Source organism: Azospirillum sp. TSO5 (genome assembly GCF_003116065.1).
Lineage (GTDB): Bacteria > Pseudomonadota > Alphaproteobacteria > Azospirillales > Azospirillaceae > Azospirillum.
The window spans coordinates 1-45327 of record NZ_LGQY01000080.1; the positions used below are offsets into that span (position 1 = coordinate 1).

The following is a 45327-nucleotide window of genomic DNA, read 5'->3' on the forward strand; positions in this document are numbered from 1 at the left end:
GGTGGCGGCGGGGGCGGGGGCGGGGAAATAGCTCTTGTCGGCGTTCACCACCAGCGTGCCGTTCCACCACATGTTCGACTGGCCGGCGGCGACGTCGCGGCCGTCGAGCGCGCCCTTGTCGTAGCTGACGATGCCGGCGGTCGGCGCGACCGTCTTGCCGCCGATGCTGATGCTGTTGACGGTCAGGCTGCGGTCCTGGCCGTTGATGACGGCATCGTTGTCGTACTGGATCTGCACCTTGTGCGCGGTGTCGGTGGTCAGCACGGGGGTGAAGACGAAATCCTTCGCCGTCGTGCCGGCGGTGCCCTCACCCACCTTCTGGCCATCGACCAGCAGGGTGAAATGGGCGTTCACGCCGGCGGCGGCCTTGCCCAGGGCGTTGACGACGATCTTGGTGGATGAGGTGGCCATCGGTTCGGTGTCCTCGCCTGATGTGCCCCAGGGTATTGATGTCCCCCTGGGGTCTGATGTCCGTTTTGGGCCTGAACCCGGATGCCGGCGGAGGATGGCGAGGACCGGCGGGATCTTTGTGTGATGTTTTCGCTTAAAAGCGCCGAATCTGCGACAAATTGTGGCTACTCCTGCCGTGGGCCGATTCGCACGATGGTCGTGATTGCAGTGCAGCATTTCCGCAACAGCGAGCCGTGCGAAAATTGCGGCTTTCCCGTATTCCTGCAGGAAGCCGTTGAACGAAAGGTGCTTTTCCCGGATTGTTTGGAATAGCCACAACTGTCTACCGCCGGCATGAGACGCGGTGACCGCGAGGCTCCGGACCCCCATATGTCCGGACGCCGAGCGGAACGAGGATTGACTGAGAGATGCACGAGTACAGCGAGCGGCCGCGCCGCGCCGACGATCACCCCAGCCACCGGCCGTTGCCGCCGGGCTGTTTCCGGGTGCAGCGGCCCATTCGCTTTTCCCACTGCGACCCGGCCGGCATCGTCTATTTCCCGGTCTATTTCGACATGTTCAACGGCGCGGTGGAGGACTGGTTCACCCAGGGGCTGGACATCGACTATGCGACGATGATCCTGCAGCGGCGGCTGGGCCTGCCGATCGTGCATGCCGAATGCGATTTCGTGATCCCCAGCCGCATGGGCGACACGCTGACGCTGGGCGTCCTGCTGGAACGGCTGGGCCGCAGCTCCCTCAAGCTGCGGATCAACGGCGAGCATGAGGGGCAGGTGCGGTTGTCGGGCAGCCTGACGGTGGTCACCACCTCGCTCGACGATTTCGCCGCGGTGCCGATCCCCGACGACATCCGCGCCGCCATGCAGCGCTATCAGGCGGGTTGCGACGCGTAAGGGGGGCGGCTATCACAGCGGGGACTTGGCTTGAACCGCCCTGCCCTGCTGCGACGGACCTCCATGGACGACATCGACCGCCGGCTGATCGATCTGTTGACGGTGAACGCGCGCACCAGCACGGCGGCGCTCGGCCGCGCGCTGGGGCTGTCGCGCTCGACCGTGCAGGACCGCATCGCCCGGCTGGAGCGGCAGGGGGTGATCGCCGGCTATACCGTGAAGCTGGGCGACCCGGCGCCGCGCCGTGGGGTGTCGGCGCTGGTGATGATCAGCGTGAACGCCCGGCTGGCCGACCGCGCCGTCCATGCCCTGCGCAAGATGCCGGAGGTGATCCGGCTGCACAGCATCAGCGGCCAGTATGATCTCTGCGCCACCGTCGGCACCGAGACGCATGACGCGATGGACGCCGCGCTGGACAGCATCGGCCGCCTGCCCGGTGTGGAGCGGACGATGTCGTCGATCGTGCTGTCGACGAAGATGGAACGGTAGGAGAGGCCCCCCGTCCGGTAAGGAACGGGGGGCGGAGAGTCTCCTTGGTCCTTACGACTTCCCGTCCATCTGGATGACGCGCAGGTTGTTGGTGGTGCCGGCCTGGGCGAAGGGGATGCCGGCGACGACGACCATGGTGCCGATCCGGCCGGCGAACTCCTCCGCCCGCGCGGTGGAGATGGCGCGGTCGACCATTTCCTCGTAGGTGCGGATGTCGTCGGACAGCACGCTGTGGGCGCCCCACAGCAGGCAGAGCCGGCGCGACACCGCCTTGTCCGGGGTGATCGCCAGGATCGGCACCTCCGGCCGCTTGCGGGCGATGCGCGCCGCGGTGGTGCCGCTGGAGGTGAAGGCGACGATGGCCGAGGAATGCAGGCTGTTGGCCAGATCGGCGGCGGCGGCGGCCACGGCGTGGGGCGGGCTGTGCTCCTCCCCCGGATGGGTCGCCTGGATCAGCGAGTGATAGAGCTTGTGCTGCTCGGTGGAGCGGATGATGCGGTCCATCATGGTGACCGCTTCGACCGGATACTGGCCAGACGCCGATTCGGCCGACAGCATCACCGCGTCGGCGCCGTCATAGATGGCGGTCGCCACGTCCGACGCCTCGGCCCGTGTCGGGGTCGGGGCGGAGACCATCGAATCGAGCATCTGGGTGGCGACGATCACCGGCTTCACCGCCAGACGGCAGGCGCGCACCAGCTCCTTCTGGCGGCCGGGCACGTCCTCGTGCGGGATTTCGACGCCGAGGTCGCCGCGCGCCACCATCACCGCGTCCGACAGGCGGATGATGTCGTCGATCCGCTCCAGCGCCTGCGGCTTCTCGATCTTCGCCATGATGCCGGCGCGGTCGCCGATCAGGCCGCGGCCCTCGATGATGTCGCCCGGCTTCTGCACGAAGGACATGGCGACCCAATCGACACCCAGCTCCAGCCCGAAGGCGAGGTCGGCGCGGTCCTTGGAGGTCAGCGGCGACAGGTCGAGCACGGTGCCCGGCAGGTTGACGCCCTTGCGGTTGGAGATGGTGCCGCCGACGACGACGCGGGCCTCGATCCAGTCGTCGCCCAGCTCGGTCACCTCGACGCGGACGCGGCCGTCGTCGATCAGCAGATGGTGGCCGGGCATGATGGCGGCGAAGATTTCCGGGTGCGGCAGCGGGATGGAGCGCTTGTCGCCGTCGCTGCCCTGCAGGACGAAGCGGATCGATTCGCCGGTGGCGACGGCGATCTTGCCGTCGCGGATGGTGCCGACGCGGATCTTCGGGCCCTGGAGATCCTGCAGGATGCCGATGGGGCGGCCGACCTCCGCCTCCAGCTCGCGGATGGCGCGGTGGACCTTGGCGTGGTCGTCGTGGGTGCCGTGGCTGAAGTTCAGCCGGAAGGTGTCGACGCCGGCCAGGAACAGGGTTTTCAGCATCTCGGGCGAGTTGCTGGCCGGTCCGACGGTGGCGACGATCTTGGCGCGGCGATGACGGCGCATGTGGTTCCGGCCGCGGGGGCCGTCCTCTTTGGCTGGGCCGTCCGGTGCGCCGACGGGACGGCGGCCACCTTGGAGGGACGGCGGGGTGACTGGTCAGCAATGGAACGGCCGGAGCGGGCAACCGGTTGGGGGTGCCCGTCGACTGTTCGCGTGCCTGAACAAGGTGTCGCCATCGCCGTCGGAAAGCAAGGCGAGTGGCGGAATTGGAATTCTTCCAACCGCCCGTGCGGGTCCTCAATGGCGCGGATGGGGGCGCGGATGGGGGCACGGATGCGGGCGCGGCGAGGCTGCGCGTCTCGCAGCGGAAGGTCAGCGGCGGCGGGGTTGGGGATGGGCCGGTGGAGGGGGACGTGACCATCACCACTCGAACGATTTGGGTATAAAAGGAATATAATCTTTAACGCAATCCCTTAACGAAGCGGTCAAGCGACGTTGCGGGCTCACAAATGTTAACTTTTTTGCCGACGCGAAAGGCCGTTTCCGAATTGGAATTACCTCCGTCGCTGTAGCCCGGCATGCCGGATGTTTGCCAATCCAGTGTCCGAATGGATAAATATAATCGGCAATCATCTGGTGTTGTTTTGGGCGTGTTTTGGAAGAATGATGCGCATAAGCGAGTTTGGCGGGATTGGTATTGGTCTATGTCTTTCGAGATTATCTTGAGAAAGTGAGTGTAAGCAAAGTGTATACTGATGTGATGAAAAGAAGACTGTGGTATGGATCGCAGAACCTGTGACCAAGATGGGATATAGTCTGCCGATCTGACTCCACCCCCTTGAACGACCCTGTGATCGGCTGAGCCAAATTTGCCACAAGCTTCGAGAAAAGTTAACCGGACTTGGAAAGGTTTCGTTAACCATTCAAGCCCCAGCATGGCTTCAACACAACGGACATAGGATTGAAGTCATGAGCACGACCACCGCGCCGAGCAAGATCGTCGTCAACGCCTACGGCCAGTCCCAGGATGGCGTCGCGCCGCATTTCAAGCTGCTGGTGGATGGTCAGGAGGTCGGTTCGGCCAATGCGGCCGCCACCTCGTCGAAGGCATACAGCTTCACCGCCGACCTTGCGGCGAACACCGCGCATACGGTCCAGGTCGTCTACGACAACGACACCGTGAACGCCGCCAATCGCGACCTCTATGTTCAGTCGATCGAGGTGAACGGCCACACGCTGAAGCCGACCGACGCCATCTATGAGCGCCATGACGATGCCGCCCCGGCGCCGACCCAGGCCGGCCAGGAAGCCATGTGGTGGGACGGCGCGCTGACCTTCAAGACCCCCGCCGCTCCGGTGGCCGCCGTTCCGGCCGCCCCCACCACGGCTCCGGCCGCAGGATCCGCGCAGAACGTCATCACCGTGAACGCCGCCGGCGATGCGGCGGGCGGCGAAGGCGCGCACTTCACCGTGCTGGTCGACGGCAAGGCGATCGGCGAGGGCACGGCCACCAGCCCGGACGCCAAGGACTTCAAGTTCACCGCCGATCTGGCGCAGGGCACCGCCCATGCGGTCGAGGTGAAGTACGACAACGACGCCGTCATCGGCGGCAGCGATCGCAACCTGTATGTCCACAGCGTCGGCGTCGACGGCAAGACCGTGGCGGCCACCGATGCCGCGATGTCGGTCCACCGCACGGCGGACGGCGCCAATCTGGGTGCCACCAGCGACCTCTATTGGGACGCCACCCTGACCGCCAAGCTGGACGCCAGCCATTTCGCGGCCACCGGCAGCAGCACGGGCGGCTCGACGGGCGGCTCCGCCGATGCGGGCAAGGGCGGCAGCAGCACGGGTGGGTCCACGGGTGGGTCGACTGGCGGCTCCACGGGCGGTTCGACGGGCGACGCCTCGCTGTCGCTGAAGGTCGGCAACGTCACGACGTCCGATCCGGGCATGGTGCAGAGCAGCGGTTCGATCAACGGCTTCCTGCACACCAACGGCAACCAGATCGTCGATGAAAGCGGCAACAACGTCCGCCTGACCGGCGTGAACTGGTTCGGCGGCGAGGGCTACAACTATGTGCCCGCCGGCCTGTGGGCCGACAGCTACCAGGGCCACATCGACAGCATGAAGGGCCTGGGCTTCAACGTCATCCGCCTGACCTGGGCCGACGACATGTTCGACAGCGAGGCCGTGACCAACGGCATCGACTACTCGAAGAACCCGGACCTGAAGGGTCTGACCCGCCTGCAGGTCTATGACAAGGTCATCGATTACGCCGGCAAGGTCGGCATGAAGGTGATCCTCGACCACCACCGCAACGACGGCGGCGCCGGCACCAACGAGCACGGGCTGTGGTACACCGCCAACAACCCGGAATCGAAGGTGATCGCCGACTGGAAGATGCTGGCCCAGCATTATGCCGGCAACGACGCGGTGATCGGCGCCGACCTGCACAACGAGCCGAGCGTGACGGCTACCTGGGGCGACGGCAACCAGGCCACCGACTGGGCCGCGGCGGCCGAGCGTATCGGCAACTCGATCCAGACCGTCAACAAGGATTGGCTGCTGCTGGTCGAAGGCACGGAGTGGAGCAGCACGCTGGCCGGCGTGAAGAACCATCCTATCGAGTTCGACGTGCCGAACAAGCTGGTCTATTCGCCGCACGCCTATGGCCAGAGCGTCGGCAACTTCAGCTGGCTGACCGACAGCAACTTCCCGAACAACCTGCCGGCCCAGTATGACGGCATGTGGGGCTTCATCTATAAGAACAACATCGCCCCGGTCCTGATCGGCGAGTTCGGCGGCCAGATGAACAGCGCGGCCGAGCAGACCTGGGCCAACGCCTTCGTCAAGTACATGAACGGCGACTGGAACCTGGACGGCAAGAGCGACCTGCCGGCCGGCCAGCAGGGCATGAACTGGACCTATTGGGCCTGGACCCCGGAATCGGGCGACGTCGGCGGCCTGCTGGAGAAGGACTACAAGACCATCGATCCGACCAAGATGAACATCATCAAGGCGGGTCTGGCGTCCAGCTCCGGCCACTCCGGTTCGGTGCCGGGCAGCGACGAGGCGGTCTTCACCGTTCAGCTGGCCAAGGCGGTCACCACCGCCACCACCATCGACTACGCGACCGAGGACGGCACCGCCAAGGCCGGCAGCGACTACACCGCCGCCCACGGCAGCCTGACCTTCCAGCCGGGTGAAACCAGCAAGACGGTCTCCGTCCACATCACCGGCGACAACGTCACCGAGGGCACGGAGAACTTCCTGCTGCACCTGACCCACGGCACCGCCAACCTCGGCACCGCCACGGGCTACATCACCGACCACGCGGCGTAAGGGGCAGTTCCTCTACCGCACAATGGGGCCGGCTCGCGTCGAAAGGCGCGGGCCGGCTTTTTTTGTGTTTATGAACGACACAAGCTTCCAACCGCCGGCCACTCGACCGCCGGATGCCCGGCCAGACGGTCGAGCAGGCGGTCCAGCAGGTCCCAGATCGCCGCGTCATGCACCAGATGGTGGGTCAGCAGGCCAATGGGCTCGGCGGGGGTGCCCCTGCCCTCTTGGTGGCCCTCGCGGCGGTCGCGCAGTTCGCGGCAGAGGAGGTCCAGCAACCCGTCCAGCGGGACGGCGGAGCGGGTGCCGTGCCAGTCGATCAGGTCGAGGTGGGTGTTGACCCAGGCGATCCCGTCCCGGCTGGCGGGCGCCGGGCCGAAGGCGGAGACGGCGCGGTAGCCGGCGGCGGACAGGCGGGACGGCATGTCGGCGGCCATGCGGTTCCAGGGCGGGACGAACAGCGGCAGCAGGCGGTCGCCGAACAGGGCGCGCAAGACCGACAGGCCGCGTTCGGACTCGGCTTGTCGGATGTCGGCGGGACGCTCCGGGCCGAACTCGCACTTCTTCTTGCCGGGGGCGGCGTGGTCGGCGTGGGACCAGCCATGGACCAGCGGGGTGACGTTCGGATGGCCGGCGAGCGCTTCGGCGAGCGAGTGCTCGGCGTCGGCGGGGATGACGGCAAGGCCGAGTGGGATGCCGGCCTGGGCGCAGCGATGCAGAAGGCGGTCGAGCTGCGGGCTGGCGGCGATTGCGTCGTCGTCGCGCAGCCAGAAGGCGCAGCGGCGGCCGAGATCGGTCCAGCGCGCCAGTTCGTCGTCTACCGCGGTCCAGTTGGTCATGGCGTCTTCTCCGCCAGCATGGTTTCGACGATCTCCACGCTGCGCGCCGCACCGGCCAGCGAGGAGGGGCTGAGCGGCGGAATGCGGGCGCCCAGCACGGAGGTCAACGCGCGGGCGAGGCTGTCGGGCGTGAGGTCGGCCTCGCGCAGGGTGGCGATGCCGGGCTGGCGGGCCAGGATGGCAGCGCGGATGGTCTGTTCGACCTCCTTGCCGTCCTCGAAGGGGCAGAAGACACTGGGGACGCCGGCAGTCAGGCAGTCCAGCGCGGTGTTGTAGCCGCAGCGGCCGACCGAGGCGGCGGCGCGACCCAGCAGGGCGCGGAAGTCGGGACGCACCGGCTCCACCAGCAGGCGGTCGGCCGGGGCCATGGTGCGCAGCCGGTCGGCCAGCGCCGCGTCGCCCTTCGCCACCAGCAGGCGCCAGCGATTTGGCAGGGCGGCGGAGGCGGCGCAAAGGGCGGCGGCCTCGAAGACCGGGCGGCCGACCGGGCCGCCGCCGGCGGTGACCAGGATCTCAGCATTGCCGTCGGTGCCGTCGTCGGGGACGGGCGGCGGCGGGACGACGAAGCCGGTGTAGCGCAGCAGCGGACGCATCGCCGGGGTTAGCGGCCAGCTGTCCTCCAGCGGGATCAGGGCGGGGTCGGAATGGACCAGAACGCCGTCATAGAAGCGCAGCAGGCGGTTTTCGGTCTCGGCGACGCGCTTCGGTTTGGAGGGCGGGGCCAGGATGTCGCGGACCGATGCCAGGGTCAGCGGCGGGCGCGGCAGGGCGCGGGTACGCTCCAGCAGGGCGTCGAACTCGGCGGCGAGGGCGCGGCGGCCGAAGGGGAAGAGTTCGGTGATGATGACGTCGGGGCGGAGGCTGTCGAGCAGGCCGGTCAGCATCGCCTGACGCGCGGCGAAGAGGGCGGCATCGGCGGGGCGGCCGTCGGCGGCCAGCATGGTGGCGAAGTCGGCGCCGTCGCTCGCCAGCGGCGGCAGCTGGTGCAGGGTGGAGCCGCCGCTTCCCAGATGGGGGGCCGGACGGCCGCCGCTGACCACATCGACGCTCCAGCCGCGGGCGGTGAAGGATTCGGCCAGGGCGAGGGCGCGGCTGAGATGGCCGGTGCCGAGCAGGTGGGTGACGGCGATCAGGAGCTTCATGACAGGCGCTGCCCCTCCCGTGGGCCGGCGGGATGGAGCGTGCCGTCGGCGGCGAGCACCATGGCGTAGAGGCGGTCGCGCTTGACCGGAACCGGCGGCGGGCCGCGGAAGTCCCAGCCCCAGGCCAGCGCCAGGGCGACGCGGATGACGCCGATGTGGGTGACGATGAGGTGACTCTCCTTCTCCCCCCCGGGGAGAAGGTTGGGATGAGGGGGTTCGGCGCAGCCGAAGAGATCCTCGCCGTGTGTCCCCCTCACCCTAACCCTCTCCCCGGGGGGGAGAGGGGATTGGTCCTGGGTTGGGAGAGGGAGCAACTCCTTCAGCCAAGCCGTCAACCGATCCCGAACATCCGCTGGGCTTTCACCGTCGGGGGGGCGGAAGTCCCAGCCCCAGTGTTCGAGGTCGCGGTAGCCGCTGGCGGGATCGGCGCGGAGGTCGTGGCCGCGCCGACCCTCCCAGGCGCCCCAGTCCATCTCGATCAGGCGGGGGTCGGTGTGGACGGGGCGGTTGTCGCCAAGGACGCGGGCGGTCTCGATGGCGCGCGACAGGGGGCTGGCGTGCAGGGTGGCGTCGCGCCAGTCCGGCGGCAGGGTCAGGCGGACGAGGCGGTCGCGGCCCTCCGGGTCGAGGGGGATGTCGGTACGGCCCTGGATGCGGCCCTCGCGGTTCCAGGCGGTGATGCCGTGGCGCAGGAATGCGAGGCGGATCATGACATCAGTCCGGTCAGCAGGCCGCGCAGACGCTCCGCCGCGGCCGGCAGGGCGTGGTGGGCCTCGACATGGGCGCGGGCGCGCTGGCCGAGCCGGCGCAGGGCCGGCGGGTCGGTCAGCAGGGCGGACAGGGCGGCGGCATAGTCCTGCGCGGTCGGGCCGGTCAGCCGGCCGCCTTCGCCGTCGCGGATGACGGTGCCGGTGCCGGCATTGTCGACGGCGAGCACGGGGACACCGTGGGCCTGGGCCTCCAGATAGACCATGCCGAAGGCCTCGTTCAGGCCGGGCCAGACCAGCAGGTCGGCGGCGCGGTAATGGGCGGCGAGGTCGGTGGGCGGGCGGGCGCCGAGGAGACGCACGCGCTGGCCGAAGGGGGCGAAGAGGGCCGAGACCTCCGCCGCCGCCGAGCCGTCGCCGACGATGTCGAGCGTCCAGGGCTGGGCGGGCAGGAGGGACAGGGAGTCGGCCAGCAGGCGGTAGGAGGCGAGCTTGTCGCCCGGCCGCATCATGGCGACGGTCAAAAGGCGGGGCGGAAAGGCGAGTTCGGCACGCTCGACGGCAGTGGGGAGTTCGAGGAAGGGGGGCAGCATCGCCACCTGCTGGCCGGGCGGGCCGTAGGCCTTCACCGCATGACGGTCGCGGGCGCTGACGCAGAGAACGAGGGCGGCCTGTTCGATGGCGGACTCTGCCGTGGCGGCGAAGGCGGACCAGGGGCCGGTCAGGCGCTTGCGGGCGCGGGTCGCCTCCACCACGACATAGGGGATGCCGAGGGCGCGGGCGACGGCCGGGCCGATCAGGTCGGGCGCCTTGTAATAAACATGGTAGCTGAGCCACAGCGCCGGGCGCCGGGCCGGTTCGGCGGCGTAGAGGGACAGCAGGCGGTCGCACTCGGCGGCGGCGGCGGCGGACAGGCGGGCTTGCGCGGCGGGGTCGCCGGTGCCGTCATAGACGCGCAGGCCGCTCGCCACCTCCACCGGGCCGGTCGCCTCCAGCGCGCGCAGGATCAGCCGCGCCATCTGGCGGTCGCCGGAGGGGATGGGGTGGTCGACCGGTTTCAGCGGGGCGTAAAAGGCGATCCGGCGAGGGGTCACGCCGCGGCCTCCTCCAGGCGGCGGACGAGGCGGTCGATGCCGGCGGTCATGCCGAACTCGGCGCGCAGGCGGTCATGGGCGGCCTCACCCAGCCGCAGGCGGAGCGCCGGATCGGTGGCGAGCCGTTCCAGCGCGGCGGCGATGGCGGGCGGGGTGCCGTCGGTCAGCAGGCCGTGGGTGCCGTCGGCGATGAATTCCGGGATGGCGGAAACGGCGGTGGAGAGGATGGCGAGGCGCTGGCTCGCCGCCTCCATCAGCACGTTGGGCAGGCCGTCGCGGTCGCCGTCGCCGGCCACCACGCTGGTCAGAACGAACAGGTCGGCATGGCGCAGCGCCTGGATCACCGTCGCCTGATCCTGGGCGCCGCGCCAGTCGATGCGGTCGGACAGGCCGAGCCGCTCGGCCTGGGCGCGCAGGGACTGTTTCAAGTCGCCGGAGCCGATATGGACCAGCCGCCAGTGCAGCCCGTCCGGCAGCGTCGCCAGCGCGTCGAGCAGCCGGTCATAGCCCTTCTTCTCCACCAGCCGGCCGACCGACAGGATCTCCACTGCGCGGTCGGGGGTGGAGCCGTCGCGGGCCGGGGCGTCCGACCGGTCCGGTGGGGCGGGGAAGCGGGAAAGGTCGAGGCCGTGATAGACGAGGTCGATGCGGCCAGGATCGGCGGCAAGGCCGCGCAGATGGGCGGCGCCGACGGCGGTGCAGGTGGCGCCGAAGCGGGCGTCGGCCAGCTTCTCGCGCTTCTCCCACTCCGGCGTCGTCCAGATGTCCTTGGCATGGGCGGAAAAGCCCCAGCCGATGCCGCGGATCGAGGCGGCATAGCGCCCGACCGAGGCCGGGGTGTGCAGGAAATGGGTGTAGACGAAGGGCACGTCGGCCGGCAGCTCCGCCGCGAGAACGAGGGCCTGTCCGAAGCGGCGGCCCCGGTTGGCGGTGCGGTCGCGGTTGAGGTCGCGCAGCCAACCCGCCGCCGTGCGGACCAGACCGGCCGGGTGGCGGAGGATCAGGTGGCCGAGAGCGCGCAGGACGCGGCCCGGCTCGTCGCGCAGATATTCCGGCAGGTAATGGACGGGTGCGGTGATGCGGTCGTGCAGGGCGTGGCGGCGGCTGTCGGTGGGGTGGCGCAGTGACCAGATCGCCAGTTCGATGCCGCGCTGCTGCAGGGCCAGAAGCTCCTGCGCGATGAAGGTCTCCGACAGGCGGGGATAGCCCTTTACCACCACGGCGATCTTAAACGGCGAACGGGTCGGCACGCCGGACGGCGGGTGGCCGTCCTTCCCCAATCCAGACGTCATGCGCGCTTGCCCGCCATCGCGCGGGACATCCGCTCCGCCGCCCGGCGGATCGGGGTGACGAGGGTGGCGCGGGCGATCACCGAGTCCGCCTCCAGCACCTCGCGGGTCAGCCCGACGATGCGGTCCAGCCCGCCGAGCAGGCCGGGCAGCGGGCTGGCCGAGGGCGGCGGCTGGCTCGACAGGGCGCGGATGGCAGCGGCCATCGCCAGCGGGTCGGTGCCGTCGCGGTCGCTGTCCAGTGTGCGCAGCAGGCCCAGGGCCTCCGCCGCCTCGGCGCGGATGCGCTGTTCCAGCCGCGGCCGGGTGCGCGGAGCCAGGACCGACGGCTTGTCGAAGGACAGGATCTCGCAGAAGGTGTTGTAGCCGCCCATCGCCACCACGCCGATGGCCCCGGCATAGAGGTCCTCCATGCGCGAATGGAAGTTGATCGTCTCCACCCTGCCCTTCAGCCGGCGGATGCGGGTGGCGAACTCCTGGCGGCGGGCGTCCTCCAGGAAGGGGCCGTAGACGATCAGGGCGCGCGGGGTGAGGTCCGGATCGGCTTCATAGGCGGCGATGGTCCAGTCGACCAGGGCCGCGCCGTCGCCGCCGCCGCCGGGAGTCACCAGCACATAAGGCGCCGCCATAGGCAAGTCCGCGGCCTGGACGGCACCGCCGCCCTCGGTCGGCTCGCGCTTCAGATAGCCGGTGTAGCGCACCCGCGCCGCGATCTCCGCCGGCAGGTCGAGGCCGTCGAGCGGGCGGTAGACCTCCGGCAGGCCGTAGATCCAGAGCTGGTCGTAATAGCGTTCGATGGCGGCGACCGCCTCCTTGCGCTCCCATTCCGGCTGCAGGGCTTCCGGCGCGTCCAGCACGTCGCGCAGGCCCAGCACCACGCGGGTGTTGCCGGTCGCCCGCATCTCCTCCAGCGCCGGCAGGAATTCGCCGTGCAGGCCGGTCGGCTCCTTGTCGACGATGGCCAGCGTCGGGCGGAAGGCGCGTGCGGTGGCGCGGATGATCTCCGCCCGGATGGCGGCGGTCTCCTCGATCGGCAGGCCGAGGTTGCGGGCGGTGTAGCCGCCGTCCGGCAGCTTCACCACGCCGGGCAGGCGCACATGGTCGACCCGCTCCGGAAAATCGAAGCGGCCGGCGACCGGCGAGCCGGTGAGGATCAGCGCCGAGGCATCGGGAAAGGCCGATACCAGCGCTTGGGCAATCGTCCGCGACCGCCGCAAATGGCCCAGCCCGAAGGTGTCGTGGCTGTAGAGCAGGATGCGCGGCGGGGTGCGGTCGGGATGGATGGAGCGAAGGGGGGCCAGGGGCTGGTGCATGCTCGGACACTCCGCTTCAGCACTGCGTCGGAACCGAAAAGCCGTTGCAGAACAATTCACTGTGCTCGTCTGAGGACCGGCTCGGTCCCGGTGGTTGCGCGACTGGTCCAGGGACCGGCAGCAGCGCTCCAGCCTGGATAGAACCCCTCACATGGATCGCGCCGCGCATCAACCCGCCTTCCGGCCAGGAGGCGGCAACCCAGCTATGCGCTGTGATATATGAGTTATGGCCAGGCTCACGCTTCGGGGAGCCGGCTGTTTCGAGGGGTCAGTCGCCATGATAGGGATCCAGGGCGTCGCGCAGGCCGTCGCCGAAGAAGTTGAAGGACAAGACTACCAGGATCACCGGCAGCATCGGCAATGACACCCAAGGATAGGTTTCCACCGCCATAAGATTCTGGGCGTCGTTCAGCATCACCCCCCAACTGGTCGCCGGCGGGCGCAGGCCCAGCCCTAAGAAGGACAGTGCGGTTTCGCCCAGGATCATCGCCGGGATCGACAGGGTGGCGCTGGCGAGCAGGTGGCTGGCGAAGTTGGGCAGCAGGTGGCGGCGGATGATGCGGGCCGGGCTGGCGCCCATCAGCTCCGCCGCCATGACGAAATCCTCCTCGCGCAGAGCCAGGAAGCGCGAGCGCACGGCGCGGGCCAGCGACGGCCAGTCGAGCAGTCCGAGGATGACCGAGATGCAGAGGAACACCGTCACCGGGCTCCATTGTGCCGGCACCGCGGCGGACAGTGCCAGCCACAGCGGCAGCTCCGGCAGGGATTTCAGGATCTCCGACAGGCGCTGCACCCCGGCGTCGATCCAGCCGCCGAAATAGCCGGCCATGCCGCCCAGAGTGATGCCGATGGCGAAGGACACGGCGATGCCGAGCAGCCCGACGGTCAGCGACAACTGCGCCCCGATGGCCAGCCGCGACAGCATGTCGCGACCCAGCCGGTCGGTGCCGAGCAGATGCAGCGAGGCGTCCGGCGGCGGGCAGACCAGCCGTGTCCGCAGTTCCACCAGCCCGAGGAAGCGGTAGGGCACGCCGGGGCAGAAGAACCGGAGCGGCATCGGCCGGCTGGTGTCGGTCTCGTAGCGCCAGCGATAGTCCTTCAGGTCGGGATGGCCGACGGTCGGGTAGACGAAGGGGCCGATGAAGCTGCCCTCGTGGAACAGGTGGATGCCCTGCGGTGGGGCGTAGAGATGCTCCACGTCGCGTTCGTTGGCGCCGTAGGGCACCAGGAAATCGACGAAGGGCAGGCTGAGATAGGACAGGCCGAGGAACAGCGCCCCCAGCACCGCCAGCCGGTGGCGCAGGAAGCGGCGCAGCATCAGCCGCCCGGTGGAGGCACCCGGATCGAAACGGGTGGTCGGGGCGTCCGGCGACTCCGGATCGGGATAGGGCCGGCTGTCGACGTAATGCTCCCAGCCGCCTTTCGTGGCCCCGTCCTTCATGGTCCCATCTTTCATGGCCCCGCCTTTCACGATTGCGCCTTCCTCGCCTTGCCCAGGCGGATGCGGGGATCGAGCAGGGCGAGCGCGATGTCGGAGACCAGCATGCCGACCAGCACCAGCAGCGAGATGAACATCAGGATGAAGCCGGACAGGAAGATGTCCTGCGCCCGCAGCGCCTCCAGCAGGGCCGGGCCGATGGTCGGCAGGCTGAGCACGACGGAGATCAGCACCGATCCCGACACCAGCGACGGCAGCAGCGAGCCGATGTCGGAGACGAAGGGGTTCAGCGCCATGCGCAGCGGATAGCGGGTCAGCCGGCGCAGCGGCGGCACGCCCTTGGCCTTGGCGGTGACGACATAGGGCTTGCCCAGCTCGTCCAGCAAATTGGCGCGCAGGCGCCGCACCATGGCGGCGGTGCCGGACAGGCCGATGACGATGGTCGGCACGATCAGGTGTTCCAGCACCGAGCCGATCTTGGCCCAGCTGAGCGCCTGATCCTCATAGCGGGCGTCGACCAGCCCGCCGATGGGAAGCCCCAGCCATTTCTGGCCGTAATAGAGCAGGATCAGCGCCAGCAGGAAGTTGGGCGTCGCCAGCCCGATATAGCCGACGGCGGCGGCGAGGTAATCGACCCAGCTGTTGGCGCGGATCGCCGCCAGAGCCCCCAGCGGGAAGGACACCAGATAGACGAACAGCACGGCGGCGAGGTTGAGGATGACGGTGAACCACAGCGTCTCCCCCACCACCTCGACGACCGGCTTGTTGAACTCGAAGGACCAGCCGAGATCGCCCTGCAGCAGGCCGTGGAAGCCGTTCGGCCCTGGCCAGACGCCGATCCAGACCAGATACTGCTCCGCCAGCGGACGGTCGAGGGCGTATTCGTGGCGCAGGAACTCCGCCTTGGCCAGACCGGCCTCCTGGCCGGTGGCGCGCAGCTCGGCGATCTGGTTGGACAGATAGTCGCCGGGGGGGAGGTTGATGACGATGAAGATCAGCATCGACACCACGAGCAGTGTCGGCACCATCACCAGCAGCCGGTGCAGGATGAAGCGCAGCATGGGTGTCAGTTCCCCCCGCGGTGGCTGCCGGCCGGCTCCGGATCGGCCGGGCGGGCGTCGGCGAAATAGAACTCGTCGGGGCGGTAGACGCCGAGATAGGCGCCGGGATCCCACAGCCACAGCCCCTTGTCCGGGACGTTGCGCAGGCGGTTGGAAACGGCGATGGGCTGCGGCGTCTTCGACACCACGCCGATGGCGTAGAGCTGGTCGGCATGGATGTCGAGCAGCGCCGACCACAGGGCGCGCCGTTCGGTCTCGTCGGTGGTGTGGCGCCAGCGCCGGGCGAGTTCCATCAGCTCCTGCGGGATCGGCATGTCGATGGGTTCGCCGGCGCTGCCGGAGGTCTGGTAATACTGCCCCCATTTCGGCCAGCTGAAATTCTCCTGGGTCATCGGCGCCAGCTCCTCCGGACTGCTGTCGGGGTCGGGGATGCCGTTGTCCCAGCCGCCCCACACCGCCATCATCGTCTGGCCGGCATAGACCCGGTTGCGCAGGACGTCGCGGTCCACCGTGCGCACCAGCAGCCGGACGCCGATGTCGCGCCAGGTCTCGGCGATGATCTGCATCGCGTCGGCCACCTCCGGCTTCTCGCCGGCGGTCTCGACGATCACCTCCAGCGGCCGGCCGTCGGGAAGCCGGCGGTAGGCGGCGCCGCGCGGGCGCTTCAGCCCCATCTCGTCCAGCAGGGCCGCTGCCTGCTTGGGGTCGTAGCCGGTCCACAGCCCGTTGCGCTCCGGCTTGTAGAGCGGGCTGCGCGGCAGCACGTCGACACCGCTTTCCTCCGCCAGCCCGAAAAAGAGCGAGCGGTTGATGATGCGGCGGTCGATGCCCATCGACAGGGCGCGGCGGAAACGGACGTCGCGCAGCACGGCGCGCCAGACCGGATCGTTGTAGTTCAGGTTGGGATAGAGCGCGATCTCCGCCGCCTTGCCCTCCGGCCACAGCAGGGTGCGGTAGTCACCGGCCTGCTCCCCCGCCACCAGAACCGGGACCTGGGAGAAGGTCAGCCCTTCGGCCTGGAGGTCGGCCTTGCCGGTGGCGACCTGGGCCGGAATCAGCCCGCCGGCCATCACCGTCACGTCCAGCCCGTCGGTGTAGGGCAGCTGCATGCCGCGCGCGTCGAAGCGGTGGTAATAGGGGTTGCGCTGGAACAGCAGATGGGTGCCGGTGCCCTTCGAGATCGCCATCCAGGGCTGCAGCGTCGGCTCGTCCGGGTTCTCCATCCGGAACATGTCGTCGCGGGCATTGTGCAGGGCCGCCCAGTTGCGGACCTTGTATTTGGCGATCAGCGGGGCGAGGTCGGCATCGCTGGTATAGCGGGCGTGGAAGCGCTTCAGGTAATGGGCCGGGCGGTAGATGAAGGGCGGCCGGGCAGCGGCCAGCGCCGGGAGGAAATAGGGGTTCGGCTCCTCCCAGCGGAAGCGGGCGGTGACCGCGTCGGGAAAGCTGACCTCCGGCGGCTTGCCGTCCACCAGCATGAAGCGCGGCGGGCCGGAGGGCGACAGCATCGGGTTGTTGGCGATGTCCTCCCACCAGTAGCGGATGTCGTCGCTGGTGAAGGGGGCGCCGTCGGACCAGCGGTGGCCGGCCCGCAGGGTCAGGGTGAAGTCGCGGCCGTCATGGACCGTCACGTCCTTCAGGATGTCGGGCACGATCTCCCGCTTGGCGGTGTAGCCGACCAGCCGGGCATAGCCGTAGAGCACGGCGATGCGGCTGTTGCGCCGCTGGGTGATGAAGGTGCGGATCCAGCCGCCGGAGCGGCCGAGATCGCGGCCCTTCGCCTCCAGATCGACGATCAGCGGCTCCTCTGGCATGCGCTGGCGGACGGGGGGGATCAGGCCGTAGACGACCTCGTCGCGGAGAAGGGCCGGCTCCTGCGGGGTGAAGGCGGCGGCGGGGGTGGCGAGGAGGAGGGCTGCTGCGACTACCGCGCCCCACTTCCCTCTCCCCCCCGGGGAGAGGGTCAGGGTGAGGGGGATGCGTTGCAGGATTTTCGCGAGCATTCCGCCACGCGTCCCCCTCACCCTTCCCACCGCAGAGCGGTGGGCCCCTTCCCTCTCCCCGGGGGGGAGAGGGTGATTCAAGCCGGCGGGGCGAAAGTGCTTGCTCATGCCGCCCGCCTCACAAAGTGCCCCGGCGCCGCTTCCACCAGCGGAGGGGGCGCGCCGTCGGGGGTGGGGCGGAAGGGTTCGGGCCAGAGGTCGGGGCGGCCGGCGCCCAAGGCCACGGTGGCGATGTCGATCGGACGGTCGACGTCGGGTTCCGGCGAGGCGGCGATCAGCGCGCGGGTGTAGGGGTGCAGCGGGGCGGAGAACAGCAGGGCCGGCGGTGCCTCCTCCATCACGCGGCCGGCACGCATCACCGCGACACGGTCGGCCAGCCGCGCCACCACCGCCAGATCATGCGAGATGAACATCAGGCTGAGGCCCAACCGCTGCTTGATCGATTCCAGCAGGTCGAGCACCTGCGCCTGCACCGACACGTCGAGTGCCGAGGTCGGCTCGTCGCAGATCAGCAATTGGGGGTCGAGGGCGAGCGCGCGGGCGATGCCGATGCGCTGGCGCTGGCCGCCGGAGAAGGCGTGGGGGTAACGGTTGGCCCAGGCGGGGTCGAGGCCGACCTGCGCCATCAGCGCCCGCACCCGCTCGCGCCCCTCGCCACGGCCGCAGACGCCGTGGATCGCCAGCGGTTCCGCGATGATCTCGCCGACGCTCATGCGGGGACTGAGGGAGGCATAGGGATCCTGGAAAACCATCTGGGCACGGCGGCGGTAGGCGGTCAGTTCCGGCCCGGTGGCGGAAAGGAGGTCGAGCGGCTGCTGCCCGGCGGAAGACCGGAACAGCAGGCGGCCACCGGGATCCGGCCGCTCCGCCAGCATGGCCAGCCGCGCCAGCGTCGTCTTGCCTGATCCTGACTCGCCGACGATGGCCAGAGTCTCGCCGCGGCCGACCGACAGGTCGACGCCGTCGAGCGCGCGGATGCGCAGGTTGCCGCGCTCGTAGGTCTTGGCGACGCCGTGGAATTCCAGGATGGCGTCGCGCACCTCCTCGCCCGGCGGCGCGCAGGTCATCGCGGGGATGCAGGGGGCGGCGGCCATCAGCTTGCGGGTGTAGCCGTGCAGCGGCCGGCCGAGAACGTCGGCGCAAGCCCCCGATTCCATCACCCGGCCGGCGCGCATCACCACCACGGCGTCGGCCATGTTGGCGACCACCCCCAGATCGTGGGTGACCAGCAGAACCGCCATGCCGGTCTCGCCCTGCAGCTCCTTGATGAGGGCCAGCACCTGGGCCTGCAGGGTGACGTCGAGCGCGGTGGTCGGCTCGTCGGCGATCAGCAGTTGCGGGCGGGCGACCATCGCCATGGCGATCATCGCGCGCTGGCGCAGGCCCCCCGACAGCTGGAACGGATAGGAGCTGAAGGCGCGTACCGGATCGGGGAAGCCCACCCGCTCGAACATGGCGAGGCAGCGCTCGCGCGCGCCGGTCCGGTTGCAGTTGCCGTGCAGCCGAAGCACCTCGATCGTCTGGTCGCCGATGGTGTGGAGCGGCGACAGCGCGCTCATCGGTTCCTGGAAGATCATCGAGATGCGGCTGCCGCGGATGTCGCGCAGGCGGGACGCCGGCAGGCGCAGAAGATCGACCGCCTCGGCACCCTGGCCGAACAGGATCGAGCCGCCGGTGACCGTCGCCCCGCGCGGCAGGATGCCGAGGATGCTGCGGCAGGTCAGCGTCTTGCCCGATCCGGACTCGCCGACCAGCGCGACGCTCTGGCCGGCGCCGATGGAGAAGCCGACGCCGTCGACCACCGGACGGGGGGCGTTGCGGAAGCGGATCGTCAGGCCCTCGACAGTCAGCATCTTTGCGTCTCCAGGCCGCTCGCGTATCGGGATGACCGGGGGCCAAACCCCCTCTCCCCCCCGGGGAGAGGGTCGGGGTGAGGGGGTCGCACAGCGAGGATTCTCGGGATGGTCACGCCATGCATCCCCCTCACCCTAACCCTCTCCCCGGGGGGGAGAGGGGATGCTTTACGCCTCAGCCCCATCGCATCCATTCCATCATGCTTGCGTTGCGGATTCACTGTTGTCGCTGGTTTCGGCCGCTTGGGAGCCGGGCGACGGAAGCGACGCCTGGGCCGGGGCCGGAGGCGGGACGGCCGGGGCTTCGCTGGTCAGGCGCTTGCCGACCTGCTGGATCACCCGCAGAGGCAAGTCCGGCACCGACGACAGCAGCCGCAGCATGTTCGCCCCGTCCAGCCGCAGCAGACGCAGGTCGGTGCGGGCGCGGATGGTGGAGAAACGCCGCACGCCGGCCAGCAGCTCCAGATCGCCGATCACCTCGGGCGGCTTGATGTAGGCGATGTGCAGCGGCGGCTGGTTGTCGGGCATCAGCCGCACCAGCTCCGCCTCCCCTTCCGCCAGGACGAAGGTGAATTCCGACGGCTCGCCGCTGCGGTAGATGAAATCGCCGGCCGCCACCGTGCGCCATTCCGACGCCGTCAGCAGGCGGCGCAGCACCGTTTCCGGCAGGTCGGAGAAGACGGGGGAGCGCGACAGCAGGCGCAGGGCCGGCTCGTCGGTCTCCTCCGTCTCGCCCGGCATGGTGTCCTCGTCATGGTCGGCGCCATTCTGGCCGCGCCGGACCAGCCGGCCGTCCTCCAGGTCGTAGAGCGCGTCGAAGGCCGGGTTGTCGGAAATCCGCTCCTCCAGCACGATCAGCGTCATGGTCGGCAGCAACTCCTTCATGGCGAGGAAGATGCGCAGCCGTTCCTCCGGATCGTAGCTGTTGAGCGCCTGATAGATCACGAAGATGTCGGGCTTCTTCATCAGGCCGCGGATCAGCTGCACCCGCTGGCGCACGCTGATCGGCAGCAGCGAGCCGCCGATGCCGACCTCGCCCAGCGCCACCAGGATCAGCACGAAGGCGCGCGCGTCGGTCCGCTCCAGCGCCTCGTCCACCAGGACCCGCAGCTGGGTGATGGCGCGCGGATCCTCCGTCGTGATACGGCCGAACAGAAGGTTGTCCATCACGTTCAGGCGCGGGTGGTAGAGGTCGGGATCGAAGACGGCGACCTTGTCGCGCAGCTCGTACGGCATCTCGTTCAGCAGGCTGCGGCGGATCGCCATGATCGCCTCGCGCTCCGCCGGGGGCACGAAGTCCATGCCGTCGCGCTTGGGCACGATCATCAGGAACATCGTGGCGAACAGCAGGGTGTCCGCCTCCTGATGGCGGCGCTGCGGCCGTTCGGAGCGGCGCTTCAGCCGGGTGACCGCCTCCACCAGCTCTTCGAACAGGGCGTCGTCGATGTGCGGGTAGCGCATGATCATGACGTCGCCGTCGGCGCTGTCGCGGTAGACGCCGACCACCCGCATGGCGAAACGGCGGCCGATGCGGACGGCGGAGTCCCACAGCCCGTATGTTTCCATCAGCTCGCGGACGGTCGGGTTGCAGACCATGCGGGCGACCGTCAGCCGCTTGCCGTCCGGCAGGCCGAACAGCATGTTCTCGGCAAGGCTGGCGTAGGGGTTGAAGCAGTCGCGTTCGAAGCGGGCCAGCAGCTTGTCCATCCCGCGTTCGGTGATGGCGTCGCGCAGCCAGTGGCGGGCGCGCAGCAGCGGCTGGGCGACGAAGGGGTAGTCGTCGGGGTCGAACACCTCGCGCAGGCCGCGCTGGTAGACGGCGGTCTCGCCGCCGGTCGCCGCCAGGCACTGCATGAACCAGGGGCGCAGGCTGGTCCAGTCGGTGGCGCCGATCATGGCGAAGTCGGTCCAGATCCCCTCCATGCTGTCGGTGGAGTTGCCCGACGCCTCGGCCTCCACGATCTCGCGCCGGCGGGCGGGCGACATGCTGTCCGGATCGTCGGCCGGCGGGCGGTGGCGCAGACCGTAGGTGATGTTCTGCATCATGCTGCCGGTGAACATGCGCGGTTCCGGGCTGGCATAGGCCATGCGGCGGCCCAGCAGCTCCAGCGGAATGGCGTCCAGCGACTGGTCGCCGATGGTGATCCGGCCGGAGGTCGGCGGCGACAGCCGCACCAGCACCTCTGCCAGACGGCGCAGCGCCAGCGCGTTGGTGCCGGCGATGCCGATCAGGGAGCCCGGCGGCACCTCCAGCGACAGGCGCTGCAGCATGCGGTCGCCATATTCGTTGGCCCAGGTCACCGCCTCCAGCCGCAAGGGAGCCTTGAGGTCGGGGGGCGTGGCGGGCGTCGGCGTCGTCCACTCGAACAGGAAGGGGGGCGAGAACTGGTCGGCGATCTGCTCGTACTTGATCTGGGCGTCAATCATGTTCTGGTAATAGTCGAGCAACTCCTTCCAGGGGGCGGTCAGGTCCTTGAAGGCGGAGAGTGCCGCCACCAGCGCGCCGATGGACATGTTCCCGTGCAGAACCAGATAACCGCCGATGGAGAACAGGAAGAAGGGGGTAATCTGGTTGATGAAATTGTTCAGGAACTTGACGAAATACTTGCGCTTGTAGATCTCCAGCCTGATCCAGTAGATGCTGCCGAGATACTGGGAGAATTCCGCCATCACGTAGCGGACGGTGCCGTTGACGCGGACCTCGCGGACGTTCTCCACGCTTTCGCCGATGCGTTCGGACAGCTGGCGGACCTTGCGCACCCGCTCCTTGCCCAGCAGCTTCACCTTCATCTGAAGCTTGGGGATGATGTAGGCCTGCACCGGGATCAGCGCGACCGAGACGAGGCCGATGGTTGGTTGCTGGATGAACAGGAACAGCAGGATGGTGAGCATCGTGCCGCCCTGGTAGAGCGGCTGGGCGAAGGAATCGCCGATGAAGCCGGCCAGCGGTTCGGTTTCCGCCGAGATGGTGGAGATCAGCTCTCCCTGGCTGACCTTGGAGAAATGCGGCAGCGGGAAGCGCAGCATGCGGTCCAGCAGCAGGAAGCGCAGGCGCCGAACCTGCCGTTCGCCGACCACGCCCTTGAAGGTGTTGATCCGCATCTTGAAGGCGCCGTTGGCCAGCACCAGCGCCAGGAAGGTGAAGCACAGCACCAGCAGGTAGGTCACCGGCCCCATGGCGACGCCGAGGATCTCGCGCACCGGCTGGGGATCGGACAAGGCCCGGTTGATGATGATCTTCGGTAGTTCAAGCGAGGCGTAGAGCACCGGGAAGGACGCAACCGTCAACAGGGCGAGCAGGATCTGCTGGCGTCCGCTGTGCTTCCAAATGAACTGAAATATGTTGCGGTCCATCAATGGCCTTCAGCGTCGCGGCCGGTCAGGGCCGCAGGGGTCGCGCGCGGGGGGATGAAGGACGGAAGATTGGCGTGGGCCGGGCCATTTTCCATCGGTGCTTTTGCCGCTGCCGCTTTCTCCGTTGCCGCCCGCTCAGCCTTCGACCTTCCAGGCGTAGTAGCTCCAGCGATCGTCGGGCGGCAGGGGCAGCGGGGTCCAGTTGGGGCGCTGCAGCGGACGATCGGACAGCACGACGCCGCCGGGCAGCATCAGCGCGTCGATCAGCGGCGCCAGCCACGCCGCCTGCTTGGCGTCATGGTTGCGGTCGGTGCTGCCGAAATCGGCATGGGCCAGCCGGGCGCAACGGCCGAAACGCTCGGCGGCGGCCGGCATGGTTTCCTGGAAGTCGCCGACGAACAGGCGGTCCTCGTCCGGCGTCAGCTCCGGCGGCACGCGCACCCACATGTCGAACACCAGGATGTCGCGCGGCGGGAACAGGTGGCGCAGATGGTCGAAGGTGCGGCCCTTGCCCAGGCCAACCTCCAGCACCATGCCGTCGCGCCCGGCGACCGCGCGCTGCGCCCAGGCCAGCGCGTCGCGCTGCACCGTCATCCGGTCAATCATCCGGTCGAGCAGCGACCGGCTTTCCGCACCAATACCAACGTCGGCCGCCATCGGCCCCCTCCCCTTGCCAAGCGCCCGAACGGCACGGCAGCAGTTTGAAAGGCTGCGCGCGCGCCGTCGAGACAAAACGTCGCATGGCCGGGGCCGGCGGGTGCGGCTTCCCTGACTTCTGGCCGGCTTATGGCCGGTTCGGATCGAAGCGCTTCGCCAGCCCCTGCCAGCAGCGGTAATAATCGTGCTGAAGCTCGGCAGTTTCCAGTGCGTGCCGCGTCGGACGGATGACGGCGCGCGTTTCGAACATGAAGGCCATGGTGTCGCCGACCCGCTGCGGCCGGGCGGTGTCGGCGGCGGTCGCCTTGGCGAAGGTCTCCGCATCGGGGCCGTGGCCGCTCATGCAGTTGTGCAGGGAGGCGCCGCCGGGCAGGAAGCCCTCCTCCTTCGCGTCGTAGACCCCAACGATCAGGCCCATGAACTCGCTGGCGATGTTGCGGTGGAACCAGGGCGGACGGAAGGTGTCCTCCTGCACCAGCCAGCGCGGCGGGAAGATGACGAAGTCGATGCTGTCGACGCCGGGGGTGTCGCTGGGCGATTGCAGCACCAGGAAGATCGACGGGTCGGGATGGTCGAAGCTGATCGAGCCGATGGTGTTGAAGCGGCGCAGGTCGTATTTGCAAGGGGCGTGGTTGCCGTGCCAAGCCACCACGTCCAGCGGTGAATGGTCGATGCGGGCGGTCCACAGGGCGCCGTCGAACTTCGCCACCAGTTCGAAGTCACCGTCGACATCCTCATACCAAGCGTCGGGCGTCAGGAAGTCGCGCGGGTTGGCCAGCCCGTTGGAGCCGATGGGGCCGAGGTCCGGCAGGCGGAAGGGGGCGCCGAAATTCTCGCAGACATAGCCGCGGGCGGTGCCGTCAAGCAGTTCGACGCGGAAGCGGATGCCGCGGGGGATCAGCGCGATCTCCTGTGGTTCGACCTCCAGCACGCCAAGCTCGGTGTAGAGGCGCAGGCGGCCCTGCTGCGGCACGATCAGCAACTCGCCGTCGGCATCGTAGAAGAAGCGGCCCTGCATCGACCGGTTGGCGGTGTAGAGGTGGATGCCGCAGCCGGTCTGCGCCTGCGGTCCGCCGTTGCCGCCCATGGTGGTGAGGCCGGCGACGAAGTCGGTGGCCATGTCCGGCATCGGCGGCGGGTTCCAGCGCAGTTGGGTCGGCGGGGCCGGCACCTCGTCGAAGCGGCTGGTCAGGCGGCCGGACTCCAGCGGGCGGAAGGGTTCGTGCACGACCGCCGGGCGGATGCGGTAGAGCCAGGAGCGGCGGTTGTGGGCACGTGGTGCTGTAAAGGCGGTGCCGCTGATCTGTTCGGCATAGAGGCCGTAGGGCGGGCGCTGCGGCGAGTTGCGGCCGACGGGCAAGGCGCCGGGCAGGGCCTCCGTCGCGAACTCATTGCCGAAGCCGGACTGGTAGGTGAAGGCGGGGGACGTCATGCGGGCTGCTCCCTGTTCCGGGGGATGCGGCCGGCCTGGGCACCGGGCGCGACCATTTGTCGCTCATATAGTTTCTTTTGAAACTATGCGCCAGAGGAAAATGGAGGAGTTGTTGCGGCGGTTTGCCCCCTCCCTAACCCTCCCCCTCTTCGAGGGAGAGGGGACTGCCGTTGCTTCGACATTTACGTCACGTCGACAAGCGTCCTGCCCCCTCTCCCGCGAAGCGGGGGAGGGATGGGGAGGGGGCATTCGCAGCATCCCCATCCCCGCCTCAATTCATGCGGCGATCCGGCAGGTCCAGGATGAAGTCGCCGCCTTCGTCGTAGCCGGCGGTGCGGATCACGCCATATTGTGGGGTCTGCGGCGCCTCGCTGGTCACGTCCTGGCGGACTTCCTGGTAAAGCGCGTAGCCGTTGCTGTCCTTCGGCAGGCCCATCACCCGCTTCTTCAGCGCCACCGCGAAGGGGGAGTTCACCTCGCCGTCGGCAACCGGCTCGTCGCCGCCCGACGACAGGGCCATGACGGAGCGGCGCTGCCGGATCTCCTGCTCGCTGGCGAGGCGGCTGGCGTCGATCTTCTGCTCCTTGGTGAAGGCGCCGGAATAGCAGCTGTCCGACACCACCATCACATGCTTGGCCGGCATGCGGCTGAGGAAGCGGCCGATGTCGTTGTTGGACACCCAGTTGCGGGCGCTGGTCGTCTCCGCATCGGCCGGCAGCCAATAGCCGGTGCCGGTCTCCGCCAGTTCATAGCCGTGGCCGGCGTAATAGACCATCACCTGATCCTGCTCGCCGACCTCGCGGCCGAGCTTGCGCAGAGCCTCGCCGATCTGCGCCTTGGTCGGGTTGCGCAAGGTCCGCGTTTCGTAGCCGAGATGGTCGTTCAGCGCCTGCGCCACCGCCTTGATGTCGGCGCCGGGCGTGGACAGGGCCGGGATGGCGCTGTCGCGGTAGCTGTCGACCGCGATCATCAGGGCGATCTTGCGCGGCTTCGGCGGGGCGGCGGGATCAGGGGCGGCGGCCGCGCTGTCGATGGCGATGCGCTGCTCGGTCGTCTTGCCGGCCTCGTCGGTCATCGTCAGGGTGGCTTCGGTCGCCCCCGGCTCCACCGGGATGCTGGTGCGGAACTGGCCCTTCTCGTCGATGAAGACCCAGCGGCCGTTCACCCGCGCCTCCGCAAGGTTGGCGCTGTCGGCGACGATGCCGCGCAGGGTCATGCTGCCGCCGCGGGTGCGGCCGCCGCGCGCCTGCTGCAGGCTGGGCGGGGCCGAGGAGGCGGTCGGCCGGCCGAACATGTCCGCTGCCCGCGGGTTCGCCACCAACTGCCGCAGCGCGCCCGAGAAAGCCTGGGTGCGCTGCTCGCGCTCCACCCGCTGCACCATGGCGAGGTAGGTGCGGGCGACCTGGGGCGGCAGGTTGGCCTGGGTCACCGCGGCGCGCACCTGGGCATAGCCGCCGGGCTGGCCGGACGCGCTGTTCTGCAGGATGCCGCCGACGCGCACCGCCACCGGATCGCCGCTGGCGGTCAGGCCGCCGATCAGGGTGGGGACGGGAACGCTGGCCAGCACCGCGCGCTGTTCCGGCAGCGAGAGGCTGCCGGTCGACAGGCTCGTCACCGCCTGGACCATGCCGCCGCTGCCGGCCGCCTGGATGAGGGTGCCGGCCGCCGCCTGCACCTGCGGCGCGGCGAGAAGCTGCGGCCCCGGCTGCGACAGGGTTGCGCCGGAGGCGTAGGCCTGCGTCGCCTCCGCCGAGAAGGTGACGGAGCGTCCGGACGGCAGCACCACCGTCGCCGGCGCGGGTGGCGGAGACGGCGGAGAGGTCGGGCCGTTGCCGGCCGGCCGGGTGCCGTCGGAGGTCTGGCCGCCCTGCCCTGTCCCTTGCGCAGTCCCCTGCCCTGCCCCTTGACCCGCCCCCTGCTCCAGCGCCGCCAGGAAGGTCTGGGGGGCGGTCGCGGTGGTCGAGGTTCCGGGGGATGAGCCGGGTGTGGCGGCGGCCGTGGTGCCGGTGGCCGTCGAGCTGGAGCCGGTGGCCGGCGTCCCCGTCGGGTTGGCTGCAATCTGCGCCACCGTCTGCAGCACCGTCTGCACGGAAGTGCTGCCGGTCGTGGCGGTCTGGCCGGTCGACGGCGAGGTCGTGTCCGTCGTGCCGGTTCCGCCGGTGGTCGGCGTGCCGGTTCCGTCTCCGCTGTCGGTGCCGGGGGTGGTCGGCGTGGTGGGCGTCGGGGGCGTGGTTGGAGTGGTCGGGGTGGTCGGCGTGGTTGGGTCATCCGTGATCGGCGGCGTCACCGGTGGTGTAACCGGGGGCGTCACCGGCGGCGGAGGGGGCGGAGGTGGTGGCGGCGGAGGCGGAGGCGGAGGCGGAGGGGGCGGCGGGGAGCTGGTGACCACCACGTCCCCGTTGCTGTACAGCGCCGTCGCCTTTTCGCCGGTTCCGGCGGTGCCCTGAAGGCTCGCCTCTCCGCCGCCCGCGGCGATGCGGATGCTGCCGTCGGTTTCGGCATCGAGGCCGATGCCGGCGACCTCGTAGGTGACGGCCGACGTGCCGCCCTTGCCGATGATGGCGAGGCCGCCGGACGAGGTGATCGTCGCCGTGCCTTGGACTTTCACGCCCCAGGCCTCATCGGCATCCACCTGGGTGGCGTCGCCGTCGATCAGGATGGCGTCGGAGGCGGTGGCGTCGGAGCGGATCTGCGGGCTGCCGTCGAAACCGGTGGCGATCAGCACGCCGGCATTCCAGCCATAGAATGACACCGCCTTGCCGCGGATGGCGATCTTGCCGGTGCCGGAGAGAAGCTCGCTGGTCCCGGTGATGGCGACGCCGTGGCCCTCGCTGTCGTAATCGGAGCCCTCGCCGCGGATGGAGATGGCGCCGCCGCCGGAATCCAGCGTGGTGTTTTCGATGGCCACGCCGGCCGGGCCGTTCCAGTCGCCCTTGGCCGCCTGCTGCGTCGGATCGCTGCCGCCGCCCAGGGTGATGGCGCCGCCCGATGTCGTGATGCTGCTGGAGAGCAGGCGGACGGCCCCGCCCGACTGTCCGACGTTGCTGTCGAGCGTTACCGCTGAGCCGCCGGTCACGATGGTGCTGTCCGACAGGGCGACGGTTTTGGCGGCCTTGAGCGTCACGGCGCCGTCGGAATAGAGGCTGGTGCCGTAGTCGAGCAGCAGGTTGCCGCCGGACTCGAAGGTGATTCCGGCGGCGTTGGAGATCTCCGCACCGTTCAGCACGATGTCGCCGTCGGAGTTCTCGCCGCTCCGGATGGTGATGGGTCCGTTGCCCACCAGCACGGTGATGGTGGAGGTGCCATCGATGTTGACGGCGTCGCTGCCGATGCTGCTTTCGCCGCCACCTTCCGTACCGGTGATCTGAACGGCGCCGCCCGCGGTCTGCAGCACGGAGTCGGCGATCACGACGCCGCCGTTGCCGCCGTAATACATGCCGTTGCCGCCCTTCCCGTTCAGGGTGATGGCGCCGGTCGTAGTCTCCAGACGGCTGTTGTCGAGCAGGATGCCGTGGTTGCCCTCGCCGTTGTTCTCGCCGCCCTCGCCGTTGATCAGGATGGCCCCGGCGCCCGTGCTGACGGTGGCATAGCTGAAGGCGGCACCGACGCGGTTGTCCGACGGGGAATAGTCGCCATACATGCCGATTGCCGGCTTCTGCGTCGGGTCCGACCCGCCGCCGACGACGAAGGCGCCGCCATTGGTGTCGATGGTGACGGGCTTGGCGGAGGTTCCGGCAACCTGCACCACGCCCTTGCCGGACCCTGTGGCGGAATTCAGCGTGACGGACAGCGCGCCGGCGGTGGAGGTGATGCTCTCGAACACATAGATGTCGCGGTAGGCCTTCAGCGTCAGCGAGGCGTCGCCGCCGGAGGATTTCAGGATGGGCTGGTCGACGGTGATGTCGCCGGCCTCCGACCCATTCACGTCGGTCTGCAGCGTAACGCTGGTTCCGCTGTTCAGCGAGGTCTGGATCTCGGTGGCGGTGATGGTGCCGCCGGTGTCCGCCACGATGATGTTGGTCGGGTCGAGCAGCCAGGAGCCACCCTTCCCCTGTCCCGCCCCTGCATCCACCCTGCCCCGCACATGCAGCGACAGCTTGCCGGAGGTTTCGACGAAGCCGCCGTCGCCGCCGGCCGCGCCGCCGCGGGCGGAGACGGCGCCGTCGAAGCGGGTGGCGTTGTCGGCCCACACCACCACCTTGCCGCCCTTGCCCGCCTGCGTGGCGTCGGCGGTGATGGTGGCGCCCGGGGCCACCACGGTGTCGGTGGAGGGCGGCACCGGCTTGCGCGCCGGGCGGATGTTGTAGCCGGCCAGCGTGGCGGCGGATGCCTTGCCGCCCTGCACGTCGCCGCCGATCAGCACCTCCCCGCCCCCGGCCGGACCGGAGGCGTTGACGCGCGCCGATGCCGCCAGCGTCGTGCGGTTGCCGGACACGGTGACGGAGCCGCCGGTTTGAGGGGCGCCGGTTTGGCCCGGACCACTTTGAGAGTTGCCGCTGCCCCCGGCGTCGAGCGTGCCGGAGACCTCGACCTCGCCGCCGTCGCCGAGCAGGACGATGTCGCCGCCCTGCTGTTCCACCCGGCGGGCCTGCACGGTGCCGGACATGTTGACGACGCGGTCGACCAGACCCTTGGCGGCGCTGGCCGTCATCTGCACCCGGCCGCCGTCGGCGAAGATCTTGCCGCTGTTGCTGACCAGCGCATCCACCGGCTTGCCGTTGGCGCCGACGGGACGGGCGTCGGTCTTGGCGTCCACCGCAATGTTGATCTTCTGGTCGCCGAACAGGTCGACGACGAAGCGCTTGCCGGACGCCAGCGTCACCTCGCCCAGCCGGGCCTGGATGGTGCCGCGGTTGGCGACGCCGGGGGCGACCAGCGCCGCCAGACCGGCCTCGGCCACCGTGATGGTGCCCTCATTCTCCACCGTCGCGGTGGAGCCGGCGCGGCCCTCGAACTTATAGCGGCCGGCCATGAAGTCGTCGTTGCGGATGTCGTGGGTGGTGGCGAGCAGCCCGCCGACATCGACCTGGGCGTTCGGTCCGAACAGGATGCCGTTGGGGTTGACCAGCCAGACCTGCCCGTTGGCGGTCAGCCGCCCCAGGATTGCCGACGGGTCGGGGCCGGTGACACGGTTGAGGGTGATGGAGCCGGCGTCGGGCTGCTGGAAATTGGTGTGCTCGCCCTCACGGATGCCGAAGCGCTGCCAGTCGATCACCGCCTTGGAGGTCGACTGGATGATGTCGAGCCGGCCGGGGGCGGTCGCCTGGATGGTGGCGGCGCCGTCGGTGACCACGCCGCCTTCGGGATTGGCCAAGGCCGGGTGGGCCAGGGCCAGAGGGAGGGCCAGAGAGAGGGAGGTGATCGCGGCGACGATCGCGAAACGGGCCGCACCCGCCAGTGCCGTGCTGTGGCGCAACGTTGTCCGGTGCCGCGCCATGCCGCGTCGAACCGCCGTCCCGCCGAACGCCCCTGATACTCGCATCACCGATCCAATCCCCTCGCCGCCCCCGAAACCCGATGGGAAGGCAATACGCTGTCACAAACCAATGGATACGAAACATTTTAGCGACCCGACGGCCGCACGGAAATCCCGAAAGTGGTGACAGAATGTTTCGTGCCGGCAACAGAGGTTGCGCGTGTGCCGGCACCGGAAGCGTTACCGGTAACGGAAACGGAGTTGCAGGCGTTACCGGTAACGGCTTTTTGCGGTACAGGGACGGCCTATTTCCATGGCGCAGGTATCGCCTTTGCCCTTTCGAGCCGACCGCCGATCCGCTAATAAGAAGGCCATCAAGTAGACTGGCACGCGATGCAGGGGAAACAGATGGCCGATCCGACCGCCGTCGCCACGAGGAAGTCTGCGGGCAAATCATCAGGTAAATCAAGCGGCAGGCAAGCGACCCAGGATGCCGGAGGGTCGGTAAAGGCAGTCGCGCCGAAGCCGGCGCGCTGGGTGGTGTACAGTGCGCCGAAGGGCGGCACCGGCAAGACCACCAGCTGCAAGAACACCGCCGTCGCCGCGGCCAAGGACGGCATGCGGGTGGCGACGCTGGATTTCGATCCGCAGCGCACGCTGGGGCAATGGCACGAACTGCGCCGGCCGCATGACGTGGCGACCATTGACCATTACGAGGGCACGCTGGACGAGATCGACGCCGCGCTCGCCCAGATCGACCCTGCCCGCTACGACGTGGTGTTCATCGACACGCCGCCGTCGGTGGAACTGTATCCGGAGGCGACCAAGATCCTGCTGCGGCGCGCCGATCTGGTGCTGGTGCCGACCGGGGTCGGGCGCTTCGACAAGATGAGCGTCATCCCCTGGATGGAGTTCCTGCGCGATTATGGCCGCCCCGCCGCCTTCCTGCTGAACCGGGTCAAGCGCCGCTCGGTCAGCCTGCGCGAAGCCAAGCTGGAGCTGGGCCGCGTCGGCCGGCTGGTGCCGCACGAGGTGCCGGACATCGAGGACATGCACCGGGTCGACGACATCGGCTGTTCGATCGTCGATGTCGGCGCGGTGAACGGTGCCGACGAATGCCTGGGCGCCTGGTACTTCATCCGGCACGAGCTGGGGATCTGAAGATGGCCAACGTAAAGTCCTTCATGAAGAAGGTGGCGGAGCAGGGCAAGGCCGCTCCCCCGCCGGCGGCCAAGCCGGAGGTAGCGTCTACCCCTGTTCGCTCAGCGACGGCGGTGGCGCCGTCCAAGGCGGACCGCCGGGCGTCCGACATCAGCGACGCCATCGTGCCCTGCCACACCCGGCAGGAGTTCGCGCAGGAGATCCGCTATCACTGGAACCGCAGCCGCAAGGAATTCCTGTCGATCGGCCGGTACCTGAACCGGGCAAAGGAAATCCTGCCGCACGGCGACTTCGAGGCGATGATCGAGAGCGACATGCCGTTCTCGGTCGAGACCGCCTTCCGCTTCCGCGCGGTGGCGGAGGCGGTGGACACCGGCCGGCTGTCGCTGGAGGTGCTGCCGGGGGCGGAAAGCGTCGCCTATCAGATCGTCACCATGACGCCGGACGAGCTGGAGCGGGCGAAGGCGCTGGGGCTGATCCGTCCCGACGTGACCCGCCGCCAGCTGATCGACTTTAAGCGGTCGCTGCGCCCGCCGAAGGACGTGACGCCGAACGACCGGCGCCGGCAGCTGCTGGCCGAATATGCGAGGCTGCGCGCCCGCATGGCGGAGGTCCGCGACGAGCTGCGCCGCGACCATGGCATCGACCCGGAGCATGACCATGGCCGGTCCGGCCGCACCGGCGTCACCATCGACGTCGAGGCGGAGGACATCGGTCCCGCTACGGACGGCGAGACCTGATCCGCTTTAATGGTCGTGGGACGAGTGGGAGGCGATGCCGTCCCGGCTGCCGCTGCGGCCGGGAGTGGAGCCGCCGCTCAGCAGGTCGGTCAGCGCGCTGAAGTCGCGCTGGAAATTGCCGAAGAAATCGACGCTGCCGCCATTGCGGGACGCCCGCGCGGCGGAGGCCGTCATCTCGTGGGCCTCGCTGTGGCTGGATCGGCGGCTGGCGCTGCGCGCATGGTGCTTTGGAGCCTTCGGCTTGCGCAGCGGCGTGACCGCCGGCGGGGGAGGGGCGTCCGGTAAAGCGGCGGTTTCCGGCGCACTGGCGAAGGCGTCGTTGCACAGGCCGCGGTCGGCCGCCCGTTCCAGCCGATTGGGGTCGAGAATCCAGCAGTCGAAGGCGTCGGTCTGCGGCCGCTTCGGCGCCTGCACCGCGACAGCAACCGGAGCGCCCGGCGGTGCGGCCACCGGCTCCGGAGGAGCGGGGGAGGGCAGGGGGCTGGCGGTCTCCGGCGCGTACAGCAACGGTTCCGCAGCGGCCGGTCCTGCAACGGACAGGGCAAGCAGGGCGGCGAATGCCGCCGCCATCACCGTCCCGCTTCCGGTCGTCGTCCGGCCCTCGCCCGGCATCCTCCGTCCTTTCGATCGTCGCGCTCGCGTCTCTCAACAGATAAACGCATCAGCGCGCCTGTTCGTCCGCGCGAAATGGGGGCGGTGCCCGGGAGACGCGGTACTCCTTCCGGGCGGGCTCTTTCGGCGGTGGGGCAGGGCGCGAGTTGCGCCCCGGTGTGGGGCGTTGTCGCAGGGGCGGGTTGGCGCTCTTGTCAGGCGGGCGGGTTGGTGGGACAGTTCGGCCCCTGTTTCCCTTACGAGAATGGACGGCGGCGCCGGCGACATGGCCGATTTCAACTGGAACGACCTGCGCTTTTTCCTGGCGGTGGCCCGGGCCGGCACGCTGACCACGGCGGCCCAGCGCCTGCGGGCCGATCACACCACGGTCAGCCGCCGCATCACCGCGCTGGAGGACGCGCTGCGCGTCACCCTGTTCGAACGCCGTCCCAGCGGATTCACCCTGACGCCGCAGGGCGAGCGGCTGAAACAGACCGCCGAGGTGATGGAGAGCGCGGCGCTTCTGGCGCAGGGGATGGTGGCCGACGGCGACCTGTCGCTGGCCGGTGCGGTCAGGATCGGCGCGCCGGACGGCTTCGGCAGCTGTTTCCTGGCGCCGCGCATCGGGGCGCTCTGTGAGCGCCATCCGGAGCTGGAGGTGCAACTGGTCGCCATGCCGCGCGTCTTCAGCCTGTCCAAGCGCGAGGCCGACATCGCCATCAGCCTGTCGCGCCCGCAGGAGGGGCGGCTCTATGCGCGGAAACTGACCGATTACCGGCTGGGTCTGTACGGCACCGCCGCCTATCTGGACGCCCGGCCACCGATCCGCAGCCGCGCCGACCTGCGCGGCCATTCCTTTATCGGATATATCGACGACCTGATCTTCGCGCCCGAGCTGGACTATGTCGAGACCATCGGGGAGGTGGCGCCGCGCATCAAGAGCAGCAGCCTCGTCGCCCAGTTGAAGGCGACGCTGGCCGGGGCCGGCCTGTGCATGCTGCCCGCCTTTATCGCGGCCGGTGAGCCGGATCTGGTGCAGGTGCTGCCGGACGAGGTGACGATCACCCGGTCCTTCTGGCTGATCGTGCACGAGGATCTGCGGTCGCTGGCGCGGATCTCGATGACCGCCGACTACATCGCCGATCTGGTGCGGCGGGAGCAGGCGCTGTTCCTGCCCCCAACCGCTGCCTGATTCAGCCTTCGCCGCGCAGCATGCGGATGATGCCGGAGAAGTCGGTGCCGCCTTCGCCTTGCGCGTTCATCATGGCGTAGAGCTGCGCCGCCGCAGCGCCCAGCGGGGTGGGGGCGCCGGCGCTCTGCGCCGCTTCCTGGGCCAGCTTCAGGTCCTTCAGCATCAGCGCCGCCGCGAAACCGGGCTGGTAATCGCGGTTGGCCGGGCTGGCCGGCACCGGGCCGGGGACCGGGCAATAGCTGGTCAGCGACCAGCACTGGCCCGACGAGGTCGAGGACACGTCGAACAGCGCCTGATGCGACAGGCCGAGCTTTTCCGCCAGGACGAAGGCCTCGCAGACGCCGATCATCGAGATGCCGAGGATCATGTTGTTGCAGATCTTCGCCGCCTGACCGGCACCGGCGCCGCCGCAATGGACGATCTTCTTGCCCATGGCTTCCAGGATCGGGCGGGCGCGTTCGAAGGCTTCCGGTTCGCCGCCGGCCATGAAGGTCAGCGTGCCGGCCGACGCGCCGCCGACGCCGCCCGACACCGGCGCGTCGAGCGAGGCGGCACCCTTGGCGGCGGCCAGCGCATGGGCCTTGCGGGCGGAGTCGACGTCGATGGTGGAGCAATCGATCAGCAGCGTGCCCGGCTTCACCGCCGCGACGATGCCCGTGTCGCCGTCATAGACGCCCAGCACGTGGCGGCCGCCCGGCAGCATGGTGATGACCACCTCCGCCGCGGCGGCGATGGCCGCAGGGCTGTCGCCGATGGTGACGCCGGCCGCCTTGGCCGCGTCGATCGCCGCCGGTGACAGGTCGAAGCCCGACACCTGATGCCCCGCCTTCACGAGGTTCGCGGCCATCGGGCCGCCCATGTTGCCCAATCCGATGAAACCGATCATCGCCATCGTCGCGTCTCCCGTTGGTTTGGATTTTTTGGGTGCTTCCCCCTCTCCCTCCCGGGGAGAGGGTCGGGGTGAGGGGGAGGCACATGCTGGATTTGGTTAGGAATGGAAGGTGCGCGGTTCTTGAAGATCCTCGCCGCGCGCCCCCCTCACCCTAACCCTCTCCCCGGGGGGAGAGGGGACTAGGGGGCGTGTTGGTCAGGCCATCCGCCCGATCTCGCTGCGCGAGACGATCAGGCGCATGATCTCGTTGGTGCCTTCCAGGATCTGGTGGACCCGGAGGTCGCGGACGATCTTCTCCACGCCGTAATCGGCCAGATAGCCGTAGCCGCCGAACAGCTGCAGGGCGTTGTTCGCCACCTCGAAACCGGTGTCGGTGGCGAAGCGCTTCGCCATCGCGCAGAGGCGGGTGGCGTCCTTGCTCTTGGCGTCGAGCGCCGAGGCGGCGCGGTGGACGAAGGTGCGGGCGGCCTCAAGCTCGGTCGCCATGTCGGCGATGCGGAACTGCAGCGCCTGGAAGCGGTCGAGCGACTGGCCGAAGGCCTTGCGCTCGCTCATGTAGGTCAGCGCCTTGTCGAGCGCTGCCTGGGCGCCGCCGATGGAGCAGGCGGCGATGTTGATGCGGCCGCCGTCCAGACCCTTCATGGCGAACTTGAAGCCCATCCCTTCCTGCCCCAGCAGGGCAGAGGCGGGGACGCGGGCGTCCTCCATGATGACGGCGCGGGTCGGCTGGGCGTTCCAGCCCATCTTGTGCTCGTTGGCGCCGAAGGAAAGGCCGGAGGTGTCCTTGGGGACCAGGAAGGCGCTGATGCCGCCGGGGCCGTCCTCGCCGGTGCGGGCCATGACGAGGTAGAGGTCGGAGCTGCCGGCGCCGGAAATGAACTGCTTGGCGCCGTTCAGCACGTAGCTGTCGCCGTCGCGCACGGCCCTGGTGCGCAAGGCCGCGGCGTCGGAGCCGGCGTTGGCCTCGGTCAGGCAATAGCTGGCGAGCCATTCCATGGTGCAGAGCTTCGGCAGCCAATGGGCCTTCTGCTCGTCATTGCCGAAATTGTCGACCATCCCCGCCACCATGTTGTGGATGGAGATGTAGGAGGCGATGGTCGGGCAGCCCTGGCTCAGCGCCTCGAAGATCACCACGGCGTCGAAGCGGCTGAGCGCCGAACCGCCATGATCTTCCGACACATAGATGCCGCCCATGCCGAGCTCGCCGGCGGCGCGGAGCGTGTCGACGGGGAAATGCTTCTTCTGGTCCCACTCGACGGCGTTGGGCGCCAGCTCGTCGCGGGCGAAGGACAACGCCATGTCGCGGATGGCGACCTGGTCTTCGGTCAGTTCAAAGGACATGCGTCACCTCGTCGAAGTTCCCCTCTCCCGTCCCGGGAGAGGGTCGGGGTGAGGGGGATGCGTTGCGTGCCTTCGCGAGAATCCTCGCTGTGCGTCCCCCTCACCCTAACCCTCTCCCCGGGGGGGAGAGGGGATATTCTAGCCCATCAATCCATGGTCGGAATGACGAAGCTGGCGCCTTCCTTGACGCCCGAGGGCCAGCGGGAGGTGACGGTCTTGGTCTTGGTGTAGAAGCGCACCGCGTCGGGGCCGTGCTGGTTCAGGTCGCCGAAGCCCGAGCGCTTCCAGCCGCCGAAGGTGTAGTAGGCGAGCGGAACCGGGATCGGAACGTTGATGCCGACCATGCCGACATCGACGCGGCTGGCGAAGTCGCGGGCGGCGTCGCCGTCGCGGGTGAAGATCGCCACGCCGTTGCCGTACTCGTGGTCGTTCGGCAGCGACAGCGCCTCTTCATAGGAGTCGGCGCGGACGACGGAGAGGACCGGGCCGAAGATCTCCTCCTTGTAGATGCGCATGTCCGGCTTCACCTCGTCGAACAGGCAGCCGCCCATGTAATAGCCGTTCTCGTAGCCCTGCAGCGTGAACTCGCGGCCGTCGACCGCCAGCTTGGCGCCTTCCTTGACGCCGAGATCGACGTAGGACTTCACGCGCTCCAGATGCTCGCGCGTCACCAGCGGGCCGAAATCGGCGCTGCTGTCGGTGGAGGGGCCGACCTTCAGGCCTTCCACCCGCGGGATCAGACGCTCCATCAGGGCGTCGGCGGTCTTCTTGCCGACCGGCACGACGACGGAGATCGCCATGCAGCGCTCGCCGGCCGCACCGTAACCGGCGCCGATCAGCGCGTCGGTCGCCTGGTCGAGGTCGGCGTCCGGCATCACCAGCGCATGGTTCTTGGCGCCGCCGAAGCACTGGACGCGCTTACCGTTGGCGCAGCCGCGGTTGTAGATGTATTCGGCGATCGGGGTGGAGCCGACGAAGCCCACCGCCTTGATGTCGCGGTCGTCGAGGATGGCGTCCACCGCCACCTTGTCGCCGTGGACGACGTTGAGGATGCCCGCCGGCAGGCCGGCCTCCAGCATCAGCTCGGCCAGCTTGACCGGCACGCCGGGGGTGCGTTCCGACGGCTTCAGGATGAAGGCGTTGCCGCAGGCGATAGCCGGGGCGAACTTCCACATCGGGATCATGGCCGGGAAGTTGAACGGCGTGATGCCGGCGACGACGCCCAGCGGCTGGCGCATCGAATAGATGTCGATGCCGGGACCGGCGCCGTCAGTGAACTCGCCCTTCAGCAGGTGCGGGATGCCGCAGGCGAACTCCACCACCTCAAGCCCGCGCTGGATGTCGCCCTTGGCGTCGATGATGGTCTTGCCATGCTCCAGCGACAGCAGCAGCGCCAGTTCGTCATAGTCGCGCTGGACGAGGTCGAGGAAGCGCATCAGGACGCGGGCGCGGCGCTGCGGGTTGGTGGCGGCCCAGCCGCGCTGCGCCTGCTTGGCGTTCTCGACCGCGGCGCGCATCTCCTCCACGCTCGCCAGCGGCACGCGGGCGCGCACCTCGCCGGTCATCGGGGAGTAGACGTCGGCGAACCGCCCCGACGTTCCGGAAACCAGCTTGCCGCCGATCAGGTGCTGAAGTTCGGTGGTCATCCTATTGTCCTCCCTCGGGATTGTTTGTCACCATGTGGACCTGAGCGGCCCTTTGGCGCGACCCGAAACTTTGCGCATCGGTTGTGCAGGAATGCGGCAAGCGCCCTCCGATGGCCGCCCGCAACCCTCGAACGTGTGGGGAGACTTGGGCGCGCCCGACGCTTATAGTGCGCCCGCGCTCCAGCCCTGGGAAACCCTGGTTCAGGACAAAGGGTGCGGGGCGGGGGATAGCCGCAGAAACGGCGAAGCGGAATGAACATGACCAGCCACGAAGACGTCTTCGACACGCCAGAGACACGGCAGCCGACCATCCTGTCGGTCTACAACCAGAAGGGCGGCGTCGGCAAAACGACCACCTCGGTGAACCTCGCGCTGGCACTGGCGGCGCTGGGCAAGAGCGTCGTGCTGATCGATTTCGACCCGCAGAGCAGCGCCACCAGCAATTTCCTGCTGCGCGACAAGGCCAAGGTCGGCATCAACGACCTGCTGCGCAAGGAAACCTTCGTCGAGGACGCCATCACCCCGACCGCCTTCGACGGGCTGTCGATGATCGTCGGCGCGCGCAAGCTCTATTCGCTGGAACATGCGCTGGACAGCCGCGGCGGCTCGCAGCGGGGCTTGCGCAAGGCGCTGCACTTCTCGCGCAACCCGCCGGACTATGTCGTCATCGACTGCCCGCCGGCGCTGGGCCATCTGGCGGCCGGCGCGCTGGCGGCGTCGGACCGGCTGATCGTGCCGGTGTTTCCGGGGCGCTATGCGCTGGACGGGCTGCGCCGCACCCTGCAGGTGGTGGAGCATATCCAGAACGGGCTGAACCCCAGCCTGACGCTGGCCGGCATCCTGATGCTGTCGATCACCAACGACGAGGTCGGTCGCGAATCGCTGACCCAGCTGCGCAACGAGTTCCCGGAGCAGATGTTCCGCACCGCCTTCCCCTATGACGTGGATGTGGTGAAGGCGACCTACCGCCGCATGCCGGCGGCGATCTTCACGCCGGACGGGCGGACCACCAGCCGCTTCGCCGCGCTGGCCTGGGAGATCGTCCATGGCCGCGGCAGCACGCCCGACGACGCCCAGTTGAAGCCGGCGCTGGAGCGCATCCAGGCGTGGCACGAGGCGACCGACACCTCCTACAGCGCGCGGCGCGCGTCCTCCATCGACGAGGGCGACGAGCCGGGCGGCGGGGGCAATGGGGCGCGGCAGGCGGAGCGCGGCGGATCGCGGTCGGGCGGCGGGATGGGGGCTGTGCTTGTGGGGCTGGTGATCGGGCTGGTCGGCGGCTTCGCGCTGGGGGCGGCCGTGGGGCAGCCGATTTTGGGCAAGCTGCTTGGGCTGGGAGGGTAGGATTTCCCCTCTCCCGTCCCGGGAGAGGGAAGGGGCCCGCCGCGAAGCGGTGGGAAGGGTGAGGGTTGGGGCACGGAGCCATGCGGTTCGGGATTCTCGGACTCCCCCTCACCCTCCCCATGCTGCGCATGGGTCCCCTCCCTCTCCCGGGGCGGGAGAGGGCGCTTGGGCGCATCTACAATCAACAAGAGGGCCGTGTCATGCTTCCTGTCGATGCCGTACTGCGCAAGGTGGATGAGTCCTTCGAGGAGTCGGTCGGCCGGCTTTGCGAGCTGCTGCGCATTCCCTCGGTCAGCACCGATCCCGCCTATGCCGGCGAGGTCCGGCGCGCCGCCCGCTGGTGTTCCGACAGGCTGACGGCGATGGGATTCACCGTCACCATCCATGACACGCCCGGCCACCCGATCCTGGTCGCTCACCATCCAGGGCCGGGCCCAGGGCCGGAGGGGGCAGAGACGCCGCATGTGCTCTATTACGGCCATTACGACGTGCAGCCGGCCGACCCCATGGAGCTGTGGACCAGCCCGCCCTTCGACCCGGTGATCGTCGAGGCCGAGCGGGGGCGCCGCGTCGTCGCGCGCGGGGCCGCCGACGACAAGGGCCAGACCATGACCTTCATGGAAGCCTTCGAGGCCTGGCACGCCGTCCACGGCTCCATCCCGATCCGCGCCACCGTGCTGCTGGAGGGCGAGGAGGAAACCGGCAGCCCGTCGCTGCCGCGCTTCCTGAAGGAGCATGCGGCGGAGTTGCAGGCCGATTTCTGCCTGGTCACCGACACCAACGCCTGGGACGTCGACACCCCGGCGATCACCACCCGGCTGCGCGGGCTGCTCTATCTGGAAGCCACCGTCACGGGCCCGAGCCACGACCTGCATTCCGGCCTGTTCGGCGGCGCCGTGCCCAACCCGCTGAACGTGCTGAGCGGCATCCTGGGCCAGATCCACGATGCCGACGGGCGGGTGCGCTTCGACGGCTTCTATGACGGCGTGCGCGAACTGCCGGACGAGTTGCGGGCGCAGATCCGTGGCCTGCCGCTGGACGAGGCGCAGTTCCTGGGCGCGCTCGGCCTGACCCGCAGCCATGGCGAGGCGGGGCGGACGCTGCTGGAGCGCATCTGGACCCGGCCGACCTGCGACATCAACGGCATCTGGGGCGGCTATACCGGCGAAGGGTCGAAGACCGTCATCCCGGCCAAGGCGTCGTGCAAGCTGAGCTGCCGTCTGGTGCCCGGCCAGGATCCGGCCGCGGTCGAGGCGTCGGTCCGACGCTTCTTCGAGGAGCGGCTGCCGGCGGACTGCACGGTCAGCTTCCGCAGCTTCAGCTCCTCGCCCGGCATCGAGGTGCCGACCGACACGCCGTGGATGCAGGCGGTGCGCGGCGGGCTGAAGGAGGCGACGGGGCGCGACGGCGTGCTGATCGGCGGCGGCGGGTCGATCCCCATCGTCGGCTGGTTCCGCGAGCATCTGGGGCTGGACACCATCCTGGTCGGCTTCGGGCTGGATGACGACCGCATCCATTCGCCGAACGAGAAGTTCGAGCTGAAATGCCTGCGCAACGGTATCCGCAGCCATGCGGCGATAGTGGGCCGTTTGGCGGCCGGGCGGGTTGGCTGAGGCTTGGGCGGACCTAAATCTTCCCGATCTGCGGCAGGGGTGGGCTGACGCCTTATCTCCTGCCGCCACCGACACGATCGAGACGGGAATTCGCATGTCCGCCCTGTTCACGCCCTTCACGCTGAAGGACGTCACCCTGCGCAACCGCATCGCGGTTCCGCCGATGTGCCAGTACAGCGCCGTCGACGGCGTCATCAACGACTGGCATCTCGTCCATTATCCCGGCCTCGCCCGCGGCGGCGCCGGTCTGGTGATCGTCGAGGCGACGGCGGTGTCGCCGGAAGGCCGCATCACGCCGGGCTGCACCGGCCTGTGGAACGACACCCAGGCGGACGGGATGGCGCGCATCGCCGCGTCCATCGCCGCCGCCGGTGCCGTTCCCGGCATCCAGATCGGCCATGCCGGCCGCAAGGCCAGCGCCAACCGCCCGTGGGAGGGTGACGACCACATCGCCGACAACGATCCGCGCGGCTGGGACACCATCTCGCCGTCGGCCGTGCCCTTCGGCCATCATCTGCCGAAGGTGCCGAAGGCGATGACGCTGGATGACATCGCCCGCGTCCGCGCCGACTTCGTGGCCGCCGCCGTGCGCGCCCGCGATGCCGGCTTCAAATGGCTGGAGCTGCATTTCGCCCACGGCTATCTCGGCCAAAGCTTCTTCTCGGTCCACGCCAACAAACGCACCGACCAGTATGGCGGCGACCTTGCCGGGCGCAGCCGCTTCCTGCTGGAAACACTGGCGGCGGTGCGCGAGGTGTGGCCGGAAAACCTGCCGCTGACCGCGCGCTTCGGCGTGATCGAGTATGACGGGCGCGATGAGCAGACGCTGGCCGAGTCGATCGAACTCGCCCGCAACTTCCGCGCCGGCGGGCTGGACATGCTGAGCGTCAGCGTCGGCTTTTCCACCCCCGATGCCCGCGTTCCGTGGGGGCCGGCCTTCCTGGCGCCGGTCGCCGAGCGGGTGCGGCGCGAGGCGGAGCTGCCGGTAGCGGCGGCCTGGGGCATCGACGCGCCGAAGATCGCCAACCGGACCGTCGCCGACGGGCAGCTGGATCTGGTGATGGTCGGCCGCGCCCATCTGGCCAACCCGCATTATCCCTACCGCGCGGCCAAGGAACTGGGCGTCGAGCGTCCGTCCTGGGTGCTGCCGGCGCCCTACGCCCACTGGCTGGAGCGTTACCGCGCCACTGATGCCGCGGAGTGAGGGTGGTGCAGTAATGGAGACGGCCTGCGGAAGGACCGCAGGCCTCTCTCGGCCGTCGTTCCCGCGAAGGCGGGAATCCAGTCCACATAGGCACTTGGGTGCGAAGTTTCCTGGTTCCCCGCCTTCGCGGGGATGACGGCCGAAGTTCGTTCTCTAACAGCTGCCCGGCGTCAGCCCGCTTCCGCCGCGGAAGAGGCGCTCCACAGGTTGATGCCGGCGTCGGCGACGGCGTGGGTGTCGATCTCCGCCAGCTCCTCCGAGCTGAAGGACAGGTTGTTCAGCGCGTCCAGCGAGTTGTCGAGCTGCTCGACATTCCGCGCGCCGATCAGGGCGGAGGTGACGCGCGGGTCGCGCAGCACCCAGGCGATGGCCATCTGCGCCAGCGTCTGGCCGCGCCGCTGGGCGATGGCGTCGAGCGCGCGGATGCGCTCCAGGTTCTCCGGCGACAGGAAGTTGGCGCGCAACGTCCCGCCCTTGGCGGCGCGGGCGTCGGCAGGCTGGCCCCCGAGATACTTGTTGGTCAGCATGCCCTGGGCCATCGGCGAGAAGGCGATGCAGCCCATGCCGAGGTCCTCCAGCGTCTCCAGCAGCCCGCCTTCCACCCAGCGGTTCAGCATGGAGTAGGACGGCTGGTGGATCAGGCAGGGGGTGCCCAGCTCCTTCAGGATCCCGGCCGCCCGGCGCGTCATCTCCGGCGAGTAGGAGGAGATGCCGACATAGAGCGCCTTGCCCTGGCGGACGATGTGGTCGAGCGCGCCCATCGTCTCCTCCAGCGGGGTGCGGGGATCGACGCGGTGCGAATAGAAGATGTCGACATAGTCGAGACCCATCCGCTTCAGGCTCTGGTCCAGGCTGGAGACCAGATACTTGCGGGAGCCCCAGTTGCCGTAGGGGCCGGGCCACATCTCGTAACCGGCCTTGGTCGAGATCACCATCTGGTCGCGATAGGGGCGGAAATCGGTGGCGAGGATGCGGCCGAAATTCTCCTCCGCCGAACCGGGCGGCGGGCCGTAGTTGTTGGCGAGGTCGAAATGGGTGACGCCGCGGTCTAAGGCCCGGCGCAGCACGGCCCGCCCGGTGGCGAACACGTCGGTGCCGCCGAAATTCTGCCAAAGCCCCAGCGAAATGGCCGGCAGGTCCAGCCCGCTGCGGCCGGTGCGGCGATAGCTCATGCCTTCGTATCGCCGGTCGGCGGCAAGGTAGGGCGGCTGCATGGCGTTCTCCCGATGTAATCTTGAGTGATATATCAGCATAGGGCGGCAGTGGGGCCGGGCGCAATGGCGCGGCCGGTCATATCACTGCGGGAAGGGCGGCTGGCGGGGCGGGACCGCGCGACCGGCACAATGCCACCATGACAATCCGGCGCTCCGGCCTCAACTTGTCACGCAAACCATCCGCAAGACAGAACCATTTCCAGGAAGGCCGGCGCGCCCCCTCGTTTCACAAGGATTTTTAGAGTCTGTCGAGAGCGGCGCTTGTGTCTGTGGCCGAAAAGATACATCCGACATCGGAAATGTAATGGTGACAATGTTCCGTTTGACCCCGCCGATTACGTCTCCATAATCCTGATTGTCTCGATTGTTCGAGCGTTGTGCGCCAGATGATGGAGGATCCGATGCGCCACACCGACGTGACCCGCAGTTCCGGCCCGTACACGGCAGCCCCGGGCGCCGTCCCGGCCGCCGACCGCGTCACCCGTGTCGCCTCGCGTTCGCTCTGGCGGCTGCTCGACGTGTTGTTTTCCGCGATGGAACGGCGCAAACAACGTCATGCACTGGCGAGGCTCGACGACCATCAGCTGAAGGACATCGGCGTCAGCCGGTCCGAGGTGGAGCAAGAGGTGTCGAAGCCGTTCTGGCGGGGATGAGACGATGGCCAATGAATCCATACAGAGCCAATCCATTCAAATCGAATACGCAGTCGAACCGGACCTGAGCGCCGACGATTTCATCGACGTTCTGGAACGCTCCGGGCTGGCGGAACGCCGGCCCGTGGGCGACCGCCCGCGGGTGGAGGCGATGCTGCGCAACGCCGGCCTGATCATCACCGCGCGGGAGGATGGACGGCTGGTCGGCGTCGCCCGGTCGATCACCGACTTCGTCTATTGCTGCTATCTGTCCGACCTCGCCGTCGACCGCGCCCTGCAGGGGCGCGGCATCGGCAAGGAGCTGATGCGCCGCACCCGCGACGCGATGGGGCCGGGCACCATGTGCCTGCTGCTGTCCGCACCCAAGGCCATCAGCTTCTACGAGCAGGCCGGGCTGAAGCGGCACGAGCAGGCCTTCCTGTTCACCGATCTGGAATAAGACACCGGGGGGAGCACCGCCGCCATGCCCGACACGATCACCAGCACCGTGGCCGATACGACTGGCCTCGCCATCTCCTATGCCGACGTGGCCGGGGCGGCGGAGCGGATCGCCGGCGTCGCCCACCGCACGCCGGTGCTGACCAGCCGCACCGCCGACACGCTGACCGGTGGCGAGCTGCTGTTCAAGTGCGAGAATTTCCAGCGCACCGGCGCCTTCAAGATGCGCGGCGCCTACAACGCCATCGCCCGCTTCACGCCGGTGCAGCGCGCGGTCGGCGTCGTCGCCTATTCGTCCGGCAACCACGCCCAGGCCATCGCGCTGGCGGCGTCGATGCTGCGGGTGAAGGCGACCATCGTCATGCCGATCGACGCCCCGGCGGCCAAGCTTGCCGCCACCCGCGGCTATGGCGCCGAGGTGGTGCTGTACGACCGCTATGCCGAGCCGCCCGATGCCGCCGTCGCCCGCGTGGCAGAGGAGCGGGGCGGCATCTTCATCCCGCCCTTCGACCACCCGCATGTGATGGCCGGGCAGGGCACCGTCGCCAAGGAACTGATCGAGGAGGTCCTGGCGGGCGGTGGCGCACCGCTGGACCTGCTGGTGGTGCCGACCAGCGGCGGCGGGCTGCTGGCCGGCTGCGCGGTGGCGGCGAAGGCGCTGAACCCCGGCTGCCGCGTGGTCGGTATCGAGCCGGAGGCCGGCAACGACGCCCAGCAGAGCCTGCGCAGCGGCAGCATCGTCCGCATCGAGCCGCCGAAGACCATCGCCGATGGCGCCCAGAGCCGCAATGTCGGCCAGCTGACCTTCCCGGTGATGCAGCGGCTGGTCGACGACATCGACACCGTCACCGACGACCAGTTGGTCGACGCCATGCGCTTCTTCGCCAGCCGGATGAAGATGCTGGTCGAGCCGACCGGCTGTCTCGCCGCCGCCGCGGTGCTGTCCGGCAAGATCGACGTGCGCGGCAAGCGCGTCGGCATCGTCGTCACCGGCGGCAACGTCGACCTCGCCCGCTTCGCCTCGCTGGTGGCGGGCTAGACTCCCTCTCCCGCCCCGGGAGAGGGAAGGGGCCCATGCGGAGCATGGGAAGGGTGAGGGGCAATCCGAGGATCAGAATCCATGTTCGGATTGCCCCCCCCCCCCCCCCCCCT

Annotated in this window: 33 protein-coding genes; 12 read left to right on the forward strand and 21 right to left on the reverse strand. The window is 69.0% G+C overall.

The window, feature by feature from the left end; all coding sequences use genetic code 11:
- Positions 1–411 (reverse strand): carbohydrate-binding domain-containing protein (locus TSO5_RS20550; protein ID WP_282183519.1); only part of this gene is annotated, 411 nt, incomplete at its 3' end.
- Positions 412–818: 407 nt separating this feature from the next.
- Here TSO5_RS20550 and TSO5_RS20555 point away from each other — a divergent pair.
- Positions 819–1304 carry a thioesterase family protein gene (locus TSO5_RS20555; RefSeq protein WP_247870848.1) on the forward strand — a complete coding sequence of 162 codons (486 nt, stop codon included), beginning with the start codon at positions 819–821 and terminating at the stop codon, positions 1302–1304.
- Positions 1305–1367: 63 nt separating this feature from the next.
- Positions 1368–1793 (forward strand): Lrp/AsnC family transcriptional regulator, encoded by a 426-nt coding sequence (locus TSO5_RS20560; protein WP_085091967.1) that lies wholly within the window; start codon positions 1368–1370, stop codon positions 1791–1793.
- Positions 1794–1844: 51 nt separating this feature from the next.
- Here the strand turns inward: TSO5_RS20560 and pyk are convergent, their stop codons facing one another.
- Entirely contained in the window at positions 1845–3269 is a 1425-nt protein-coding gene (pyk, locus tag TSO5_RS20565; RefSeq protein WP_109153306.1) for a pyruvate kinase, read from the reverse strand.
- Between the two features lie 906 nt (positions 3270–4175).
- Here pyk and TSO5_RS20575 point away from each other — a divergent pair.
- A complete protein-coding gene (locus tag TSO5_RS20575) occupies positions 4176–6551 on the forward strand; it encodes a carbohydrate-binding domain-containing protein (protein ID WP_109153308.1) in 2376 nt (791 codons plus the stop codon).
- A 68-nt stretch (positions 6552–6619) separates the two neighbouring features.
- Here the strand turns inward: TSO5_RS20575 and TSO5_RS20580 are convergent, their stop codons facing one another.
- From TSO5_RS20580 to TSO5_RS20645, 14 genes are all read right to left on the reverse strand, one after another.
- Positions 6620–7387, reverse strand: a complete 768-nt coding sequence (locus TSO5_RS20580) for a polysaccharide deacetylase family protein (protein WP_109153309.1) — start codon at positions 7385–7387, stop codon at positions 6620–6622.
- On the reverse strand, positions 7384–8529 hold the full coding sequence (locus TSO5_RS20585) for a glycosyltransferase (RefSeq protein WP_109153310.1): 1146 nt from the start codon (positions 8527–8529) through the stop codon (positions 7384–7386). The genes TSO5_RS20580 and TSO5_RS20585 overlap by 4 nt, the downstream gene beginning before the upstream one ends.
- Positions 8526–9239 (reverse strand): histidine phosphatase family protein, encoded by a 714-nt coding sequence (locus tag TSO5_RS20590; RefSeq protein WP_109153311.1) that lies wholly within the window; start codon positions 9237–9239, stop codon positions 8526–8528. Before TSO5_RS20590 ends, TSO5_RS20585 begins: the two co-directional genes overlap by 4 nt.
- Positions 9236–10330, reverse strand: coding sequence for a glycosyltransferase family 4 protein (locus TSO5_RS20595; RefSeq protein ID WP_109153312.1), 1095 nt, complete (start codon positions 10328–10330; stop codon positions 9236–9238). The genes TSO5_RS20590 and TSO5_RS20595 overlap by 4 nt, the downstream gene beginning before the upstream one ends.
- Positions 10327–11622: a glycosyltransferase family 4 protein gene (locus tag TSO5_RS20600; RefSeq protein ID WP_109153313.1), complete on the reverse strand. Its 1296-nt coding sequence runs from the start codon at positions 11620–11622 to the stop codon at positions 10327–10329. Before TSO5_RS20600 ends, TSO5_RS20595 begins: the two co-directional genes overlap by 4 nt.
- Positions 11619–12932, reverse strand: a complete 1314-nt coding sequence (locus tag TSO5_RS20605; RefSeq protein ID WP_109153314.1) for a hypothetical protein — start codon at positions 12930–12932, stop codon at positions 11619–11621. The genes TSO5_RS20600 and TSO5_RS20605 overlap by 4 nt, the downstream gene beginning before the upstream one ends.
- 268 nt (positions 12933–13200) lie before the next feature.
- Positions 13201–14373 (reverse strand): ABC transporter permease, encoded by a 1173-nt coding sequence (locus tag TSO5_RS20610; protein WP_109153315.1) that lies wholly within the window; start codon positions 14371–14373, stop codon positions 13201–13203.
- Between the two features lie 26 nt (positions 14374–14399).
- Positions 14400–15431 carry an ABC transporter permease gene (locus tag TSO5_RS20615; protein ID WP_109153316.1) on the reverse strand — a complete coding sequence of 344 codons (1032 nt, stop codon included), beginning with the start codon at positions 15429–15431 and terminating at the stop codon, positions 14400–14402.
- Between the two features lie 5 nt (positions 15432–15436).
- Positions 15437–17434 carry an ABC transporter substrate-binding protein gene (locus TSO5_RS20620; RefSeq protein WP_199230960.1) on the reverse strand — a complete coding sequence of 666 codons (1998 nt, stop codon included), beginning with the start codon at positions 17432–17434 and terminating at the stop codon, positions 15437–15439.
- A gap of 104 nt (positions 17435–17538) precedes the next feature.
- Positions 17539–19287: an ABC transporter ATP-binding protein gene (locus TSO5_RS20625; protein WP_109153317.1), complete on the reverse strand. Its 1749-nt coding sequence runs from the start codon at positions 19285–19287 to the stop codon at positions 17539–17541.
- A gap of 198 nt (positions 19288–19485) precedes the next feature.
- A complete protein-coding gene (locus TSO5_RS20630; protein WP_247870849.1) occupies positions 19486–22641 on the reverse strand; it encodes an ABC transporter transmembrane domain-containing protein in 3156 nt (1051 codons plus the stop codon).
- A gap of 135 nt (positions 22642–22776) precedes the next feature.
- Entirely contained in the window at positions 22777–23298 is a 522-nt protein-coding gene (locus TSO5_RS20635) for a class I SAM-dependent methyltransferase (protein ID WP_199230961.1), read from the reverse strand.
- A 127-nt stretch (positions 23299–23425) separates the two neighbouring features.
- Positions 23426–24730, reverse strand: a complete 1305-nt coding sequence (hmgA, locus tag TSO5_RS20640; protein ID WP_109153318.1) for a homogentisate 1,2-dioxygenase — start codon at positions 24728–24730, stop codon at positions 23426–23428.
- Between the two features lie 271 nt (positions 24731–25001).
- The gene (locus TSO5_RS20645; RefSeq protein ID WP_247870850.1) at positions 25002–30212 is read right to left on the reverse strand and encodes a filamentous hemagglutinin N-terminal domain-containing protein; all 5211 of its coding nucleotides are present in this window, start codon (positions 30210–30212) and stop codon (positions 25002–25004) included.
- 471 nt (positions 30213–30683) lie between these two features.
- Here TSO5_RS20645 and TSO5_RS20650 point away from each other — a divergent pair, with 471 nt between their 5' ends.
- Positions 30684–31307 carry a ParA family protein gene (locus TSO5_RS20650; protein WP_247870851.1) on the forward strand — a complete coding sequence of 208 codons (624 nt, stop codon included), beginning with the start codon at positions 30684–30686 and terminating at the stop codon, positions 31305–31307.
- Between the two features lie 2 nt (positions 31308–31309).
- On the forward strand, positions 31310–32047 hold the full coding sequence (locus tag TSO5_RS20655; RefSeq protein ID WP_109153320.1) for a DUF3102 domain-containing protein: 738 nt from the start codon (positions 31310–31312) through the stop codon (positions 32045–32047).
- Positions 32048–32053: 6 nt separating this feature from the next.
- Here the strand turns inward: TSO5_RS20655 and TSO5_RS20660 are convergent, their stop codons facing one another.
- On the reverse strand, positions 32054–32659 hold the full coding sequence (locus tag TSO5_RS20660) for a hypothetical protein (RefSeq protein WP_109153321.1): 606 nt from the start codon (positions 32657–32659) through the stop codon (positions 32054–32056).
- Between the two features lie 265 nt (positions 32660–32924).
- On the opposite strand from TSO5_RS20660, the gene TSO5_RS20665 reads away from it, so the two are divergent.
- Positions 32925–33830 (forward strand): LysR family transcriptional regulator, encoded by a 906-nt coding sequence (locus TSO5_RS20665; RefSeq protein WP_109153335.1) that lies wholly within the window; start codon positions 32925–32927, stop codon positions 33828–33830.
- Position 33831: 1 nt separating this feature from the next.
- Here TSO5_RS20665 and mmsB read toward each other — a convergent pair whose 3' ends face one another.
- The 3 genes from mmsB to TSO5_RS20680 form a co-directional block, all read right to left on the reverse strand.
- Complete coding sequence (gene mmsB, locus TSO5_RS20670; RefSeq protein WP_109153322.1) at positions 33832–34722, reverse strand: 3-hydroxyisobutyrate dehydrogenase; 891 nt, start codon at positions 34720–34722, stop codon at positions 33832–33834.
- A gap of 195 nt (positions 34723–34917) precedes the next feature.
- Positions 34918–36063: an isobutyryl-CoA dehydrogenase gene (locus TSO5_RS20675; RefSeq protein WP_109153323.1), complete on the reverse strand. Its 1146-nt coding sequence runs from the start codon at positions 36061–36063 to the stop codon at positions 34918–34920.
- Between the two features lie 146 nt (positions 36064–36209).
- Entirely contained in the window at positions 36210–37709 is a 1500-nt protein-coding gene (locus TSO5_RS20680; RefSeq protein ID WP_109153324.1) for a CoA-acylating methylmalonate-semialdehyde dehydrogenase, read from the reverse strand.
- Positions 37710–37967: 258 nt separating this feature from the next.
- Between TSO5_RS20680 and TSO5_RS20685 the strand changes: the two genes are divergently transcribed.
- The 3 genes from TSO5_RS20685 to TSO5_RS20695 all read left to right on the forward strand — a co-directional run bounded on the left by TSO5_RS20685 (position 37968) and on the right by TSO5_RS20695 (position 41870).
- A complete protein-coding gene (locus TSO5_RS20685) occupies positions 37968–39053 on the forward strand; it encodes an AAA family ATPase (protein WP_282183520.1) in 1086 nt (361 codons plus the stop codon).
- A 200-nt stretch (positions 39054–39253) separates the two neighbouring features.
- Positions 39254–40666 (forward strand): M20/M25/M40 family metallo-hydrolase, encoded by a 1413-nt coding sequence (locus TSO5_RS20690; RefSeq protein WP_109153326.1) that lies wholly within the window; start codon positions 39254–39256, stop codon positions 40664–40666.
- Positions 40667–40760: 94 nt separating this feature from the next.
- Positions 40761–41870 carry an NADH:flavin oxidoreductase/NADH oxidase gene (locus tag TSO5_RS20695; RefSeq protein ID WP_109153327.1) on the forward strand — a complete coding sequence of 370 codons (1110 nt, stop codon included), beginning with the start codon at positions 40761–40763 and terminating at the stop codon, positions 41868–41870.
- 170 nt (positions 41871–42040) lie between these two features.
- On the opposite strand, the gene mgrA is transcribed toward TSO5_RS20695, so the two are convergent.
- Positions 42041–43084, reverse strand: coding sequence for an L-glyceraldehyde 3-phosphate reductase (gene mgrA / locus TSO5_RS20700; protein WP_109153328.1), 1044 nt, complete (start codon positions 43082–43084; stop codon positions 42041–42043).
- 401 nt (positions 43085–43485) lie between these two features.
- On the opposite strand from mgrA, the gene TSO5_RS20705 reads away from it, so the two are divergent.
- The 3 genes from TSO5_RS20705 to TSO5_RS20715 are packed head-to-tail and all read left to right on the forward strand — an operon-like array spanning position 43486 to position 45214.
- Positions 43486–43737 carry a DUF1127 domain-containing protein gene (locus TSO5_RS20705; RefSeq protein WP_247870852.1) on the forward strand — a complete coding sequence of 84 codons (252 nt, stop codon included), beginning with the start codon at positions 43486–43488 and terminating at the stop codon, positions 43735–43737.
- Between the two features lie 4 nt (positions 43738–43741).
- A complete protein-coding gene (locus TSO5_RS20710) occupies positions 43742–44176 on the forward strand; it encodes a GNAT family N-acetyltransferase (protein ID WP_109153329.1) in 435 nt (144 codons plus the stop codon).
- Positions 44177–44200: 24 nt separating this feature from the next.
- Positions 44201–45214, forward strand: coding sequence for a threo-3-hydroxy-L-aspartate ammonia-lyase (locus tag TSO5_RS20715; RefSeq protein ID WP_109153330.1), 1014 nt, complete (start codon positions 44201–44203; stop codon positions 45212–45214).
- The last annotated feature ends 113 nt before the right edge of the window (positions 45215–45327 follow it).

Excerpts from the sequence above, each read along its gene's own strand:
- TSO5_RS20555 (WP_247870848.1), top strand. The coding sequence starts at position 819 with ATGCACGAGTACAGCGAGCGGCCGCGCCGCGCCGACGATCACCCCAGC.
- TSO5_RS20560 (WP_085091967.1), top strand. The coding sequence starts at position 1,368 with ATGGACGACATCGACCGCCGGCTGATCGATCTGTTGACGGTGAACGCG.
- pyk (WP_109153306.1), bottom strand. The coding sequence starts at position 3,269 with ATGCGCCGTCATCGCCGCGCCAAGATCGTCGCCACCGTCGGACCGGCC.
- TSO5_RS20575 (WP_109153308.1), top strand. The coding sequence starts at position 4,176 with ATGAGCACGACCACCGCGCCGAGCAAGATCGTCGTCAACGCCTACGGC.
- TSO5_RS20580 (WP_109153309.1), bottom strand. The coding sequence starts at position 7,387 with ATGACCAACTGGACCGCGGTAGACGACGAACTGGCGCGCTGGACCGAT.
- TSO5_RS20585 (WP_109153310.1), bottom strand. The coding sequence starts at position 8,529 with ATGAAGCTCCTGATCGCCGTCACCCACCTGCTCGGCACCGGCCATCTC.
- TSO5_RS20590 (WP_109153311.1), bottom strand. The coding sequence starts at position 9,239 with ATGATCCGCCTCGCATTCCTGCGCCACGGCATCACCGCCTGGAACCGC.
- TSO5_RS20600 (WP_109153313.1), bottom strand. The coding sequence starts at position 11,622 with ATGACGTCTGGATTGGGGAAGGACGGCCACCCGCCGTCCGGCGTGCCG.
- TSO5_RS20605 (WP_109153314.1), bottom strand. The coding sequence starts at position 12,932 with ATGCACCAGCCCCTGGCCCCCCTTCGCTCCATCCATCCCGACCGCACC.
- TSO5_RS20610 (WP_109153315.1), bottom strand. The coding sequence starts at position 14,373 with ATGAAGGACGGGGCCACGAAAGGCGGCTGGGAGCATTACGTCGACAGC.
- TSO5_RS20615 (WP_109153316.1), bottom strand. The coding sequence starts at position 15,431 with ATGCTGCGCTTCATCCTGCACCGGCTGCTGGTGATGGTGCCGACACTG.
- TSO5_RS20620 (WP_199230960.1), bottom strand. The coding sequence starts at position 17,434 with ATGCTCGCGAAAATCCTGCAACGCATCCCCCTCACCCTGACCCTCTCC.
- TSO5_RS20625 (WP_109153317.1), bottom strand. The coding sequence starts at position 19,287 with ATGCTGACTGTCGAGGGCCTGACGATCCGCTTCCGCAACGCCCCCCGT.
- TSO5_RS20630 (WP_247870849.1), bottom strand. The coding sequence starts at position 22,641 with ATGGACCGCAACATATTTCAGTTCATTTGGAAGCACAGCGGACGCCAG.
- TSO5_RS20635 (WP_199230961.1), bottom strand. The coding sequence starts at position 23,298 with ATGGCGGCCGACGTTGGTATTGGTGCGGAAAGCCGGTCGCTGCTCGAC.
- hmgA (WP_109153318.1), bottom strand. The coding sequence starts at position 24,730 with ATGACGTCCCCCGCCTTCACCTACCAGTCCGGCTTCGGCAATGAGTTC.
- TSO5_RS20645 (WP_247870850.1), bottom strand. The coding sequence starts at position 30,212 with ATGCGAGTATCAGGGGCGTTCGGCGGGACGGCGGTTCGACGCGGCATG.
- TSO5_RS20655 (WP_109153320.1), top strand. The coding sequence starts at position 31,310 with ATGGCCAACGTAAAGTCCTTCATGAAGAAGGTGGCGGAGCAGGGCAAG.
- TSO5_RS20660 (WP_109153321.1), bottom strand. The coding sequence starts at position 32,659 with ATGCCGGGCGAGGGCCGGACGACGACCGGAAGCGGGACGGTGATGGCG.
- TSO5_RS20665 (WP_109153335.1), top strand. The coding sequence starts at position 32,925 with ATGGCCGATTTCAACTGGAACGACCTGCGCTTTTTCCTGGCGGTGGCC.
- mmsB (WP_109153322.1), bottom strand. The coding sequence starts at position 34,722 with ATGGCGATGATCGGTTTCATCGGATTGGGCAACATGGGCGGCCCGATG.
- TSO5_RS20675 (WP_109153323.1), bottom strand. The coding sequence starts at position 36,063 with ATGTCCTTTGAACTGACCGAAGACCAGGTCGCCATCCGCGACATGGCG.
- TSO5_RS20680 (WP_109153324.1), bottom strand. The coding sequence starts at position 37,709 with ATGACCACCGAACTTCAGCACCTGATCGGCGGCAAGCTGGTTTCCGGA.
- TSO5_RS20685 (WP_282183520.1), top strand. The coding sequence starts at position 37,968 with ATGACCAGCCACGAAGACGTCTTCGACACGCCAGAGACACGGCAGCCG.
- TSO5_RS20690 (WP_109153326.1), top strand. The coding sequence starts at position 39,254 with ATGCTTCCTGTCGATGCCGTACTGCGCAAGGTGGATGAGTCCTTCGAG.
- TSO5_RS20695 (WP_109153327.1), top strand. The coding sequence starts at position 40,761 with ATGTCCGCCCTGTTCACGCCCTTCACGCTGAAGGACGTCACCCTGCGC.
- mgrA (WP_109153328.1), bottom strand. The coding sequence starts at position 43,084 with ATGCAGCCGCCCTACCTTGCCGCCGACCGGCGATACGAAGGCATGAGC.
- TSO5_RS20705 (WP_247870852.1), top strand. The coding sequence starts at position 43,486 with ATGCGCCACACCGACGTGACCCGCAGTTCCGGCCCGTACACGGCAGCC.
- TSO5_RS20710 (WP_109153329.1), top strand. The coding sequence starts at position 43,742 with ATGGCCAATGAATCCATACAGAGCCAATCCATTCAAATCGAATACGCA.
- TSO5_RS20715 (WP_109153330.1), top strand. The coding sequence starts at position 44,201 with ATGCCCGACACGATCACCAGCACCGTGGCCGATACGACTGGCCTCGCC.